General features: G+C 60.1%; 52 protein-coding genes, 1 pseudogene and 1 riboswitch (2 of these 54 cut by a window edge). Of the genes and pseudogenes, 27 read left to right on the forward strand and 26 right to left on the reverse strand.

The genetic code is table 11. The features are described 5' to 3' along the window. The 3 genes from CVS30_RS08385 to CVS30_RS08395 form a co-directional block, all read left to right on the forward strand. On the forward strand, positions 1 to 129 hold the 3' portion of the coding sequence (locus tag CVS30_RS08385; protein WP_181419741.1) for an ABC transporter permease. The gene continues 2,040 nt to the left of window position 1, outside the view; the window shows 129 of its 2,169 coding nt (coding positions 2,041-2,169); its start codon lies off the left edge, out of view; it ends in the stop codon at positions 127 to 129. Positions 130 to 301: 172 nt separating this feature from the next. Continuing rightward, positions 302 to 1,381, forward strand: coding sequence for a M4 family metallopeptidase (locus tag CVS30_RS08390; RefSeq protein WP_220033891.1), 1,080 nt, complete (start codon positions 302 to 304; stop codon positions 1,379 to 1,381). Next, the gene (locus CVS30_RS08395) at positions 1,378 to 1,689 is read left to right on the forward strand and encodes a protealysin inhibitor emfourin (protein ID WP_110484876.1); all 312 of its coding nucleotides are present in this window, start codon (positions 1,378 to 1,380) and stop codon (positions 1,687 to 1,689) included. Before CVS30_RS08390 ends, CVS30_RS08395 begins: the two co-directional genes overlap by 4 nt. Positions 1,690 to 2,055: 366 nt before the next feature. On the opposite strand, the gene CVS30_RS08400 is transcribed toward CVS30_RS08395, so the two are convergent. After that, a complete protein-coding gene (locus CVS30_RS08400) occupies positions 2,056 to 2,940 on the reverse strand; it encodes a bifunctional methylenetetrahydrofolate dehydrogenase/methenyltetrahydrofolate cyclohydrolase (protein ID WP_245934508.1) in 885 nt (294 codons plus the stop codon). Then, positions 2,934 to 4,220, reverse strand: coding sequence for a serine hydroxymethyltransferase (glyA, locus tag CVS30_RS08405; protein ID WP_110484878.1), 1,287 nt, complete (start codon positions 4,218 to 4,220; stop codon positions 2,934 to 2,936). Before glyA ends, CVS30_RS08400 begins: the two co-directional genes overlap by 7 nt. A 180-nt stretch (positions 4,221 to 4,400) precedes the next feature. Continuing rightward, a riboswitch (ZMP/ZTP riboswitch) is annotated at positions 4,401 to 4,488 on the reverse strand. Between the two features lie 41 nt (positions 4,489 to 4,529). Here glyA and purU point away from each other — a divergent pair. Beyond that, the gene (gene purU, locus CVS30_RS08410) at positions 4,530 to 5,414 is read left to right on the forward strand and encodes a formyltetrahydrofolate deformylase (protein ID WP_245934509.1); all 885 of its coding nucleotides are present in this window, start codon (positions 4,530 to 4,532) and stop codon (positions 5,412 to 5,414) included. Between the two features lie 137 nt (positions 5,415 to 5,551). On the opposite strand, the gene CVS30_RS08415 is transcribed toward purU, so the two are convergent. Continuing rightward, the gene (locus tag CVS30_RS08415; RefSeq protein WP_245934517.1) at positions 5,552 to 6,985 is read right to left on the reverse strand and encodes an amino acid permease; all 1,434 of its coding nucleotides are present in this window, start codon (positions 6,983 to 6,985) and stop codon (positions 5,552 to 5,554) included. A gap of 404 nt (positions 6,986 to 7,389) precedes the next feature. On the opposite strand from CVS30_RS08415, the gene CVS30_RS08420 reads away from it, so the two are divergent. The 6 genes from CVS30_RS08420 (at position 7,390) to CVS30_RS08445 (ending at position 14,468) form a co-directional block, all read left to right on the forward strand. Continuing rightward, complete coding sequence (locus CVS30_RS08420) at positions 7,390 to 8,394, forward strand: aldo/keto reductase (protein WP_110484880.1); 1,005 nt, start codon at positions 7,390 to 7,392, stop codon at positions 8,392 to 8,394. Positions 8,395 to 8,439: 45 nt separating this feature from the next. After that, the gene (locus tag CVS30_RS08425) at positions 8,440 to 8,976 is read left to right on the forward strand and encodes a gamma carbonic anhydrase family protein (protein WP_245934510.1); all 537 of its coding nucleotides are present in this window, start codon (positions 8,440 to 8,442) and stop codon (positions 8,974 to 8,976) included. Positions 8,977 to 9,084: 108 nt separating this feature from the next. Then, a complete protein-coding gene (locus CVS30_RS08430) occupies positions 9,085 to 10,293 on the forward strand; it encodes an ROK family transcriptional regulator (RefSeq protein WP_110484881.1) in 1,209 nt (402 codons plus the stop codon). A gap of 184 nt (positions 10,294 to 10,477) precedes the next feature. Continuing rightward, positions 10,478 to 12,022, forward strand: coding sequence for a multiple monosaccharide ABC transporter ATP-binding protein (mmsA, locus tag CVS30_RS08435; protein WP_110484882.1), 1,545 nt, complete (start codon positions 10,478 to 10,480; stop codon positions 12,020 to 12,022). Between the two features lie 25 nt (positions 12,023 to 12,047). After that, positions 12,048 to 13,319, forward strand: coding sequence for a multiple monosaccharide ABC transporter permease (gene mmsB, locus CVS30_RS08440; protein WP_110484883.1), 1,272 nt, complete (start codon positions 12,048 to 12,050; stop codon positions 13,317 to 13,319). A 48-nt stretch (positions 13,320 to 13,367) separates the two neighbouring features. Then, positions 13,368 to 14,468, forward strand: a complete 1,101-nt coding sequence (locus CVS30_RS08445; protein WP_110484884.1) for a substrate-binding domain-containing protein — start codon at positions 13,368 to 13,370, stop codon at positions 14,466 to 14,468. Between the two features lie 109 nt (positions 14,469 to 14,577). Here CVS30_RS08445 and CVS30_RS08450 read toward each other — a convergent pair whose 3' ends face one another. Next, positions 14,578 to 15,264, reverse strand: coding sequence for a DNA alkylation repair protein (locus tag CVS30_RS08450; RefSeq protein WP_110484885.1), 687 nt, complete (start codon positions 15,262 to 15,264; stop codon positions 14,578 to 14,580). 128 nt (positions 15,265 to 15,392) lie between these two features. Between CVS30_RS08450 and CVS30_RS08455 the strand changes: the two genes are divergently transcribed. Further along, positions 15,393 to 16,490 (forward strand): Gfo/Idh/MocA family protein, encoded by a 1,098-nt coding sequence (locus CVS30_RS08455; RefSeq protein WP_110484886.1) that lies wholly within the window; start codon positions 15,393 to 15,395, stop codon positions 16,488 to 16,490. A 110-nt stretch (positions 16,491 to 16,600) separates the two neighbouring features. Here CVS30_RS08455 and CVS30_RS08460 read toward each other — a convergent pair whose 3' ends face one another. The 7 genes from CVS30_RS08460 to CVS30_RS08490 all read right to left on the reverse strand — a co-directional run bounded on the left by CVS30_RS08460 (position 16,601) and on the right by CVS30_RS08490 (position 25,151). Next, a complete protein-coding gene (locus CVS30_RS08460) occupies positions 16,601 to 17,146 on the reverse strand; it encodes a DUF6560 family protein (RefSeq protein WP_110484887.1) in 546 nt (181 codons plus the stop codon). Positions 17,147 to 17,399: 253 nt separating this feature from the next. Beyond that, positions 17,400 to 18,113: an ABC transporter ATP-binding protein gene (locus CVS30_RS08465; protein ID WP_110484888.1), complete on the reverse strand. Its 714-nt coding sequence runs from the start codon at positions 18,111 to 18,113 to the stop codon at positions 17,400 to 17,402. Continuing rightward, the gene (locus CVS30_RS08470; RefSeq protein WP_220033895.1) at positions 18,100 to 18,963 is read right to left on the reverse strand and encodes an ABC transporter ATP-binding protein; all 864 of its coding nucleotides are present in this window, start codon (positions 18,961 to 18,963) and stop codon (positions 18,100 to 18,102) included. Before CVS30_RS08470 ends, CVS30_RS08465 begins: the two co-directional genes overlap by 14 nt. A 26-nt stretch (positions 18,964 to 18,989) precedes the next feature. Next, the gene (locus CVS30_RS08475; protein WP_110484890.1) at positions 18,990 to 20,219 is read right to left on the reverse strand and encodes a branched-chain amino acid ABC transporter permease; all 1,230 of its coding nucleotides are present in this window, start codon (positions 20,217 to 20,219) and stop codon (positions 18,990 to 18,992) included. Beyond that, a complete protein-coding gene (locus CVS30_RS08480; RefSeq protein WP_110484936.1) occupies positions 20,216 to 21,223 on the reverse strand; it encodes a branched-chain amino acid ABC transporter permease in 1,008 nt (335 codons plus the stop codon). The genes CVS30_RS08475 and CVS30_RS08480 overlap by 4 nt, the downstream gene beginning before the upstream one ends. 143 nt (positions 21,224 to 21,366) lie before the next feature. Next, a complete protein-coding gene (locus tag CVS30_RS08485; RefSeq protein ID WP_110484891.1) occupies positions 21,367 to 22,599 on the reverse strand; it encodes a branched-chain amino acid ABC transporter substrate-binding protein in 1,233 nt (410 codons plus the stop codon). Between the two features lie 332 nt (positions 22,600 to 22,931). After that, positions 22,932 to 25,151 (reverse strand): NADP-dependent isocitrate dehydrogenase, encoded by a 2,220-nt coding sequence (locus tag CVS30_RS08490; RefSeq protein ID WP_110484892.1) that lies wholly within the window; start codon positions 25,149 to 25,151, stop codon positions 22,932 to 22,934. A gap of 194 nt (positions 25,152 to 25,345) precedes the next feature. On the opposite strand from CVS30_RS08490, the gene CVS30_RS08495 reads away from it, so the two are divergent. Continuing rightward, positions 25,346 to 25,849, forward strand: coding sequence for a ferritin (locus tag CVS30_RS08495; RefSeq protein WP_110484893.1), 504 nt, complete (start codon positions 25,346 to 25,348; stop codon positions 25,847 to 25,849). A 119-nt stretch (positions 25,850 to 25,968) separates the two neighbouring features. On the opposite strand, the gene CVS30_RS08500 is transcribed toward CVS30_RS08495, so the two are convergent. The 3 genes from CVS30_RS08500 to purH all read right to left on the reverse strand — a co-directional run bounded on the left by CVS30_RS08500 (position 25,969) and on the right by purH (position 28,465). Continuing rightward, positions 25,969 to 26,274, reverse strand: a complete 306-nt coding sequence (locus CVS30_RS08500) for a hypothetical protein (protein ID WP_110484894.1) — start codon at positions 26,272 to 26,274, stop codon at positions 25,969 to 25,971. A 9-nt stretch (positions 26,275 to 26,283) separates the two neighbouring features. Then, entirely contained in the window at positions 26,284 to 26,439 is a 156-nt protein-coding gene (locus tag CVS30_RS17955; RefSeq protein WP_181419742.1) for a hypothetical protein, read from the reverse strand. Positions 26,440 to 26,797: 358 nt separating this feature from the next. Then, entirely contained in the window at positions 26,798 to 28,465 is a 1,668-nt protein-coding gene (purH, locus tag CVS30_RS08505) for a bifunctional phosphoribosylaminoimidazolecarboxamide formyltransferase/IMP cyclohydrolase (RefSeq protein WP_110484895.1), read from the reverse strand. Between the two features lie 77 nt (positions 28,466 to 28,542). Between purH and CVS30_RS08510 the strand changes: the two genes are divergently transcribed. From CVS30_RS08510 to CVS30_RS08535, 6 genes are all read left to right on the forward strand, one after another. Next, positions 28,543 to 30,090, forward strand: coding sequence for a glycoside hydrolase family 3 protein (locus tag CVS30_RS08510; RefSeq protein WP_245934511.1), 1,548 nt, complete (start codon positions 28,543 to 28,545; stop codon positions 30,088 to 30,090). Positions 30,091 to 30,120: 30 nt separating this feature from the next. Continuing rightward, positions 30,121 to 31,062, forward strand: coding sequence for an N-acetylmuramic acid 6-phosphate etherase (gene murQ / locus CVS30_RS08515; RefSeq protein WP_220033892.1), 942 nt, complete (start codon positions 30,121 to 30,123; stop codon positions 31,060 to 31,062). Between the two features lie 16 nt (positions 31,063 to 31,078). Next, positions 31,079 to 32,191 (forward strand): serine hydrolase domain-containing protein, encoded by a 1,113-nt coding sequence (locus tag CVS30_RS08520; RefSeq protein WP_110484896.1) that lies wholly within the window; start codon positions 31,079 to 31,081, stop codon positions 32,189 to 32,191. After that, positions 32,188 to 33,540, forward strand: coding sequence for an MFS transporter (locus tag CVS30_RS08525; protein WP_110484897.1), 1,353 nt, complete (start codon positions 32,188 to 32,190; stop codon positions 33,538 to 33,540). Before CVS30_RS08520 ends, CVS30_RS08525 begins: the two co-directional genes overlap by 4 nt. A gap of 83 nt (positions 33,541 to 33,623) precedes the next feature. Next, positions 33,624 to 33,929: a hypothetical protein gene (locus CVS30_RS08530; protein WP_110484898.1), complete on the forward strand. Its 306-nt coding sequence runs from the start codon at positions 33,624 to 33,626 to the stop codon at positions 33,927 to 33,929. 208 nt (positions 33,930 to 34,137) lie between these two features. Then, a complete protein-coding gene (locus CVS30_RS08535; RefSeq protein ID WP_110484899.1) occupies positions 34,138 to 34,761 on the forward strand; it encodes a DedA family protein in 624 nt (207 codons plus the stop codon). A gap of 56 nt (positions 34,762 to 34,817) precedes the next feature. Here CVS30_RS08535 and purN read toward each other — a convergent pair whose 3' ends face one another. The 8 genes from purN to CVS30_RS08575 form a co-directional block, all read right to left on the reverse strand. Beyond that, positions 34,818 to 35,381, reverse strand: coding sequence for a phosphoribosylglycinamide formyltransferase (gene purN, locus CVS30_RS08540; protein ID WP_110484900.1), 564 nt, complete (start codon positions 35,379 to 35,381; stop codon positions 34,818 to 34,820). A gap of 33 nt (positions 35,382 to 35,414) precedes the next feature. Further along, a complete protein-coding gene (locus CVS30_RS08545) occupies positions 35,415 to 36,656 on the reverse strand; it encodes a cell division protein PerM (RefSeq protein ID WP_245934512.1) in 1,242 nt (413 codons plus the stop codon). Positions 36,657 to 36,905: 249 nt separating this feature from the next. Next, on the reverse strand, positions 36,906 to 37,109 hold the full coding sequence (locus CVS30_RS08550; RefSeq protein ID WP_038467205.1) for a cold-shock protein: 204 nt from the start codon (positions 37,107 to 37,109) through the stop codon (positions 36,906 to 36,908). A gap of 579 nt (positions 37,110 to 37,688) precedes the next feature. Then, positions 37,689 to 38,579 carry an alpha/beta hydrolase family protein gene (locus CVS30_RS08555; protein ID WP_110484939.1) on the reverse strand — a complete coding sequence of 297 codons (891 nt, stop codon included), beginning with the start codon at positions 38,577 to 38,579 and terminating at the stop codon, positions 37,689 to 37,691. 88 nt (positions 38,580 to 38,667) lie between these two features. Continuing rightward, positions 38,668 to 40,344 (reverse strand): acyl-CoA dehydrogenase family protein, encoded by a 1,677-nt coding sequence (locus tag CVS30_RS08560; protein ID WP_245934513.1) that lies wholly within the window; start codon positions 40,342 to 40,344, stop codon positions 38,668 to 38,670. Between the two features lie 168 nt (positions 40,345 to 40,512). After that, entirely contained in the window at positions 40,513 to 40,971 is a 459-nt protein-coding gene (locus tag CVS30_RS08565; RefSeq protein WP_110484902.1) for a hypothetical protein, read from the reverse strand. Between the two features lie 65 nt (positions 40,972 to 41,036). Then, a complete protein-coding gene (locus tag CVS30_RS08570) occupies positions 41,037 to 41,849 on the reverse strand; it encodes an ABC transporter ATP-binding protein (protein WP_110484903.1) in 813 nt (270 codons plus the stop codon). 105 nt (positions 41,850 to 41,954) lie between these two features. Further along, positions 41,955 to 42,902: an ABC transporter substrate-binding protein gene (locus CVS30_RS08575; protein ID WP_110484904.1), complete on the reverse strand. Its 948-nt coding sequence runs from the start codon at positions 42,900 to 42,902 to the stop codon at positions 41,955 to 41,957. Positions 42,903 to 42,967: 65 nt separating this feature from the next. Between CVS30_RS08575 and CVS30_RS08580 the strand changes: the two genes are divergently transcribed. From CVS30_RS08580 to CVS30_RS08590, 3 genes are read left to right on the forward strand one after another with little or no spacing between them, the layout of a single operon-like run. After that, complete coding sequence (locus CVS30_RS08580; protein WP_220033893.1) at positions 42,968 to 44,029, forward strand: FecCD family ABC transporter permease; 1,062 nt, start codon at positions 42,968 to 42,970, stop codon at positions 44,027 to 44,029. Next, entirely contained in the window at positions 44,029 to 45,111 is a 1,083-nt protein-coding gene (locus CVS30_RS08585) for a FecCD family ABC transporter permease (RefSeq protein WP_110484905.1), read from the forward strand. The genes CVS30_RS08580 and CVS30_RS08585 overlap by 1 nt, the downstream gene beginning before the upstream one ends. Then, positions 45,101 to 45,934 (forward strand): siderophore-interacting protein, encoded by an 834-nt coding sequence (locus CVS30_RS08590; RefSeq protein WP_110484906.1) that lies wholly within the window; start codon positions 45,101 to 45,103, stop codon positions 45,932 to 45,934. Before CVS30_RS08585 ends, CVS30_RS08590 begins: the two co-directional genes overlap by 11 nt. Before the next feature lie 73 nt (positions 45,935 to 46,007). Here the strand turns inward: CVS30_RS08590 and CVS30_RS08595 are convergent, their stop codons facing one another. Continuing rightward, positions 46,008 to 46,700 (reverse strand): alpha/beta fold hydrolase, encoded by a 693-nt coding sequence (locus CVS30_RS08595; RefSeq protein WP_110484907.1) that lies wholly within the window; start codon positions 46,698 to 46,700, stop codon positions 46,008 to 46,010. A gap of 29 nt (positions 46,701 to 46,729) precedes the next feature. Then, positions 46,730 to 47,323 carry a helix-turn-helix domain-containing protein gene (locus tag CVS30_RS08600; protein WP_110484908.1) on the reverse strand — a complete coding sequence of 198 codons (594 nt, stop codon included), beginning with the start codon at positions 47,321 to 47,323 and terminating at the stop codon, positions 46,730 to 46,732. A 93-nt stretch (positions 47,324 to 47,416) separates the two neighbouring features. On the opposite strand from CVS30_RS08600, the gene CVS30_RS08605 reads away from it, so the two are divergent. Both CVS30_RS08605 and CVS30_RS08610 read left to right on the forward strand, forming a co-directional pair. Further along, a complete protein-coding gene (locus tag CVS30_RS08605; protein ID WP_110484909.1) occupies positions 47,417 to 48,373 on the forward strand; it encodes an NAD(P)/FAD-dependent oxidoreductase in 957 nt (318 codons plus the stop codon). A gap of 437 nt (positions 48,374 to 48,810) precedes the next feature. Beyond that, positions 48,811 to 48,966 (forward strand): annotated as a pseudogene (locus CVS30_RS08610) (ISL3 family transposase); the annotation flags it as partial. Between the two features lie 224 nt (positions 48,967 to 49,190). On the opposite strand, the gene CVS30_RS08615 reads toward CVS30_RS08610, so the two are convergent. Continuing rightward, positions 49,191 to 50,333 (reverse strand): Fic family protein, encoded by a 1,143-nt coding sequence (locus CVS30_RS08615; protein WP_110484910.1) that lies wholly within the window; start codon positions 50,331 to 50,333, stop codon positions 49,191 to 49,193. An 896-nt stretch (positions 50,334 to 51,229) separates the two neighbouring features. Here CVS30_RS08615 and CVS30_RS08620 point away from each other — a divergent pair. The 4 genes from CVS30_RS08620 to CVS30_RS08640 all read left to right on the forward strand — a co-directional run bounded on the left by CVS30_RS08620 (position 51,230) and on the right by CVS30_RS08640 (position 56,750). Then, positions 51,230 to 51,838 carry a hypothetical protein gene (locus CVS30_RS08620; RefSeq protein WP_110484911.1) on the forward strand — a complete coding sequence of 203 codons (609 nt, stop codon included), beginning with the start codon at positions 51,230 to 51,232 and terminating at the stop codon, positions 51,836 to 51,838. Between the two features lie 92 nt (positions 51,839 to 51,930). Further along, on the forward strand, positions 51,931 to 54,495 hold the full coding sequence (locus CVS30_RS18410) for an RHS repeat-associated core domain-containing protein (protein ID WP_110484912.1): 2,565 nt from the start codon (positions 51,931 to 51,933) through the stop codon (positions 54,493 to 54,495). A 16-nt stretch (positions 54,496 to 54,511) separates the two neighbouring features. After that, positions 54,512 to 55,105, forward strand: coding sequence for a hypothetical protein (locus CVS30_RS08630; RefSeq protein WP_110484913.1), 594 nt, complete (start codon positions 54,512 to 54,514; stop codon positions 55,103 to 55,105). A gap of 598 nt (positions 55,106 to 55,703) precedes the next feature. Further along, complete coding sequence (locus CVS30_RS08640) at positions 55,704 to 56,750, forward strand: PDDEXK nuclease domain-containing protein (protein WP_110484915.1); 1,047 nt, start codon at positions 55,704 to 55,706, stop codon at positions 56,748 to 56,750. Positions 56,751 to 56,849: 99 nt separating this feature from the next. Here CVS30_RS08640 and CVS30_RS08645 read toward each other — a convergent pair whose 3' ends face one another. Further along, a protein-coding gene (locus CVS30_RS08645; RefSeq protein WP_146233374.1) for an ApeA N-terminal domain 1-containing protein crosses the window boundary here: on the reverse strand, positions 56,850 to 57,671 show its 3' portion. It continues 483 nt past the right edge of the window; only the last 822 of its 1,305 coding nucleotides appear in the window; its start codon lies off the right edge, out of view; its stop codon occupies positions 56,850 to 56,852.

The raw sequence follows: 57,671 nt of genomic DNA on the forward strand, positions 1-57,671 counted from the left end.
GGATCCCTGGTCCTGCTGATGATCATCGACAAGATCAAACCGCCTCGCACCGAAATGCACCCCATCGAGGATCACGTTGTTGAGCCCGCCCCGGAGCCCGGAGCCGACAAGGAGCTCATCACGGTCTAACATCCGGCACCTCCCTGTAGCGCTACAAGCCGCCGTTCCCGTTGATCGGGAGCGGCGGCTTTTGCGTGCCGCTTAAGGTGCGTGTCGACGCCGTCGAACTTCACGATTAATCCTTGCCCAGCCACCCTCAAGGGGCGCATCATGAGGAGACCATGCCATGGAGGAGGCCACCATGAAACACAACAACGGTTCGATTCTGTGCAGTATCGCGCCACCGGATCTCTTGGGGCGCTTAGCCGTCGAGGGGACGCCAAAACAACGCGAAGCAGCCGTGCGCGCCCTCGCCACCTCCGCAGCCATCCGCTCCCAGCGTGCCGTCATGGGCCGCATCAACCGCCAGCTCCGGCTCAACATTGGGCAGATGATTGGTTTCGCCGTCACCCCGGAACGGCGCCTGACGGTGTATGACAATCAGCACCAAGGCCGAACATTTTTGCCGGGTGTGCAAATGCGGGGCTGGGAGGAGCCGCCCGTCAAGGACGAAGCCGTCAACCAGGCGTATGACGGCAGCAACGCCACCTACGAGTTTTATCGGGACATTTTTGACCGCAATTCGCTCGACGGCGCGGGGCTGGAACTCATCTCCTCCGTCCACTACGGGGTGGCGTTCGACAACGCTTTCTGGGACGGCGCGCAGATGGTCTATGGCGACGGCAGCGGGCGCATCTTCCAAATCGGCGGGCTCACCAGATCCCTGGACGTGATCGCGCATGAGCTCACGCATGGCATCACCGAACTCACGGCCGGCTTGATCTACAGCAAGCAGCCCGGCGCACTGAACGAGTCCTTCTCCGACGTGTTTGGCTCGCTCGTCAAGCAATACAGCTTGGGGCAATCTGCCGCGGACGCCGACTGGCTGATTGGCGGCGGAATCCTGCTCCCGGCGCTCGGAACGGCCTTGCGCTCCATGCTCCATCCGGGCACGGCCTATTCAGGAGACAGACAACCGGGCCATATGGACAACTACGTAGATCTGCCCGACGACAACGACCCCCGCAACGACAATGGCGGCGTGCACATCAACTCCGGCATTCCCAACCGCGCCTTCGCCCTCGCAGCTTTGGCTCTGGGCGGTAACGCGTGGGACAAGGCCGGACGCATTTGGTATCAGGCGCTGACAACCCGCCTGCGCCCCAATTCGCAGTTCAAGGAGGCCGCGCAGGCCACGGTCGACCTCGCCGGTACCTTGTTCAGCTCCTCCGAACGGGACGCGGTCCACGGGGCGTGGAAAGAGGTAGGAGTCCTTTCGTGAGAATCACCATTCTCCGCGGCGGCGGCCTGCCGGGCATCGTGGCCCGCACGGAACTCGACACCGCAGCCCTGCCTAAAACAGCGGCCAAGGCCTTCGCGAGCGAGGTGGCCCGAGCCAACCTCGGCGAATGCCCCGCTCCCCCAACAGCTAACCCGTGGCCGGACGCCCAGCTTTACGAACTCCGTGTCGAGGAATCCGGCCCGGTGATCAACGTCCGTTACACAGAACAAAGCCTTCCGGAAAGCGTGCGGCTCTTGGTGGCATGGGTCGACGGGCGCCCAGAAAAGGTGGAGTCCATCGAGACGTAGTGTGGAATTATCCTACGGGCCATTGAGTGGAAGCTGCGCTCCTGCGTCGTGCATGTCTGACTTTGCAGTCAGTTGTCAGGTAATGCCCGAAACCCGGCGGCAAAACGGCGTTACGTGGCGACTCAACGGGCGGAGGTGGTGGGTTGGGGCGCAAAAGCCGCGTTCCTGCGTCGTGGGCATCTGACCCGGCAGTCAGTTGTCAGGTAATGCCCGAAACCCGGCGGCAAAACGGCGTTACGTGGCGAGTCAACCGACGGAAGCGGTGGGGATGTGCCACTGGTGTCGAATTCTCCTAGCAAAAGCAAAAAGAGGTCGACGCACGGAACCTACGTTCCGCCGTCGACCTCCTTGGGAGCAACTAGAGTGCTATGCGCGCTCCGCGGCCTCAACCACGTTAGCGAGCAGCATGGCGCGGGTCATGGGACCGACGCCTCCCGGGTTCGGGGAGATCCAGCTAGCCACCTCGGCGGCTGCGGGCTCCACGTCTCCGGTGACAACTGCCTTGCCGTTGCCATCGTCGACGCGGCTGACGCCAACATCGAGCACGATAGCTCCGGGCTTCAGGTCAGCGGCCTTGATCATGTGCGCCACGCCAGCAGCGGCAACCACCACGTCGGCCTCGCGCAATTCAGCGGCCAGATCCTGTGTTCCGGTGTGCGCAAGAACCACGGTGGCGTTGATGTCGCGGCGGGTCAGCAGCAGACCCATGGGCCGGCCAATCGTGACGCCGCGGCCAACCACCACAACACGCTTACCGTTGAGGGAAATCCCGTGGCGCTCCAACAACACGATGCAACCCTTGGGTGTGCACGGCAGTGGCGACGTCATGGGACGGTTCACGTTAGCAACCAAACGCCCCAGGTTCATGGGGTGCAGGCCATCAGCATCCTTGTCCGGGTCGATGGCTTCCAGCACCACGTCCTGGTCAATGTGCGCAGGCAAGGGCAGCTGCACAATGTAACCGGTGCAGGCCGGGTCCTCATTGAGCTGACGCACGGCGGCCAGAACTTCGTCCTGGGTGGCCGTCTCGGGCAGATCGATACGAATGGACTTGATGCCGACCTCGGCGCAGTCCTTGTGCTTTCCGCCTACGTACCACTGGGAGCCCGGATCCGAGCCAACCAAAATAGTACCCAGACCCGGGGTGACTCCGCGGGCCGCGAGGGCAGCCACACGTTGGGTCAACTCGGCTTTGATGGCAGCGGCGGTAGCCTTGCCGTCAAGGATTTGAGCAGTCATGCGATTTACCATTCTTCCTGTCCGGGGTACAGCGGGAAGTTGGCGGCGAGGGCCTTGACGCGGGCGCTCAGGGCGTCAACATCTGCGCCACCCTTGAGGGCTTCGGCGATGATCTCGGCAACCTCGGTGAACTCCGGAGCACCGAAGCCACGCGTGGCCAGCGCCGGGGTACCGATGCGCAGACCGGAGGTGACCATCGGCGGGCGAGGATCGAAGGGAACGGCGTTGCGGTTCACGGTGATGCCAACGCTGTGCAGGAGGTCCTCGGCCTGCTGGCCGTCCAGAACAGAGTTACGCAGGTCAACGAGGACCAGGTGCACGTCGGTGCCACCGGTCAGCACGGACACGCCGGCCTCGGTCACGTCGGGAGCGGTCAGGCGCTCGGCGATGATCTTGGCACCTTCGAGCACGCGGGCCTGGCGTTCCTTGAATTCTTCACCGGCGGCAACCTTGAAGGCCACTGCCTTCGCGGCGACAACGTGCATGAGCGGGCCGCCCTGCTGTCCCGGGAACACGGAGGAGTTGATCTTCTTGGCCCATTCCTTCTTGGCCAAGATGACACCCGAACGCGGGCCGGAGAGGGTCTTGTGGACCGTGGAGGTGACGATGTCGGAGTACGGCACCGGGTTCGGGTGCAGCCCTGCGGCAACGAGACCGGCAAAGTGAGCCATATCGGTCCACAGTAGTGCGCCAACCTCGTCGGCGATGGCGCGGAACGCGGCAAAGTCCAGCTGGCGCGGGTAGGCGGACCAGCCGGCGATGATGACCTGAGGCTTCTCGGCGATGGCCTGCAAACGCAGCTTGTCCATGTCGATGCGGAAGGTATCGGGTTCAACTTCGTACGCGGCAACCTCATACAGCTTGCCGGAGAAGTTCAGCTTCATACCGTGGGTCAGGTGACCACCATGAGCCAGGGACAGGCCCATGATCTTATCGCCGGGCTTGATCATGGCGGCGAGTGCTGCAGCGTTAGCCTGGGCACCGGAGTGCGGCTGAACGTTGGCGTACTCGGCGCCGAACAGGGCCTTGACGCGCTCGATGGCGAGGTTCTCGGCTACGTCAACGGCTTCGCAACCGCCGTAGTAACGACGACCCGGGTAGCCCTCGGCGTACTTGTTGGTCAGAACGGAGCCCTGAGCTTCAAGCACCGCGCGGGGAGCAAAGTTTTCAGAAGCGATCATTTCCAGCGTGTCGCGCTGGCGGGCAAGCTCGTCCTTGAGGACGGCCGCAATTTCCGGATCGAGCTCGGAGAGCGGGGCATTGGTCACGGACTGGGTGGGGGAAAAAGACACTACAGACTCCTGAGTGGACAGCACGAAAAAACTCTTCTAGGAAAGGTTATCGCTAATGAGTTGTTGGCCGTAGTTACGGATCCATATGGAGGAATGTCGCACAGCATTTTTCCTGTGACACATTCATAGCTACCGGATTCCTTGACTAACACGGCCAAGTAACTGCATTGGCAAACGTGTCCTCGCGTCCCAGGCGTACGATCGTGAGGTCTTAGCTCGTGCTGCTCCCCGGTGGTGTCCCACCTCATCGCCAGTCGCAACGATCTCAAGTGTAGTACAGGGAGGCTTTTGAACGGTAACGTTAAACAGGTGACTGACTTGAATTCCTCCGCCGTGACCACCCCGGCCGCCTCGCACGGATATGTGCTGACGCTTTCCTGCGCTGACCAGCCAGGCATTGTCCATGCCGTATCCGGCGCCCTCCTCGAGGCCAACTGCAACATCACCGACTCGCAGCAGTACGGCAATCCCGTCACGGGCACCTTCTTCATGCGCGTCGCCGTGGAAACCACGACGGCGTATGCCCAGTTGCATGACCAGCTCGCCGTGATTGCCGAGCAGTTCTCGCTCACCTGGACCCTGAACGCGACCGGCGCCCCGGTTCGCACCTTGATCATGGCCTCCAAGGCCGCCCACTGCCTCAACGATCTGTTGTTCCTCCAGCGTTCGGGCACCTTGCCGGTGGAAATCCCGGCCATCGTCTCCAACCACATGGATTTGAAGCCGCTCGCCGATTTCTACGGCATCCCCTTCCATTACATCCCGGTCACTGCCGACACCAAAGCCGAGGCGGAGGCTGCGTTACTGGCGCTGGTCGCCGAGCTCGACGTCGAACTTGTTGTTCTGGCCCGCTACATGCAGGTACTCTCCGACGATCTCTGCACCGCCTTGGCGGGGCGTGCCATCAACATCCACCACTCGTTCTTGCCCTCGTTCAAGGGTGCCCGGCCGTATCACCAGGCACATGCGCGTGGCGTGAAGATCATTGGCGCCACGGCGCACTACGTCACGGCCGTGCTGGATGAGGGTCCGATCATCGAACAGGAAGTCATTCGCGTAGATCACGGGCACTCGGCGGAGAAGTTCGTCTCGATGGGCCGCGCCGTTGAGGCTCGCACGCTAGCCCAGGCCGTGCAGTGGCACGCCGAACACCGCGTACTGCTGGACGGACACCGCACGGTCGTCTTCGCCTAAGGCGGGGCGCGCCCCCGCTATCCGTCCTTAAACGCCGAGGTAGCCGGTGACCGCCGAGAATCGTGTTCTCGGCGGTCACCGGCTACCTCGATCGAGACCGGACGCGCTTTCGCCCGTGAGCGAGCCTTATGAGCCGCCTAGGCGCGCTGTTCGGGGGCAAAGACCTCATGCTCGATGGGCGCGGCGGACAGGGTCTCGTAGTCATGCTGAGACAGGGCGGCCACCCGCGAGTGCTTGCGACCGTAGCCGAAGTAGGCGCACAGACCCACGATCATCCAGAGCAGGAACACCACCCAGGTCACGCCGCCGAGGTTGACCATGAGGTACACGCACATCAGCGCACCGAGGATCGGCGTCACGGGGTAGAACGCTGCACGGTAGCTGCGCTTGAGTTCCGGGCGCTTGCGGCGCAGGTAGATGACGGAGACATTGACCAGCGCGAAGGCGAACAAGGTGCCAATGCTCGTTGCATCGGCCAGGGCGCCCAGCGGGACCAGCCCGGCCGTCAGCGCAACGGCGATACCCACGATCAAGGTACCTGCCACCGGGGTGCCGCGCTTGGCGGAAATCCGGCCAAAGACCTTGGGCACCAGCCCATCGCGTGACATGGAGACGAGAATTCGCGTCTGCCCGTAGAGCACAGCCAGCACAACACTAGTAATAGCGAGCACGGCACCGATGGCGAACACCGCGGCGATCCACGGCTGGTTGGTGATCTCCTGGAGGATCTGGACCAAGGCGGCTTGCGTGCCGTCGAACCACGTCCAGTCGCGGGCGCCCACGGCAGCAACGGCCACCAGGACATAAACTGAGGTCACAATCGCCATGGACAACAAGATGGCCCGGGGCAGGTCACGCTGCGGGTTCTTGGCTTCTTCACCCGCGGTGGAGGCCGCATCGAAGCCGATGTAGGAGAAGAACACGCGAGAGGCAGCGGCCGAGACACCGGCGGTACCCATGGGCAGCAGCGGCTCAAAGTTGCCGGCATCGAATGCGGTGAAGGCAACAGCGCAGAAGAACAGCAAGATCACGATCTTGATGAACACGATGGTGGTGTTGACCCATGCACTTTCCTTGGCGCCGCGCATCAGCAGCACCATGGACAACAGCACGATGACCATGGCCGGAATGTTCAGAACACCGCCGGCTCCTGGAGGCTGCGACATGAAATCGGGCAACACCCACCCCACGCCGGCAACAGCTTCGTTGACATATTGCCCAGCGCCCACGGCCACAGCAGCCACGGACACCGCATATTCCAGCACCAGACACCAACCACAGATCCAGGCCATACCTTCACCCAACGTGGCGTAGGTGTAGGAATAACTGGAACCGGAGACCGGCACCATGCCGGCCATTTCCGCGTAGGAAATAGCCGAGAGCAGCGCCGCAACACCGGCGATCAGGAAGGAGATGAAAATGGCAGGGCCGGCCATCGGCACGGAATCACCCAGGATCACAAAGATGCCCGTTCCCAGGGTTGCGCCGACGCTGATCATGGTCAACTGCAGAACGCCGAAGCTTCGCACAAGCTTGCGACCTTCGGTGCCGCTGCCAGCCTCGTGGACCATCTGCGCCAGGGGTTTGCGCCGGAGCAGCTGGCGACCTAGTCCCAAAGCAGCGCCGGAGCCGCCGCGTGAGCTCACCTTTCCGGTGTTCGGCTCATCAATAGGTGACATCCCAAAGTTTCCATTCTGTGTGGCGTGGCGGGCAGATATGACTGCCAGCCCTGCATTTTCCGGTTCTGTGCCGCAGCGTTTTCCTCGCCGTGGGCGATCAGGTCATGGGGCCAGTCGGGCAATATAGGCTCGGCGTCCGGCGGTGAATCGCCTGCGGCAAGCGACATCCAAGTTTATCCTGCTACCCCGGCCAACCACCGGTCGTATTGGGGGTAGAGACAGTGGATTGTGTCACGGCCGCGACAGACGACACGCCCGCAGCACCTCGCGCTAGGACCATTGGCTAGGCTGGGGTCATGCAAACACGTCTCTTGGGAAAAACACACCGCACCGTATCCGCCGTCGGGCTTGGTACCTGGCAGCTGGGCGCCGACTGGGGTGAGGTCAGCGAGGCCGACGCGCATCAGGTCCTGGCCGCTGCCGCGGATTCCGGCGTGACCTTCTTCGACACCGCCGACGTTTACGGTGATGGGCGTAGCGAGCGGGTGATTGGGCGTTTCCTCAAGGAGCGCGGCGCCGATCATGGCATCACGGTTGCCACGAAAATGGGTCGCCGCATGGATCAGCTGCCGGAAAATTACTCACTAGAGAATTTCCGGGCGTGGACCGATCGCTCCCGCAAGAACCTCGGCGTGGACACCCTGGATCTGGTGCAGCTGCATTGTCCGCCCACCGCCGTCGTGAATTCCGATGAGGTTTATGACGCGCTGGATACCCTCGTGGCCGAGGGCGCCATCGCCCATTACGGCCTGAGCGTTGAGACGAGCGAGCAGGCCCTCGCCGCGATTGCCCGCCCCAATGTGGCCACCATCCAGATCATTCTCAACGCCTTCCGCCTCAAGCCGCTCGACGCCGTTCTGCCCGCCGCCCGCGCCGCCAACGTGGGCATCATCGCCCGCGTCCCGCTCGCGAGCGGCTTGTTGACCGGCAAGTACACCGCCGCGACCACCTTCGCGGCGAATGATCACCGCACGTACAACCGCGACGGCAGCCACTTTGACGTGGGCGAGACGTTCTCCGGCGTCGATTATTCGGTGGGGCTCGAGGCCGCCGCCCGTTTTGCGGCTCTGGCTCAAACGGTCGACGGCGTGAGCCCGGAAACCACGACGGCTCAGTTCGCCCTGGCTTGGCTCGCCCAGCTCGACGGCGTCTCCTCCGTCATCCCGGGCGCCCGGTCCGCGGAGCAAGCCAAGGCCAACACCGCAGCAGGCTCACTGCCAGCCTTGGGCGATGCCTTCAACGCCGGTGTGCAGGAAATTTACGATTCCTTACTGCGGGCGGATATCCACCCCCGCTGGTAACCGCACCTTGCTTTATCCCCGCTTGACCCCATGAGAATTCGCCCTATGAGAAACGGAACCGCCATGCAGCAATTGATCACCTTGGACGGCCACACGCCGACCGTTCATGAAAGTGCCTTCGTGGCGCACACGGCCGTCCTCATTGGTCAGGCCAGCCTCGGCGCCGATTCCAGCGCCTTCTACGGTGTCGTCATGCGCGGCGACACCAACTCCATCACGGTCGGTAACGGCACTAATCTGCAGGACAATGTGGTGCTGCACGCGGATCCCGGATTCCCCACCACGGTGGGCAACGGGGTCAGCGTGGGCCACGGCGCCATTGTCCACGGCTGCACGGTGGAGGATGACTGTTTGATCGGCATGAGCGCCACCATCATGAATGGTGCCGTCATCGGCGCCGGATCCCTCGTGGCCGGAGGCGCCGTCGTCCTGGAAGGAGCCATCATTCCGCCCGGTTCCCTCGTCGCCGGGGTGCCCGCCAAGGTGCGCCGTGAGCTTAGCGCCGAAGAGCTCGAACACGTCCGCGAAAACGCCAGCCACTACGTAGATTTGGCCCGCAAGCACAAGCAGGTCCAGCACTAGCAGTTCCCGGGCCGGCGGGCGTCATCAGCAGTTCATAGAGTGTATTTAGCAATTCATCTTGTGTTCACTTCTTGACGTCAATGTGATCTATAAGGCATTGTCTTTTGTATGCTCGATGACGAACAGCCCACCACCACGCCGGCCCACAGGCCTGCCCGCAATCCGGGCTCACAATCTGCTCTGCGCAGCCGCAATCAACAGCGCATCACGCAGCAGCTACTCAAGGGTGGACCGTCAACTCAAGCCGAGCTCGCCCGCAGTACGGGCCTGTCGACCGCCACCATCTCCAATATCGTCAAGAGCATGGCCGCCGCTGAGCTGGTTACACTCACTCCCGTCACGAGCTCCGGGCGCCGGGCCATGTCCGTTCGCTACAACGGAGACAGCGCCATTGCCGCCGGCATCGACTTTGGCCGGACCCATGTGCGCGTGGTTCTCGCCAACACCGGCTACCACGTTCTCGCGGAGGAAGAGGCTCCGCTCCCCCGCGGCCACGAAGCGGCAGAAGGCATCCAGACCGCCTCCCGCCTGCTGGATAAACTCCTGAGAAAAGCAGGCATTTCCCGCTCCCAACTCATCGGCGCCGGAGCCGGCATCCCCGGGCCTATCGATAGCCGCAGCGGCAAGGTCATCCGGGGCGCCATCCTGCCTGAATGGGTCGGTATCAACCTGCACAGTGAGCTTCAGAAGGCCCTGGAAATCCCTGTCTTTGTCGACAATGACGCCAATCTTGGTGCCCTCGCACAGCTCACCTGGGGAGATATGGGCAATGCCTTGAATCTGATGTTTATCAAGATTGGAACTGGCATTGGTTCGGGCCTGATTCTCGGTGGTCATCTCTTCCACGGCAGCTTTGGCGTCACCGGCGAAATTGGCCACGTGACCATCGATGAGCACGGCATGATTTGCCGCTGCGGAAACCGCGGCTGTCTGGAAACTGTTGCCTCGACGGCCACCATGGTGGAACTGCTCAGCAGGGGTAGCGAGCACCCCATTTCCACGGCAGATATCCTGCGCCAAGCTGACGCCGGAGACCCCGCTACCCTGCGCGTACTCGACGACGCTGGCATGGCCATTGGGCGTGCATTGGCCAACGTCGCCAACCTGATCAGCCCCGATGTCATTGTCATTGGTGGCCCGCTGACGGAACTCGGCGAGCTCTTCTTAGCCCCCATCCGACGTGGACTTCTGCGCCATGCCGTCCCGATTATTGGGGAAAGCATCGGGCTGAAAATGTCGCAGCTCACCTCCCGTGCGGAGGCTCTCGGAGCGGCCGCACTGGTGTTCCAAAACGAGCCCAGTTCCATCATTTCTTAAACCGTTACCATCCCGTAGCGTTAAAGACTTGACCGCAAGCGTGTGATCTAGTTTACTTTTCGAGTACCGGTTAGAACTGGTACTCCGCGTAACAATTGAATTCCGCGGGCAAAGAAGCCCAAATCGCCAGTGCGAATCTGGTAGGGCACAGACAAAGAAGTCAGTTGTGGAAGGCGTAAGCATTATGGTGTCCGCGAACCCCGTCATTCTCGAGATGCGATCCATCACCAAGGAATTCCCTGGTGTGAAGGCACTTTCGGAAGTATCTATCACCGTCCATGCCAGCGAGATCCACTCCATCTGTGGCGAAAATGGTGCAGGCAAATCAACCCTCATGAAGGTTCTCTCCGGTGTCTACCCCTTCGGTAGCTACCAGGGAGACATTGTCTTCCAGAACTCCGTCTGCGAGTTCAAAGACATCCGGGCCAGTGAAAACGCCGGAATTGTTATCATCCATCAGGAATTAGCCCTGATCCCCGAACTCTCCATCACCGAGAACATCTTCCTCGGTAATGAACCCACCCGCTTTGGTGTCATCAACTGGGCCGAGGCCCGGATGCGGACCATGGAGCTGATGGCCCGTGTTGGCCTCAACGAGGATCCCGACACTCCTGTCAAGGAAATCGGTGTTGGCAAGCAGCAGCTCGTGGAAATCGCGAAGGCCTTGAACAAGTCGGTCAAGCTCCTCATCCTCGATGAGCCCACGGCCGCCCTGAACGAGTCCGATTCCCAGCACCTCTTGGATTTGATCCGCGGACTCAAGTCCAAGGGCATCAGCTGCATCATGATCTCGCACAAGCTCAACGAGATCGAGCAGGTTTCCGACTCCATCACGATTATCCGTGACGGCAAGTCCATTGAGACCCTCGATGTGAAGGCCGACGGCGTCGATGAGGATCGGATCATCCGCGGCATGGTGGGACGCACCTTGGAATCACGCTTCCCGGATCACACACCCAAGATCGGCGAGATCTTCTTCGAGGTTAAGGACTGGACTGTGGGCCACCCGCAGATCTCGGACCGCCTGGTCTGCAAGGGTTCTAACTTCAACGTCCGCCGCGGCGAGATCGTCGGTATTGCCGGGCTCATGGGCGCCGGTCGTACCGAATTGGCTCGCTCCATCTTCGGCCGCTCTTACGGTAACTACATCTCCGGGCAGATCTTCAAGGACGGCAAGGAGATCACCATGCGCAACGTCCCTGCGGCCATCAAGCATGGACTGGGATACGTGACCGAAGACCGTAAGACGCTGGGTCTGAATCTGCTCGATGACATCAAGACCACCACGGTCTCGGCAAATCTCGGTGCCATCTCCAATAACACCGTCGTTGACCGCGACAAGGAGTACTCGGTGGCAGAAGGCTACCGCAAGCAACTTCGCACCAAGGCCCCCACGGTGGATGAGGGTGTTGGAAAACTCTCCGGCGGAAACCAGCAGAAGGTGGTGCTCGCCAAGTGGATGTTCACCGACCCCGATCTCCTCATTCTCGATGAACCCACGCGAGGCATCGATGTGGGCGCCAAGTACGAGATTTACGGAATCATTCAGGAGCTGGCGAACCAGGGCAAGGGCGTCATCGTCATTTCCTCGGAACTGCCGGAGCTCCTCGGCATCTCTGACCGCATTTACACCATTTTTGAGGGCGCCATCACCGGCGTACTCGATAAGAATCAGGCCAGCCAGGAATCGTTGATGAAACGCATGACCGCTGCCACTAAGTCTGCCTAGCTCTAGGGAAGAAAAAGGACACCCCATGAACATCATCAAACAACTCTTTGGCGGTAACTCACGCCAGTTCGGCATGATTTTTGCCCTCGTCGCCCTGATCGCTTTCTTCCAGGTCAAGACAGACGGTCTGATCCTCACCCCGGATAACGTCATCAACTTGATGAACGGTTACTCTTACATCTTGATCCTGGCCATCGGCATGGTGCTGGTCATCATCGCGGGCCACATTGACCTCTCGGTCGGTTCCGTTGCCGCGTTTGTGGGCATCGTCGTCGCCCTGTCCATGCGTGACTGGGGCCTACCCTGGTACCTAGGCATCGTCGTCGGCCTTCTCCTGGGCGCCGCGATCGGAGCGTGGCAAGGCTTCTTCGTGGCCTATGTGGGCATTCCCGCCTTCATCGTGACCTTGGCAGGCATGCTGCTGTTCCGTGGCGCCAACCAGCTCTTCGGTAAGTCCCTGACCATCCCGGTCCCCAAGGAATTCCAGTCCATCGGCGCCGGTTACCTTCCCGAGATCGGCCCGAACACCGGCTACAACAACCTCACCCTGCTCATCGGCTTCATCGGTGTCGCCGCTCTCGTTTGGGGCGAACTGCGTAGCCGCAAGCGCGCCGTAGCCCTCGGTTCCGACGTCAAGCCGTTCTGGGTCACTGTTGTGAAGGTCGTTGTCTTCGCCGCCGTTATCCTGTACGTCACCTACCTCTTCGCCACCGGCCGCCCCGGCACGTCCTTCCCCATCCCGGGAATCATCCTCGGTGTCCTGGTTCTGGTCTACGGCTTCATCTCCTCCCGCACCACGATTGGCCGCCACGTGTACGCAGTGGGTGGCAACCGCCACGCCGCCGCACTCTCCGGAGTCAAGAGCAAGCGCACCGACTTCCTGGTCATGCTGAACATGTCCATGCTCGCCGGTCTGGCCGGCATGATCTTCGTTGCCCGCGCCAACGCTTCCGGCCCGTCCGACGGCGTTGGCTGGGAATTGGACGCCATCGCCGCCGTCTTCATCGGTGGCGCCGCCGTCACCGGTGGTGTGGGAACCGTGATGGGCTCCATGATCGGTGGTTTGGTCATGGCCGTGCTCAATAACGGCCTGCAGTTGCTGGGCGTGGGTTCCGACTGGACCCAGATCATCAAGGGCCTGGTCCTGTTGGCCGCCGTCGTCTTCGATGTTTACAACAAGTCCCAGGGCAAGCCCTCCTTCATCGGCTTCATGATGAAAAAGCTTGGCGGTAACAACAGCAACCCGGATCTTGAAGTTGCTGAGCCGCTCAAGGGCACCATCAAGACTGACGCCTAAATTCTTCCTCTCCTCAAAATTACGAAAACCAATAGAAAGCGAAGCACCATGTTGAAACTCAACAAGACGGTCAAAACCCTGGCCGTCCTCCTGGCCGCATCATCGCTGGCACTGACCGGCTGTGGCCGTGCAGAAACCCCCGCAGCTTCCGACAGCGCCGCCGCTGCTGGCTTTGCTGCTGACTCCTTGATCGGTGTAGCTCTGCCCCAGAAGACCAGTGAAAACTGGGTTCTCGCAGAAAGCCTGTTCAATGACGGCCTGACCGGCGCCGGTTACAAGGCTGATGTTCAGTTCGCCAACGGTGGCGTATCCGAACAGCAGAACCAGATCAGCGCCATGGTCACCAAGGGTGCCAAGGTCATCATCGTCGGTGCTATTGACGGCGGCCAGCTCGGCACACAGCTCAAGCAGGCTAAGGATGCCGGCGCGACCGTCATTGCTTACGACCGTTTGCTGCTCAATACCTCAGACGTTGACTACTACGTCGCCTACGATAACTTCAAGGTTGGCCAGCTTCAGGGTCAGGCTCTGCTGGACGGCATGAAGGCTAAGAAGCCCGAAGGCCCGTACAACATTGAGCTCTTCGCCGGATCCCCGGATGACGCCAACGCGAAGGTCTTCTTCGACGGCGCCATGGATGTCCTCCAGCCGAAGATCGATGACGGAACCGTCAAGGTTGTTTCCGGTCAGAAGTCCTTCGAGCAGGCAGTTACCCAGGGCTGGAAGGCAGAAAACGCTCAGAAGCGTATGGACTCCCTCCTCGTTGGAAGCTACAGCTCCGCAACGGTTGACGGCGTGCTCTCCCCCAACGACACCCTGGCCCGCGCCATCTTGACCTCCGTCAAGGCTGCCGGCAAGGCCACCCCCACGGTGACCGGCCAGGATGCTGAAGTTGAGTCCGTCAAGTCCATCATGGCTGGCGAGCAGTACTCCACCATCAACAAGGACACCACCGCCCTCGTTGAGCACTCCATCCAGATGGTCAAGGATCTGCAGGGCGGCAAGACTCCCGAGATCAACGACCCCAAGTCCTACGACAACGGTGTCAAGGTTGTTCCGGCCTTCTTGCTGACGCCCCAGATCGTGACGAAGGCTAACGCTGCAGAGCAGTTCGCCAACGACAAGATCCTTGGCCCGCTGACCAAGTAGTCACCAGCCAAGGCGAGTTAATCGCGTAAGGCCCTGGTCCGCCGTCGTTCTTGATTGGCGACGGCGGACCAGGGCCTTTCGCATGCCCGGTACCATGGCGGGTGGTTGGCTAGGGCGTTTCCTTCCGGCGGACCAGCTCGGTGATCCAGAGGGGTGCGAAGGGCGAGGTGCAATTAGGCGGCGTGGGGTAATCCTTCAGGACCTCGAGCCGCTCGCCGATGTCGATGGCTCGAGCGCGCAGTTGCGCATTCTCGATCCCGATCTGGGCCAGGGTGTGGTTCATGGCCCACTGGAGGCGTTCCGGGGCGTCGCGCATGTGGGCCTCGATCGTGTCCAGCAAGGCCGGGAGCTCGAGGCCGTCAGGCGATTTCACCACGCGTTCACTCGTCAACGCCCACCCTGCGCTGGCCACCACGGGATCGGGATCCGTGAACCATCCCTGACGCAGCTGTTCTACGTGCCGGCTCTTCTTAACCACATAGTTCACGAGCCAGTCCTGCACCTTCGGGACGCGGGACTCGCGCAGCATGGCGTCCAGCTCCTCGAGGCTAAAGTCCTTGGGACGGCACATGAGAAGCGCCAAGAGTCGGGCAGCCGTATTGCCGCTGCTCCACAGCCCCGGAACCAGCTCTTGTTGGGGCTTGAGGCGCTTGGCGAGGGCCCGCAACTTGCCCAGATTCACGCCGTGATCATCGCCGTGCCGTTCATTGATGGCGCGGGCCTTTGGATCCTCGAGGGCGGCCAATTCCGCTAAAACCTCGGCCACCGTAGTGGTTGTTTGAGTCGGCGTCGTCATGTCATTCTCCAATTCCCGAGCAGGTGCTCTTCATCTTACTGGGCAGGTGAGACAACGCATTCGATGACATGTGTCGAAGCGCTTGTCATGTTCCCCCGCGGGAGCTGTGATGCTGGCACAATATCCCAATGACCATTCCCCGTTTTGTCGGCCGACCCGACTGGTATAACACCTTCAATCCCGAAACTCTCGCCGCCACCGGCACTCCCCTGCGCTGGGGTGTCATCGCCACAGGAAATATTGCTACTACGGTCACCACCGACCTGGCCCTGCTGGAAGACGCCGTCTTGCAGGCTGTGAGCTCACGAAGCCAGACGAGCGCCGCCGCGTTCGCTGACAAGTTTGGCTTTACCACCCACTATTTCGACGGCGGACCCTCCGGTGCCGCTGCCCCCGGACACCTCCAGCTCCTCGCCGATCCCGAGGTGGACGTGGTGTATGTCGCCACCCCGCACGGCCAGCACTTTGATATTGTGCGTGCCGCCCTGGAGAACGGCAAGCATGTCCTGTGCGAAAAGGCCCTGACCATCACCTCGGCCGAGACCCGTGCCTTGATCGAGCTGGCCCGCGCCAAGGGCCTGTTCCTCATGGAAGCCGTCTGGGCCCGCTTTGTGCCGGGCTTCCAGCGGGCTTTGGAGATCATCACATCCGGTGAGATCGGTGAGATCAAGTGGGTCCGCGGAGACCTGGGCTTTGTGGCCCCCAACGACCCGGCCCTACGCATCTGGGCACCGAACGACGGCGGCGGAGCGCTCCTAGACCTCACGGTGTACCCCTTGCTGTGGGCGTGGGGAACGCTGGGTCAGCCGGAGAAGGTTGCCGCGACCGGCTCGTTGACATCCTTTGGCGTGGATGGGCTGAACACCATTACGCTCAGCTATGCCAACGGCAGCCAAGCCCAGCTCATCAGCGGGCTCGTCTCACAGGGCCCCGGCCGTGCGACGATCTCCGGCACGCTGGGTTACATCGAGACGGTGAATTCCTTGAACAACCCGAAGGAACTCTTCATCTCCGGGCCCGGCGGCGCGACCCGCACCGAAACCTTCGAGGAACCCGGCAGCGGCTACACCTACCAGCTGCGCGAGGTCACCCGTTGCATTCAGGCCGGGCTCACCGAGAGCGCCACCATGCCGTTGGATGATTCCTTATCCATCATGGAACTGTTCGACGAGGTCCGCAGCCAGCTGGGCCTGAGCTACACCAACGATACCCGCACGGACATCTAGCGTCCCTCCCCGCATATACATCGAGGACGCAGTTTATTGGACGGCGAACACCTGAAACGGGTACTTTCCGTCCAACACCTGCGTCCTCGTTGGGTTTTAAGGGGTAGGAGTCAGCGAGGCTCACCGGGCAACGGCCAACGGCCGTGCTCAGAGTGGAACTTTATGGCTGCCATGAGCGGTGGCAGGTTGTACTGGGAAATACTCAGGTCGAGCTTTTCTCCCTTGGGTCCACGGACAGTCAAGAACTTCTGAAAGCCTTGGTCACGGAAGGAGTAGCTCACGATCTCGTGATAGGCGAGCTGGTGTTCCTTACCGAAGGTTGTCCTGAATTCCATCTCGTTATCGCCCACGTCAACATACCAATTGCGGTAGATGAACAAGAGGTACGCGCCCGCCAGCGTCACAACACCAAAAGCGATCGGCATCGCAACGGCGTCTTCGGATGAGGCCGCGAATGAGGCTAGGAGTCCCAGCAGCCCCACGACGAGGACAGGCCAGGCGAGAAACGGAATTACTTTCGGCATGCGGATCCGCCGCTTGTTCCCTTTTGAACGGTTGGGATGCTTCTTGAACCACACCGCGAGCAGGGATACCAGGAATGCGATGACAGCGACCACGCCGAAAATGAGAATATAACGCAGCACGGGGTTATCCATCGCCAACGTCCTTCCATGCAGGTTTTGGTGGTGGGTGTTCGCCAGACGATCTGAGCTCCATCCTCGACGGCCCACACATACTTTTCGCCTACTATTCAACAGCCTTTGTGCCGAAAACCGGGGACGTGTGGATAAATGTTGCTGCGGCCCCCGCTTGGAGAGACGAGCAACGGGAGCTGTGGTGGATTAAATGACACTGGTCGGGCTTGTCAGAAACCTGACAAGCCCGACCAGTGTCATTTTGCTGTCTGGGCTAGCCCACCCCTAGGTAGGCTTCCTTGATGGCCGGATTAGCCAACAGTTCCTTACCCGTTCCGCTATGGGTGATGGCGCCCGTCTCCAAAACAAAGGCACGGTGCGCCCGGGCCAGAGCCTGGTTGGCGTTCTGCTCCACCAGGAGCACCGTGGTGCCCTGGCCGTTGATCTCCGTGATGATCTTAAAGATCTGGCGGATGAACTGCGGTGCCAACCCCATGGAGGGCTCGTCCAGGAGCAGCAGCTTGGGCCGAGACATCAGTGCCCGGCCGATCGCGAGCATCTGCTGCTCACCACCGCTCATGGTGCCACCGAATTGCTTCTCGCGTTCCTTCAAACGAGGGAACAGCGTGAAGACCCGCTCCAGGTCGTCGCTGACTCCGCTGCGATCCTTACGGCCAAAGGTACCCATATCTAGATTTTCCAGCACCGTCATGGCCGGGAAAATCCCGCGCCCTTCCGGTGCCTGCGAGATACCCTGCACCACTCGGATGTGAGCCTTCATCTTCGTGATGTCTTCATCCATGAACTTGATGGAGCCACCGGAGGGATTCAACAGCCCCGAGATGGTCTTCATCGTGGTGGTTTTCCCGGCACCGTTGGCGCCGATGAGAGAAACAATCTCACCCTCCTCCACAGTGAAGGACATGTCGTGAATGGCTTCGATCCGCCCATAGTGGACTGACACGTTCTTCATCTCAAGCAAAGTCATCTTCAGGCTCCCCTAGGTAGGCGGAAATCACGCGTGGATCTTCCCGGATATCGTGTGGCTTACCGTCAGCAATCTTCTTGCCAAACTCCAACACCACGATTCTGTCCGTGACACCCATGACGAGTTTCATATCGTGCTCAATCAGCAGCACGGTGTAGCCGTCATCTCGAATGGTCCGGATGAGGGACATGAGCTCTTCTTTTTCGGCCGGGTTGAAGCCGGCCGCGGGCTCATCCAGGCACAAGACCTTGGGGTCCGTGGCCAAGGCTCGGGCAATCTCGAGTCGCCGCTGGCTGCCGTAGGACAAATGCCGCGACAGGGTTGCGGCCTGATCGGCAATACCCACGAACTCCAGCAACGCCATGCCTCGCTCGATGGCGCTCTTTTCTTCCCTGATGTGCCGTGGCAGACGCAGCAGCGCCCCGATGACACTGGTCTTGTGACGGGCGTCCAGGCCCACGACCACGTTTTCCAGGGCCGTCATCTCGGCAAAGAGGCGAATGTTCTGGAAGGTTCGGGCCAAACCAGCACGGGTGATCTTGTGCTGCTTCATGCCGTTGAGCATCCGGCCCTCGAGGAGTATCTGTCCGCTCGTGGGCTTGTAGACACCTGTCATGGCGTTGAAGCACGTGGTCTTACCGGCACCGTTGGGGCCAATGAGACCCAGAATTTCTCCGCGCTTGATGGTGAAGCTGACATTGTCCATAGCCACGAGGCCACCGAACTTCATGGTCAGGTTCTTCACCTCGACGAGATCCTCGCCCACCTCAACGTCAAAGGACCGTTCCGGGGCAACCGTCTCGGCGACCTCGAGGTCTACTCCCCCGGCAGCCAAGGCCTCGGTGTCCATGGATGCCTGTGGATCTAGTGCGTCATTCATGATGATGCCCCCTCAGCAGTTGATTGGGGTGTGGTGTCCGCTCGATGGCTCGCCTTGCCGTATTTACGTTTCACATCGGCATAAGCCTTGGTGCCATAAGCCAGCAAACGCTGGCGTGCCGGAACCAGACCCTGGGCGCGGTAGATCATGATGATGATCAGGGCGACACCAAAGATGAGGAACTTGTACTCCGCGATGGCTGTGAAGCGCAGCGGGATGTAGGCCACGAGGGCACCACCGACGATGGCACCGACCTTGTTGCCTGAGCCGCCCAGAACAACTGCCGCAACAAATAAAATGGAGGTGACGACGTCGAACTTCTGGTTGTTCACAAAGCCAACCTGACCACCCATGATGGCACCTGCGAGCCCGCCGACACCGGCGCCGAGCGCGAAGGCCCACACCTTGTATTTGAAGGTGGGGACGCCCATGGTCTCGGCGGCGTCCTCGTCCTCGCGAATGGCGATCCAGGCGCGACCAACACGGCTGCGCTCCATATTGCCCACGAGGAAGAGAATGATGATCAAGATGACAAGGGTGAGCCAGTACCAGGGGGTGCCGTTATTGTTAGCGAAAACGGGCACCCCGTCGTCGCCAACTCCCGGCGGATGACCAACGTTTTGGAAACCGGGCTGACCCTTCATGGCCGGGATGAGCGTGGCTAGGATGCGCACGATCTCACCAAAACCAAGGGTCACGATGGCCAGGTAGTCACCGCGGAGGCGCAGGGTAGGCAGGCCCAACAACACACCCACAAACATGGACACCGCGATCGCGACGGGAATGGTCCACAGGTACGGGATCTTGATGAAGGCCGAGTCTGGGCTGGTCAGCATGGCCGCGGTGTAGGAACCAACGGCGAAGAAGGCGATATAGCCCAGGTCGAGCAGGCCAGCGTAGCCAATCACAATGTTCAGGCCCACGGCTACGAGCGCGAAGATGGCCATGGCCTGGCAGGCTAGCGGCCAGTCGTTGCCGGGTTCGGTCGTGATCAAGGGGATGTCCATGAGGGGCAATAGAAAGGCTAAAACAACAACCGGCAGCAGCACGAGCCACTGCTTGGTGCGTGGCATTTCACGCCACTTGTCGCTCCAGGCTCCGAAGGTGCGGCGCGGGCGCGCCACGGCGGCACTCGATCCGGGAGGAACACCGTGAGATTCGGCCTCGGCCGTGCCCTGTGCGGACTTAGAGGTCTGTAGCGGCTTGGGTCCATCTGACATGCTCATGCCTTGCTCCTTCCAAGCGAGGTGCCAAGGATTCCTTGCGGGCGAAGCAGCAAGACCAACACCAGTACCAGGAATGCGACAACGTCGGTCCACTGGGAGTTACCCAGCAGGATCTGTCCGTAGTTACCGATCAGGCCCAACAGCAGACCACCAAGGAGCGCACCGCGCACGTTGCCGATACCGCCGAGAACAGCTGCTGCGAAGGCCTTGATGCCGAGGATGAACCCACCGTTGTACACAACGCCGGAGGGAATCTTCATGGTGTAGAACAACGCCGCCGCGCCGGCGAGTACGCCGCCGATCACGAAGGTGGTGATGATGATCTTTTCCTTGTTCACGCCCATCAGGGTGGCCGTGTCGGGATCCTGCGCCACGGCGCGGATGCCGCGGCCGGTGCGGGACTTGCTGATGAAGCGTTCGGTGATGATCATCATGATGACCGCTGCCGTGACAATCAAGAGCTGATCGTTGTAAATGTAAGTGCCGAAGACCTCGAAGATCGGGGTGACCTTGAACATGGTCAGAGCCTGCTCCGGGACTGCTCCGCGCCATACGTAGATCAGGTACTGGATGGTGAAGGAGGCGCCGATCGCGGTGATCAGGAAGACCAGGCGGGGTGCGTTGCGTTTCCGGAGCGGTCTGTAGGCGACGCGCTCCAGGATAAAGGCTGTGAGCGCCGAGGCCAGAATGCCGACTATCAGCGCAAGTAAGAGATTGATGACGATGGCGCCGACCGCCAGATTCGGGTTCGACGGGCCAAAGCCGAGGAAGGACAGCGTAAACCAGACGCCGAAGCAGCCCATGATAAAGACTTCGGAGTGGGCAAAGTTAATGAGATTCAGAACGCCGTACACCAGGGTGTAGCCAAGTGCCACGAGCGCGTAAATGGAGCCGAAGGTCAGGCCATCGAAGGTGGCGGACCAGAAATTTTGAGCTAACGCTGCAAAGTCCAGCGTGATCCAGTCGCTGGTCGGCGGTGCGGCCAGAAGAATGCTTGGAATCATGGGAATTTCCATTTCCTTAGGACGGCGTCCGGCAGATCATGCCATGGCCGGCGCACGTTTAAAAGGTGGGCTGATGGGTACGAACACGAACAATGCTGTGGGGCGAAGTTCCGCCCCACAGCACCGTTCCTCAGTTGGGTTTACTACCCGATAGCTCCGATGGGAAGAATCTTGCCGTTCTCCACCTTGTAGCCGTAGACCGTGGGCGACTGCAGCTCGCCCTTGTCGTTCCACTTGTAGTGCTTGCTCAGACCGTCCTTGTCGTACGTCTTGACCCATTCCAGGAGTGACGCGCGATCCTGGTTGCCAGCGTCAATACCTGACAGCAGAACGGTTGCGGCGTCATAACCTTCGATGGAGTACGTTCCCGGATCAATACCGGCCAGCGCCTTGTAGTCCTTGGCGAAGGTCGGCAGCAATTCACCGGGGATGCACGGGCAGGTGAAGTAAGCGTTCTTTGACGCGTCACCGGCCTGCTTGATGAACTGGTCATCCTTGAGCCCATCCGGGCCGATGAACGTTCCCGTGTAGCCCTTGTTCACGAGCTGCTGATCAAACGGGGCGCCTTCGGCGTAGTAGCCGGAGTAGAAGACTGCATCTGCCTTGGAGCTCATGATCTTAGAGATCGTGGCCGAGAAGTCCTTCTGGCCCTGCGTGACCTTGTCGGTGCCGGCCAAGGCATCGCCGAGGCCTTCCGCTGTGGTGGCACCCAAGCCGATGCCGTATTCGGAGTCATCCTGGACGATGTAGACCTTCTTGGCCATGAGCTTCTCGGTCATGAACGTGGCAGCGGCCGGTCCCTGGACTGCGTCGTTACCCAGTCCACGGAAGAAGGTGGTCCAGCCGTTGGTGGTCAGGCCCGGGTTGGTTGCTGCGGGGGTCACGTGGACCAGCTTGACCTGTTCGAAGATGTTGCCTGTGGCCTTGGATTCACCGGAGAAGGGCAGACCCACAACGCCGATGATGCCTTCTTCTTTTGTTGCCTGGGTGACCGGGCCGGTGGCCTTATTGGGGTCGCCTTCAGTGTCAAACTTCTTGAACTGCACCTGGCAGTCCGGGTTGGCGGCGTTGTGCTCATTGATTGCGAGCTGCACACCGTTGAAAATATTGATGCCGAGCTGGGCGTTGGGGCCAGTCTGGGCGCCTACATAGGCCAATGTGGTGGTATCTGCACACTTGGCCTTCCCGTCGCCTGCCGGAAGAACCGCGTCCTTGGGAGTATCAATGGACGTCAGGGCCGGAATATTAATCGCCGAGCCTCCGCCAGCTGCAGACGAGCTACCGCCCTCGGGAGCAGCCGTATTTGCACACCCGGCCAAGAGCATTCCAAAGGTAGCGGCCGTAGCGAGCGTGGTCATAACTTTCTTGCGGTTCATGGATCCACCTTTCCCCGTGAGCGCTGGCACCGTGGAGTCCCGTTGCTCCACGTGAGCTGTGGCTTCACATGGTTTTGACCCTACCCTCTAGATTGTGATCCGGAACACAAGTATCGCGTAAAGATCTGATAACGGATGATTTTTTGCGTTTAAGAAGTACGACGGCGCGTTCCCGGCAATATTTTCCCCCTCACCGGCCGCTTATCAACACAAGGCGAGGGGTGCCGTCGTGCTTTAACGCAAAAAACCGACGTTTGCCTCCCTGGCTGGCGATTAATCACCAGCCAGGGAAGCGAACGTCGGTTTTTGTGGGTGCCCCTGAGGGCAAGGAACTAGCTCAGGGTTGCGATGGCCTTGTTCAGCAGAGCTGACGGGCGCATGATCGCAGCAACCTTGGCTGCGTCGGGGCGGTAGTAGCCACCCAGATCAACCGGGGAGCCCTGGACAATGGCCAACTCGTTGACGATAGCGTCTTCGTTGCTGGTCAGGTCAGCGGCGACGGCAGCGAAGGCCGCAGCCAGCTCGGCGTCAACACTCTGAGCGGCCAGTTCCTGGGCCCAGAACTTGGCCAAGTGGAAGTGGCTGCCGCGGTTGTCGATCTCGCCAACCTTGCGCTTCGGGGACTTGTCTTCCAGCAGGAAGGTTCCCGTGGCGCGGTCCAAGGTATCGGCCAGGATCTGTGCCCGGGCGTTGCCTTCGGTGACGGCGAGGTGCTCGAAGCTCACGGCGATCGCTAGGAACTCACCGAGGGAATCCCAGCGGAGGTGGTTTTCCTTGACTAGCTGCTGGACGTGCTTGGGAGCAGATCCACCGGCGCCGGTCTCGAAGAGGCCACCGCCTGCGATCAACGGAACGATCGAGAGCATCTTGGCACTGGTGCCCAGTTCCAGGATCGGGAACAGGTCCGTGAGGTAGTCGCGGAGGACGTTACCGGTGACGGAGATGGTGTCCTCGCCGCGACGGATGCGCTCCAGGGTGAAGGCGGTTGCCTTTTCCGGGGACATGATCTGGATGTCCAGGCCGTCGGTGTCGTGGTCCTTGAGGTACTCGTTGACCTTGACGATGAGGTTGGCGTCGTGTGCGCGGGTCTCGTCCAACCAGAAGACGGCCGGGGTGGCCGAGGCGCGGGCGCGGGTGACGGCAAGCTTGACCCAGTCGCGGACGGGGATGTCCTTGACCTGGCAGGCGCGCCAGATGTCGCCGGCTTCGACGTCGTGCTGGATCAGCACGGTGCCAGCAGCGTTGACGATCTGAACCGTTCCGGCTTCGGAGAGTTCGAAGGTCTTGTCGTGGCTGCCGTATTCTTCAGCCGCCTGGGCCATGAGGCCAACGTTGGGAACGGTACCCATCGTGGTCGGGTCGAAGGCGCCGTTCTTGCGGCAGTCATCGATCGTGACCTGGTAAACGCCGGCGTAGCTGCTGTCCGGGAGGATTGCCAGGGTGTCTGCTTCGGCGCCATCGGCGCCCCACATGTGACCCGAGGTGCGGATCATGGCGGGCATGGAAGCGTCAACGATAACGTCGGAGGGGACGTGCAGGTTAGTGATGCCCTTGTCGGAATCAACCATGGCCAAAGCCGGGCCTTCTTCGTAGCCCTTCTTGATGGCAGCCTCAACGCCAGCGCGAACGTCCTCGGACAGTTCGCCCAAGCCGTTGAGGATGGAGGCCAGACCGTTGGCCGGGCTCAGGCCGGCAGCTGCCAGCGCTTCACCGTAGTTGGCGAACAGTTCCGGGAAGTAAGCCTTCACGACGTGACCGAAGATGATGGGGTCAGAAACCTTCATCATGGTGGCCTTGAGGTGAGCCGAGAGCAGGATGCCCTCTTCCTTGGCGCGGGCCACCTGTGCGGCGAGGAATTCATCGAGTGCTGCCGCGCGCATGACGGTGCCGTCAACGATTTCGTTGGCCAGTACCGGCACGGATTCCTTGAGGACCGTGGTGGTGCCGTCGGCTGCAACGAACTGGATCTTCAGCTTGTCATCGGCTTCGATGACAACGGACTTCTCGTTGTGGCGGAAGTCGCCGTCGTCCATGGTGGCAACGTTGGTCTTGGAGTCCGCGGACCAGGCACCCATGCTGTGCGGGTTGGCCTTGGCGTAGTTCTTGACCGACAGAGGCGCGCGGCGATCAGAGTTACCTTCACGCAGGACCGGGTTGACGGCACTGCCCTTGATCTTGTCGTAACGAGCGCGAACGTCTTTTTCCTCATCCGTTGAGGGATCGTCCGGGTAGCTCGGGAGTGCGAAGCCCTGGCCCTGAAGTTCAGCAATGGCTGCCTTCAGCTGTGGGATCGAGGCACTGATGTTGGGAAGCTTGATGATGTTGGCGTCCGGGCTCTTAGCCAGTGCGCCCAGTTCTGCGAGGGTGTCGGCAACGCGCTGGTCTTCGGTGAGGAAATCACCAAAGGAAGCAAGGATGCGGGCAGATACGGAGATGTCCCTGGTTTCTACGTCTACACCGGCTGTCGAGGCGAAGGCCTCAACAATCGGAAGCAGTGAGTACGTGGCCAACATTGGCGCTTCGTCTGTGAGAGTGTAAATGATTTTAGCCATGGGTGAGATGTCTCCTGCGCAAAATTCAATGGATTACTTGAGAATCTGGTGATATTTCTTTCCCTCCTAACTTACCCGAGAGTGCCCGTTTGCCCGCTATCGCCTCGGTGAAAACGTTTTAGGTGACGCTGTCCTAAGTGAACTTAGCCTCACTTAGGATGCAGGAAATCGCTTTGCCGTTTAGCGTTGGAGCTATGGAACTCACAGGAAAACTCGCAGCTGCCTTCAACGACCAAATCACGCTAGAAATCCAAGCCTCGGTGGTTTACCGCCAGCTGGCCATCGAAATGGATGTCCAGGATCTGCCCGGTATCTCAGCCTGGTTCTTGGCCCAGTCGGCCGAGGAACTCGTGCACGCACAGAAGTTCACCGACCACATGACCGACCGCAACGCTGCCCCGAAGATCGGCACGATCACGGCTCCGGACGTCACGATCAACTCCGTGATTGAGGCCTTCGAGGCATCTTTGGCTCACGAGCAGAAGGTCTCCGAATCCATCCGCAACCTCTACCGTCTAGCTCAGGCCGAGGGTGATATCGATTCGATCCCCATGCTGCACTGGTTCATCGAAGAGCAGGTTGAAGAGGAAGCTTCCGTTGGAGAAATCATCGGCCGCGTCCGCCTCATTGGCGCCGACGGCAATGGCCTGCTGCGTCTGGACGCCGAGCTCGGCTCCCGCAAGGAATCCGGCGAGTAATTTTCCCCCAACGCCGCATCACTTTACGGCGTTAAAACCGTTTCGCTCCCTCACTCATTGAGGGAGCGAAACGGTTTTAACGCCTGAAGGTGGTGCGGCGTTTTGTTTAAGGGGGGTCTTTACGGCCCGGGAGGTGGGCCGTTCACCCCTGGTTGATGCAGTGATTGCGTCAGCAGAGCCTGTTGCATAGCTTGCTGATGGGCCTGCTGATGCAGTTCCTGTCCGGGATTGAATCCTGTGTGAGGTGCGGGGCGCATGGAGCCGTCGTCATCACCGTCCAAAAGGACATGGCTTTTTGCCTTGCCCTTGCCTCGAATGAGCGTCAGGACCGTGACCGTTATCCCGGCCGCCATCAGAAGGACGATGACCGCCATGAAGACGGTAAAGAACGTTCCCGAGAGCAGAAAATCCTCGAATCCACCCATAGTGAGCTCCTAGCGTGAGTCTGCGGGAGGGATAGCCTGGGCGCCCGGGTGCGGGAGATGTTCCTGCGGCACTGCCTTCTGCTTGGCGGGTCGCAAGCGGCCCAGCAACAGCACAACACCCAAGCTGACAACGATCAAAACAAAAATCCCAATAACAATAGCCATGGTGCGTACTCCCCTAGTTCGCTTGAAATGGTTTGCGCTGTCTGTTGAGTCTGTCAGCTAGCTCACAGATGGCCAAGCCGTGGGGTCCGGGGAGCCGCTGCGCTACAGGTTCCTACGCGTCATGCCCCTTCACGGATGATCCTGTACCGAGATGGCGAGCGATTCAGGCAGCTCAGCTATCGTTGTCGGGTTCTTTGGGCTTGTCAGGTGAGGCTTTGGTGATGCGTTTCTTGAGCCATGGGGCCCCTTAAACCAAACGCTCCCTCACAAGAAAATATGAGGGAGCGTTGGCAACTATTAGCCGTAAAGTGATGCGGCGTCCGTCAATAACCGCCGTAAAGTGATGCGGCGTCGGGGATTAGTGGAAGAAGTGGCGGGCACCTGTGAAGTACATGGTGATGCCAGCAGCGTTAGCGGCCGCAATAACTTCCTCGTCGCGCACCGAGCCACCCGGCTGGACGACGGCGCGGACACCGGCGTCGAGCAGGATCTGCAGGCCATCGGCGAACGGGAAGAACGCGTCGGAGGAGGCGACGGCGCCGATGGAGCGCTGGGCCGAAACGCCTTCGGCACCTGCGGCACCGCCGGCTGCGTCAACATCGGACTCCACAACAACACCGAGCGTGTTGGCGCGTTCCACGGCCAACTTGCAGGAGTCAACGCGGTTGACCTGGCCCATGCCGATGCCCACGGCTGCGCCGTTGTTGGCGAGCAAGATGGCGTTGGACTTGGCTGCGCGAACAGCGGTCCAGGCGAAGGCGAGGTCGGCCAAGGTGGCCTCGTCGGCTGCGGCGCCCGCGGCGAGGGTCCAGTTGGCGGGGTTGTCGCCGTCGGCGTCAACCTTGTCCGACATCTGCACCAGCATGCCGCCGGAGACCTGACGAACTTCTGCCGGGTAGCGGCCGTAACCTTCCGGCAGAGCCAGCAGGCGGATGTTCTTCTTCTTGGAGAGGATCTCGATGGCTTCGGGCTCGAAGTCCGGTGCGATGACTACCTCGGTGAAGATGCCAGCCACGGTGCGGGCCATGCCTGCAGTGACGGTGCGGTTAGCGGCGATGACGCCACCAAAAGCGGAGAGCGGATCGCAGGCGTGCGCCTTGGCGTGCGCGTCGGCGATCGGGTCAACGGCATCCGGGGAAGCCACCGCAACGCCGCACGGGTTGGCGTGCTTGATGACGGCAACGGCCGGCTCATCGAAGTCGAAGGCTGCACGGAGCGCGGCATCGGCGTCAACGAAGTTGTTGTAGCTCATGGCCTTGCCGTGGATCTGATCGGCCTGGGCAATGCCGGCGGGAGCACCCTTATCAACATAGAGCGCTGCCTGCTGGTGCGGGTTTTCCCCGTACCGCAGGACTTCTGAACGTTCCAGTGAGTAGCCTGCGTAGGACGGCCAGTCGATGATGCCATCGCCGTCTTCGTCCAGGAACTGAGCCGAGGTCCAGGCGGCAACAGCGTTGTCGTAGGCAGCGGTGTGGGCGAAAGCTGCTGCGGCCAGACGCTGGCGGGCAACGAGGGTGAAACCACCCTCTGCCGCGGCGGCAATGACGGAGCCGTAACGGGCCGGGTCAACAACCACGGCAACGGAGGGGTGGTTCTTCGCAGCGGCACGCACCATGGAGGGGCCACCAATGTCGATCTGTTCAACAACGGCGTCCTGGCCGGCACCGGAGTTCACGGTGTCAACGAAGGGGTACAGGTTGACCACGACGAGGTCGAAGGGCTCAATGTGCATTTCTTCGAGCTGGTGCACGTGGTCTTCGAGACGGCGGTCAGCCAAGATGCCAGCGTGAATGAGCGGGTGCAGGGTCTTCACACGGCCGTCGAGGCACTCCTGAAAACCAGTCACCTCGGAAACCTCGGTGACGGGAACGCCGGCTGCGGCGATCTTTGAGGCCGTGGAACCGGTGGAAACAATGGCAACACCGGCGGCGTGCAGGCCGCGGGCCAGCTCCTCCAAACCGGTCTTGTCGTAAACCGAAATCAAAGCTCGGCGAAGGGGAACGCGGTTAAGCGGAACGCTGGTCACAGAAATACTCCAGAGGTGGATCGAAGGTGGCGACTCTATAAAGTTTATGTCACATCCACGCCGGTATGATCTCCCTTATGACATCCAGTGATCTTCGCCACGCACAGCCTTCTGTGACGGACCATCCCGCCGACCTCCAACGCCTCATCAACTCGGTTATTCTGCCGGGTTTTGTGGGCACCACCGCACCCCAGTGGCTCGTGAGGGCCCTCGCAAACGGGCTGGCCGGCGTCGTATATTTCTCTCACAATATTGACCCCGAGACTCCCGGGCAGGTAGCTGCATTATCTGCCGAGCTCCGCGCCGCCAATCCGACGGCCGTGATTGGCGTGGATGAAGAGGGCGGAAATGTTACACGTCTGGAGGCCCGCGACGGCTCTAGTGTTCCCGGCGCCGCTGTCCTGGGTGCACTCAACGAGCTCGACACCACCGAGGCGGCCGGCCGGGCGATTGGCCGCCTGTGTCGAGACGCCGGCATCAATCTGACCATTGCGCCGGTGGCCGACGTCAACACCAATCCTCGTAATCCCGTCATCGGCGTGCGGGCCTTCGGTGCCGATACCGAGCTGGTTAGCGCGCACACGGCCGCCGCCGTCACCGGAATCCAGCATTTCAAGGTCGCCGCGTGCGCCAAGCATTTCCCGGGCCATGGCGACACCGTGGCCGATTCCCATATGGACGTGGCCCGCGTTGAGTTGAGCATGGATCAGATGCACCACCACCACCTCCCGCCGTTCCAGGCCGCCGTGCAGGCCGGAGTTGCCGCCGTCATGAGCGCGCACATCATCATCCCCGAGCTGGGCGAGGCTCCGGCCACCCTGAACCCGGCGGCGAGCGCCTTGCTGCGTGAGATGGGATTCGAGGGGGTCTTGATCACCGATGCCTTGGATATGGCGGCGGTGCGGGCCACGGTGGGTCCGGGCGAGGGTGCCGTCCTAGCGCTCCTGGCCGGCAACGACCTGCTCTGTGTGGGCAATCCGCTCAATGCATACACCACGGGGCGCGATGACGAGTCGTGCTACGTGGAGGTGTACGACGCCCTGTTCACCGCCGTCACCTCGGGCCGGCTCCCCCAGGAGACGCTGCGCCGGGCGGCAGCTCGCGTGCAGGCCTTGGCACAGTGGTCTGCCGGGGACCTCTCCCCCGCCTCGCCAGAACAGCTAGCGGCTCAGGAAAAGTACGACGACGTCGACTGGGTTTCCGTCTCGGCCCGCGCCTGCCGCACAGACTCGCTCGGCAAACGCCCCGTGCTGAGCGGCGCTGGCCGGGTCACCTTGCTCGATGCGCGCACGGGTCACAATATGGCGGCCGGTCCCACGGAGAACTTCCTCGCGACAGCCTTGGCGCACTATGCGCTGGATTCCCTCCATGCTTCCGAGTTGTCCAGCGCTGAGCTGGAGGTGTCCCTCATGCAATCGCAGGGCACGGTGCTGGTGCTGACGGATTCCTTGGCGGCCCCGGAGCAGCAGGACACCCTGGAGCTGGCCCTCTCCGTTGCCCCGCACGCTATCTGCATCAACGCCGGGCTCGCACCCGAGACCCCGAGCAGCACCGCCACGATTCATGCCCATGGTTTCAGCCGCGTCACGGCGCAGGCCGTGGTGCGTGTGCTCGAAACCGCCTAGTCCTTACCGTCCCCGTAGGAAAGAGTTCCCTTGAGTACCCCCGAGAGTAATATCAACCACGTCCGCCAGGAGATTGGCGCGCTCGTCACGGAATCCTCGAACCTCCGCTATCCGGATCTGGCCGCCATGAGCACCACGGAGCTCGTGACGGCCATGAATGGCGAGGATGCACTGGTGCCGCAGGCCATTGAGCGGCAGATCCCCGTGATCACGGCCATTGTCGACGAGGTCGCTGCCCGCATGTCCCGGGGCGGCCGGCTCATATACGTAGGCGCGGGAACCCCCGGCCGCATGGGCATCCTGGATGCGAGCGAATGCCCACCCACCTTTGGTACCGATCCCTCCCTCGTGGTGGGTGTCATCGCCGGGGGCCGCGCAGCCGTCAATCAGGCCGTGGAGAATGCCGAGGATAGCCAGGAGGGCGGCGCCGCTGATATGGCCGCCCTCGAGCTGACCGAAAACGATTCGGTCATCGGCCTGGCCGCGTCCGGTCGCACCCCTTACGTCATCGCGGCCATCAACGCCGCCAAGGCCCGGGGCGCTTACACCGTGGGCTTCGCCTGCAATAACAACTCACCCCTGGGCGCGGCCGCCGACACCGCACTCGAGATTGAGCTCGGCCCGGAGTTCCTCACAGGTTCCACACGGCTGAAATCGGGCACCTGCCAAAAGCTGGTCCTGAACATGATCAGCACGCTCGCCATGGTCCGCCTCGGCAAAACCTATAAAAACGTCATGGTGGATTTGCGCGCCACGAACGCCAAGCTCCATGCCCGCAGCGAGCGCACGCTCATGCAGCTCACCGACTGTGATGCTGCCACGGCCACCGCGGCTCTGGCAGCGGCCGACGGTCACGTCAAAACCGCACTCCTGGCCATCGTGACGGGGCTGCCAGCCGAGCAAGCCTCCGCGCTCCTGGCCGAGAACGGCGGCTTCCTTCCAGCGGCCATCACCGCTGCCAGCAACGCATGACGGCGGCACGCACCTTATGACTCCCTCTGAGCTTTTCCGCAACACCAGTAACGCTGTGCAAGCGCTCCTGAACCACGCCGTTGCTGGGGGTGTGGCACCCTCGGTGAGTTGCGCCGTCGTCCTTGGCGGGCAGGAGCTGGAGGTGTTGAGCGCCGGGGAGGCTACGCCGGACACCTTCTTTGATCTGGCGTCGGTGACGAAACTTTTCACGACCGTGACGGCCCTGAGCCTCGTGGACGACGGGGTGCTGGAGCTCGATACCCCCGTGGGCACGTGGCTGCCGCAGTATGCACAGGGCGCCAAGAGTTCCGTGACGCTGCGGCACTTACTGACGCACACCTCGGGGCTACCCTCGGAATGGCGTGGCTGGCACGCGGCGTTATCGGAGGGACGCGGATTTGAGCGGGAGGCGTTGCTCGCCGATCTGCTCTCGACCGAGCTCGAGGCCGACCCGGGGATGCGTTTTGCCTACTCCTGCGCGGGCTTCAACACCATCATGGCCTTGGCTGAACATGTCATGGGGACCCCTTGGGCACAGCTCGTCAGCAGCCGTGTGCTCGACAAGTTGCCTACCCACGAGATCACCGGCGCTCCCCCGTGGCACCGCTGCGCTCCCACGGAGTTTCAGCCCGGGCTGGGCCGCGGGCTGGTGCAGGGCGTGGTACATGACGAGGCCGCATGGTCGTTGGGCGGGCTCAGCGGCAACGCCGGAATGTTTGCCACGGCGCGGGGCCTGGCCGTCTTTGGTACGGCGCTGGGTGCGGGGCTGCCCGGCATCCTATCCGCCTCGCTGGCCGCGGAGATGTGGCGCAGTCAGCTCCCTGAGATGCTGGGCCAGCACTTCACCCCGGAGGCACCAGGCTTCGAACATGGGCTAGGTCTGCGGATCAACCAACAACCGTGGATGGGGACGCACGGAACTGCGGCCCGCGGACACGGCGGCTTCACCGGGACCTCGCTGCTGGTGAAGCGAGATTCGGAGGTGGTCATCGCACTCCTGAGCAACCGGATATACCCGAGCCGGGACGGGGACGACGCGACGAACTTACGCAAGGCGGTGTCCGACGTCGTGCATTCTGCTGCTGCACAATTGAGACAAGACCTCACCCACGAACGGAACACCCCATGAGCCTTCCCACCGCCGTCATGACCGGCGACCGCATTGTGCAGGACCTGCCCTGGCGTTGGCGGGTGCAGGGCAGCATCTTCCTGATCGGCGGTCTCGGCTTCATGTTTGACGCCTGGGATGTGACACTCAACGGCTTCCTCATCCCGCTGCTATCCAAGGAATGGGGGCTGCACCCGGGGCAGGCGGCGTGGATCGGCACGGCGAATTTGATCGGCATGGCCGTGGGCGCCTTTGCGTGGGGCTCGATCGCGGACATCATCGGGCGCAAGAAGGCGTTCACGCTGACGCTGCTGATCTTCTCCCTCTTCACGGTGTTGGGTGCCGTGTCGAATGAGATCGTGCTGTTTTGCGTGTTCCGCTTCATGGCCGGCTTTGGTTTGGGCGGCTGCATACCCGTGGACTATGCACTCGTGGGCGAGTTTACGCCGCGCAAGCATCGCGGTCGGGTGCTGACGGCCATGGATGCCTGGTGGCCCATTGGGGCCTCGCTGTGTGGCGTGGTCTCGGCCGTACTCATGGCCTCGTTCGGCAACTGGCGTTTGCTCATGCTGGTCATGGTGCTGCCGGCGCTGCTGGTGTTTTGGGTACGGGTTGGCGTCCCGGAATCGCCCTTGTTCCTAGTGCGCGCGGGGCGGCCGGCCGAGGCCAAGGCCGTGATCGAGAAACTCATCGAGCGCACCGGAGCCACGGTGGGGCCGTGGAAATTGCCCGATCCCGCGGATGCGCCCAAGCTCTCACTGGGTAAGGTCACCGATCAGCTCGCAGGCCTATGGCGGTTCAACTGGCGCATCACGGGCGTGGCCTGGTCGCTCTTCCTGACGATCCTGCTGGTGTACTACGGCGCCCTGACGTGGATGCCCTCCATTCTGGTGTCCACAGGTTATGCCGAAAACAAGGCCTTCATGGCGACGGCGTCCATGACGGGCATCGGACTGCTGGGTGTGGTGGCCGCGGCGCTGCTCGTGGAGCGCATTGGCCGTAAATGGATCCTCGCCATCACGGGACCGCTGGCGGCATTGTCGTTGGTCATCTTTGCGCTGGTGCTGGATGCCCCTGTTGCCGCGCAGATCTGGCTGCTGGTCTTTGGTTTTGTCATTCAGGTGGCGATCCCGGTGCTCTACACCTACGTCTCCGAGCTGTACCCCACCGAGTTGCGAGCCACCGGCTTCGGCTGGGCGTCGACGATGTCCCGCGTTGGGGCAGGTTTGGTGCCGCTCATTTTCGGTTCCCTGCTGTGGCCGGTGCTTGGCTTGCCGCTGACGTTCGCCCTGACGGGTGGTCTAGTGCTTTTGGCCGTCATCTGGATGGCCCTCGCGGCCCCTGAAACCAAGGGTGCTGCGCTGGACTAGAGCGGGCATGGCGCTCCCAGCATTCCCCGAACTTCAGGCGCTACGCTGATACTGACAATGTGTTGCCAAAACTAAGGAATCTCATGAGCGCGTTGCTTCCCACTGCCCTTGCGACCACCGGCCTGTTGGGCGGATACCAAACTGCCCGAGCCACGAAGAATCGCCAGCTAGGCGGCGCCGTGCTGGCTGCCGCCGGCGCAGCTGCCTTCCTGGGCTGGAAGAAGAACGCCGGAACCGGTGCGGCCATTGCCCTCACCACCACCTATGTTGTGGCGTTTGGCGCCTCGCACCCCTTGGCGAAGAAGCTGGGCGCCTGGCCGGCCGTGTACACCGTGACGGCAGCAACCGCCGCGGCGTCCCTCGTGTTTGGCCGGGGCAAGAAGAAGTAGCCGGCTTCTCCCCTTCCTCTCCCCATCTATATAGCAGTTGTTACCATAAATGGCCGGTTTCCCGCTTAAATGCGCAACAACTGCCACACAGATTCGATTGCGCTCCGCGCATCACGGAAGCACACAGATCCGGGGAGGGGCGGGTGGAGTGCGGGATGCTGGACCCCCGTAAAATGGCTCTATCATCTCCCGCACTGACAAGGACATCATGGAACTCGTAGCCTTTGACCCTGAAGTTTTAGATGGGGTCTGGGTGTATATCGTCGGCGGCGGTTTTGTCATGGTGTCGGCCTTCATTCCACCGGTCCCCAGCACCACGGTTTTTGTGGCTTTGGGCGCCTTGGCGGGAGCCGACGGCGGCCCGCTCCCCCCGCTCCTCGTCGTGGCCATGGTGCTCGGCGCTTTGGCAGGTGACTTGCTGACGTACTGGTTTACCAAGATCGTGGGACATACCCGGTGGGGCTCCAACCGTGGCGCACGGCGGGAACGGGCCGTCAATTCCGCCACCCGGCGCCTGCGTCAGCGCCCCTTTATGTTCATGCTGACCTCGCGGTTCATCCCGCTGGGCAGGCTGTCGTCCAATATCGCCGCAACCGTGGCCGGCTATCCGTTGCGAGCCTTCACCGTCTTTTCGCTGGTCTCGGGCCTCATCTGGTCGATGTACGCCGTAGGGGTAGGCATGCTGACCCGCCATTGGCCGAATATCTCCACGCAAGTCGCCGTGCTCATCGCCATCGGCGCCTCGATCATCCTCGGCTGGCTCGTTGGAAGAGTCTCCACGTGGCTACTGGACCGCAAGACCGACAAGCCTGATCCCGCCGTCGCGCTTTAACAATCTTTAAGCAACTGTGCCCCGGGAGAATCTCCCCGGGGCACAGTACGTTAAGGCTAGGCCGCGGCCAGATCGCCGAGAACCTTGATGAGCAGCTCGCGCTCGGCCACCTTGATGCGCTCGTGGAGGGTCTCCTCGGTGTCGTCCGGCAGAATCGCGATGGGCGTCTGGGCAATGATGGGGCCCGTGTCCACTCCGGCGTCGGCGTAATGAACCGTGCAGCCGGTGACCTTGACGCCGTAAGCCATGGCATCGCGGACGCCGTGAGCACCGGGGAAGGCGGGCAGGAGCGCGGGGTGGGTGTTGACGTAGCGGCCGGCAAAAGCGTCGATGAAGCTCGGGGCAACAATGCGCATGAAACCACTGGAGATGACGTAGTCGGGAGCGTAGGCGGCAACGGTCTCTAGGAGGGCCGCATCCCACTCGGCGCGGCTCGCGAAATCCTTGAAGTTGACCACGAAGGTCTCCACACCAGCAGCCGCGGCGCGCTCGATGCCATAAGTATCGGCACGGTCGGCACCCACAGCGGCGATCTCGACAGGCAAGGTGCCCGCGGCTACGGCGTCGAGGACAGCCTGAAGATTGGAACCAGAACCGGAGACTAAGACAACTATTCGCATGGAATTAATTTTAGGGGTAAGCGGCGGCGAGCCCTATTCGGCGATGTCTTCACGACGGCGCAGCAGCGGCATTCCTTCATGCTCGCCCTCGAGCCAGGGGCCAGCCAGCGAGCCCAACATGACGCCGATGCCGATCTCCGCACCGACCCACAGGGCAGCGCTGAGCGGATCGGGGCCAATGTCGGTGAGCCGGCCAATGCCGGCGGATCCGTGAGCCAGAGCAAACAGGACCCAGCTAAAGGCAGCTCCGGCCAGGCCAATGACGGCACCGAGGACGATCGTGGAGCCGGGCAGAGAGAGCCAGCGGAAGCGGACCTTCAGGGACAGCCACTCGTCGAAGTGGTTCTCACCCTCGCGGACAAACCACCAACCAGCCAAGACACCGGCAATGATGGGAATCAACAAGGCCGCGAAGCCCCAGGTCAGGGTGCCGGTGGGCAGGGCAGCAAGAATCGGAATGGGCGGAACAGGGGCTACCGATGTTTCCAACGGTGAGACCGAGGAGCCGACGCCGAGCTGGAAACCGTCGCCACCAACCCAGGCAAGTGTCCAGATGGCAAAGTTCGGCATGAAGGCCAGCTGGGACACTGTCAGGGCAGAGCCGCCGATGATGCCGGGGCGCAGTGCCTGATACACGGCAACGACGTCGGCCCAGCGCGCCATGAGATTGATCGCGAGCATCAAGGCCGACAGCGCCAGAGCCGCCATGGCCGCCACAAAGCCGGAACGGACCACTGTCCAGACGTAGGATCCCGCCCAGCGCTGGTCTTGACTGGTCTTCTCAATCCAGTCAGCCGCGCTCATACCTACCAGCCGGCTCCATGAACCAGCTTCAAGTCGCGCACCCACAATCAGGCCAGCACCGGCAGGTATAACGGGAATGAAAGTCGCCGCCAGAAGCGGCGCACTGATCCCGGGATCGCTGCAGATAAAAGCGGTAGCCAACCCTGCGGCGGCGTACACAATGGCAGCCCCCATGAGGGGTTGCCAGAGCTGGTCGGTATAGGACGCCCGGGCAAGACGCCGTCCGGCTCGCCACGAGAGGAAGAACGGCACCAGCACCAGGCCAAGTGGCAGCAGGCTGAAGACTCCCGTTTCAAGGGAGGCCGAACTGGGACCGCTGCCCATTGTGAGGTTGAGCGGGACACCGTGACCTAGGAGCCAGATCTGCCCGGCCAAGCGGGCCACGACGGCCCCATCCTGTTGGGCGAACCCTCCACTCAGCCACGTCGCCGCCAAGGGAATGGCCACGATGAGGGCGGAGATAACAAACATTTGGGCAGACTCGAATGCCCCTTGCAGCCAAAGCGGCATGGGAATCCCGTCGCGCTGGGGCTTTACCGCTTTGCTGTTCATCGTCTTCAATGGTGCCACATCGCGGGCGCCTGCCGGACGACCGGCACCCGTGGGCTTGCTGACAAAGGCCTGTTAAACACAAATAAGGCCCGGTATAAACCGAACCTTATTTGCTCAAGCCCTAAAGGCTAAAGAATTTGCACGGTTACCCGCACGATTTCTTTAGAATTAGATAGCCTGGATGTTTACTGCCTGAGGACCCTTGGGACCCTGCTCAACATCAAAGGAAACCTTCTGGTTTTCTTCGAGGGAGCGGTAGCCCGAGGAGTTGATCGCAGAGTAGTGTGCGAAAACATCCTGTGACTGGTCATCGGGAGAGATGAAGCCGAAGCCCTTTTCAGCGTTGAACCACTTGACGGTACCTGTTGCCATTATTTCTATTTCCTTCTGAAGTTGGAGATTCCGCCCGACCTTCGGGCCTCCGTGTACGGTGTAAGTCCGCTTCTCCAGAACAAGCAACATCTCCCCGAGGGAAGCTGTTGCTTCAACTACAAAAAACGCAACACTACAACTACGAACAAGTATACATGCCTAAGGAGGCTGTGCCAGTCAAAACTGAGAGGTGCGTCACAAAATATTCATTGTGGTTCAGATAACTGAAAAAGATCGCCTAGATTCAGCGGGTTTTCCATGGTCACTTGCGACATGTCACTCATTGTTTACGATTTGTTCACCGGGCATGTCGCCGCAAAGTTACGTAAAAGAAGAAAGTTCGACGGCGGGACCGCTTTCCCAGCACATCTCACCAACACTTCCCTAAGTAATACAGTCAGGAAGGCGGGTGAGAGCGTGGTGCAATCAGGAGATACTCCTACTCCTGACCCTTCATAGCTATTCGCCTTGACTTGACGACGAAGACAAAACCCGGCGTATCGGCCGCCCTGTCCAGGGCAACCCGAACGTATTTGCCGCTCCTATATACAGACAGACAGTTGTGCATAGGAGCGATCGTCACTCAGTCATTCTCGACTCAAGCCACTTCGCCACCTCGGGCCACAGGCCATCGCGAAGTCCCCGGCGGAAGAAACCCATGTGTCCGATAGACGGGACGCCGAAGTCCGCCGGAGAATACGTTCGCCGCTCCACATCGGCCTGCGTCATATGGTCAGTAATAGCCTCAATCTGCTGCGGTGTGGCCCAGGGATCGTCACTAAAGCCAATAGAGAGCATGGGCACCGTAACCTGAGCAGCCCGCTCCCCCGCCCGCATCGTGGGGTCGTCAAAGAAGTAGCCGGGCGAGCGTGACCATCGGCTCCATTCCAACATGGCTGCCGCAGGCATATCCTCACCGAGGCCCATCCTGCGTCCGGGAACGTATCCCAATCCTCTGGCCGCCAGCGGACCGAGCACATTCAACACGAGCCAGACCTTGGCACGCTCAACCGAACCGGAAACCGTCGCCGTCACTCCAGCGTGCGAGGCAATTGAAACCATGGCACTCACACCGTGGATCCCGGACCCAAGCGCCAAGGCGTGCGCACCAACACTGTGACCGATCGCGAATCGCTGCACATCTGGATACCGCAGCGCCGCCCACTCCGCGACATCCGGAACGTCCTGGTCCATCCAATCGCGCATCCGCATCCCACGATTCTGACGCGGCGAACCTGACCTGCCAGTGCCGCGATAGTCGTAGCTCAGCACGACGAATCCCCGCTCCGCCAAATACTCGGAAAATCCCGAATAGAGCCGCTCCGGAACAGCTGTGGCGGGATGAATCACCACGAGGGCTCGAGGTTCCATGCCCGACGGCGTCCGCACAGTCCCACGAATTGTGCCACCACCCCGGGAAGCAATAGAGATATCAGTGCAGCTCACCAGATCATTCACCTTGTTACTCATGAGTAACACGATAGGCTCCCGACTCAGATTTGTCTGTACATTTCATCGGCACCGCTCACAGGCAGGTGACTCGGGAATATCGGCCGCCTTACGCCCGCTCCAATATCCCCGCAAGATCGGACGACGACGGGAGGCCGCCATAGTTGAATGATCGGCCAGTTCCCAGCCGGGAGACAACAAACGCATCGGACACGGCTGCCGGAGCAAATCGGATCAACAGCGATGCCTGCAGTGCCAGCGCCATGCGCTCCACGAGGTTTCGAGCCTGACCGGCAAATTCCTGTGGAGCCTTTTCGACCACAGCCACTTCTTCGCGGAGCTCCGCTACAAAGTCGTCAAAGACCTGCACGGCACCCGACGCCAGCCTCAGCTCGGCAAAGAATGCGTCCACAGATTCAGGTTCCGTACCCATGGCCCGCAGCACATCAAGGGCGATGACATTGCCTGTCCCCTCCCAGATCGCCATAACCGGTTGCTCCCTGTAGCGCATGGCGAGGGGGAAGTCCTCGATATAGCCGTTGCCACCCAAACATTCCATGGCCTCATAGGCATGGTTGGGGCCACGCTTGCACACCCAATATTTGGTGACCGCGGCGGCGAGGCGACGAAATGATTTTTCGGAGGGGCCAGCATCAATATCGAAGGCACGGGACAGGCGCATACTCACTACGGTGGCAGCCTCAGACTCAAGCGCCAGGTCCGCCAAAACGTTGGTCATGGCGGGCTGATCTACGAGCCGCGCCCCAAATGCTTGACGATGCCGCGTGTGCCACACTGCCTCGGCCACCGATTGGCGCATCCCGGCTGCCGTGCCGAGAATGCAGTCCAGTCGAGTCTGACCCACCATGCCCATGATGGATGGCACGCCGCGGCCGGGCTCGCCGATCCGCCAACCGACAGTTTCGGCGAACTCGACTTCAGCTGACGCATTAGACCGGTTACCCGCTTTGTCCTTGAGGCGCTGCAGCAGGAAGGTATTGCGCATACCGTCGGGCAGGACGCGCGGGATCAGAAAACAGCCCAACCCGGCATCCTCCTGCGCTAGGACGAGGAAGGCATCGGACATGGGCGCGGAGCAGAACCATTTGTGGCCAGTGAGCAGATGATGGGCACCGCTGGCTTCGGCACGCGTGGTGTTGGCCCGGACGTCCGAGCCACCCTGCTTCTCTGTCATCGCCATCCCGAACAGCGCGCCGGGCTTGCCCGCTGCCAACTCTGGACTGTACTGGCGCGAATAAAGTCGCGGCAGCCATTCCTTCGCCAGATCCGGCGCCAACCGGAGGGACTCGACAGCTGCATGGCTCATGGAAATCGGGCAGGCATGGCCGGGCTCAACCTGCGCGAACAGCATGAATTGCGCCGCACGCAACGCATTGGCGCCCCGACCAGGAGCCTCCCATGCGGACGTGTGAGCACCCGCCGCCACAGCCGCACCGATGATCCGGTGGTACGCCGGATGGTACTCAACTTCGTCAATCCGATGCCCGTACTTGCTGTGTGTGCGCAAGATGGGTGGGTTCTTGTGGGCCAGCCGGGCGTCGTCCTGGAATTGAGCCGAACCCACGACGGCGCCGCTGACTTCGAGTGTTCCATCGCCGTCAGCTTCGCCTACAGAGCGCAGATAATCCCGGAGCGGAATGTTCAGCGTGTATTCGTTGACATCAACGCGAGGCGGCGGCTGGTTCAGCACGCGGTGCTTCTCTTGAATTGCTGACGAGCTGGCAGTGTGGGGTTCGTCGGGCATGCCGGCGTCGATGGCGGTCATGTCTACAGGCTATGCCTAGCGTCAAGGGCAAGGATCTTGTTGCTCCTCATGTCACTGTGTTTCTCAACTTTTCAGTGACAACTACTTCCGTTTCAATGGAAACAAATCGCTGAAACTCGGGAACTATTTGTTGAGAAACGCCACTCAATTTGATCCGCAAGCCCTGAGCTACTTTTTCTTTACCTTAGCTTTCACCGCTTTGGGGTCTCCCTGGAAGTAATCGGTCCAGTGGAGCAGCTGCCCGCTCCGGGCGAACGCGTCGGCCGCCTTGGCAACCTCGCGAAAAAGGAAGTCATTGCCGCGTGCGGGGAAACTGGTGCCGGTGATGGTCACGGCGTGGTTACCGCGTTCATCACGTTCAACATCGATCAGCACGTCAATGTGCAGTTCCCAGCGTTGAAGTTTCTCCGGCAGCATGAAGGCCGGGATGGAACCGAATGACAAAAAGTCCCTCCACAGGGACCCGAAGTGCAGCCTGATCGGGTTAGCCCCAGATTCCGAGGTGACCTGGAACTTTTCTTTCTCCAGCACCTGCACAAATGGAAGTACCGGATGCGCCACGGATCCGTCGATGACAAAGGTTCGGGCTGGGACACGGAACGGGATATTCGAACCGTAAATCTTCATGACTCCACTTTATCCGCCAGGAATCCGATGGCCTCCGTATCCGTAACGTCGCCGAGGCAGTCGGCTTACATGCGGTTCTTCAGCAGTGGGAACACGGCCGGAGTTTTCGTCACCGGATCCTCCGCAATGACGCAAGGCAGGCCAAAAACCTCTTCAACCAGATCACTCGTCAGGATCTCGCCCGGCGCCCCGGACGTCACAACCTTTCCATCCTTCATGACGATCAAATGGCTGGCGTATCGGGCGGCTTGGTTGAGGTCGTGCAAAACGGCAACCACTGTTTTGCCGTCTTGATGCAGCCCCTGCAGGAGTTCCAACACCTCATATTGGTGGGCGATATCCAGATAGGTGGTCGGCTCATCAAGCAGCATAAAGGGGGTCTGTTGAGCCAACAACAACGCGATCCACACACGTTGGCGCTGCCCGCCGGAGAGCTCGTCTACGGATCGTTCGGCCAGATCCGTAATTCTGGTGGCCGCCATCGCGGACCTGACCGCATCGTCGTCTGCAACGCTCCACTGCTTCAAGGGAGAGTGATACGGGTACCGTCCCCGTGACACCAGATCAGCAACACGGATACCCTCGGGCGCCGTAGCGGTCTGAGGCAACAAGCCCAGCCTTCTGGCGAGGTCCTTGGAACGGAAGCGATCCAGCGCCTTCCCGTCCAGCAAAATCTGACCGTCAAAGGGTGTCAGGACCCGCGCCAAGGACTTCAGCAACGTCGACTTCCCGCAGGCATTCGGGCCGATGATGACGGTCAGGGAATCCTTGGGGATTGCAAGGCTCAGATTCTCAGAGATGACTTTTTTCTCGTACCCCAAAGTGGCGGCGGAGACCACAAGCTCACCTGCCTGCTCGGTTCTGAGACTTTGAGTCATGAAAAATAGTTCCTTCTAGTGACACAAGCGCAGCCCCAGAGAATCTTTCTCCTGGGACTGCGCTCATCGTTTAGCACCCGTGCTTCATGAGCGCGGGAACAATTGTTACTTCAAAAGCTTTTCGACGTCGTCCAAGATTACGCTAGCGCCTACAACACCGATGCCAACCATCCAGGTCTCATCTTCCACCTCATAGACCTTCTTGGCTTTCACGGCAGGCAGGTCCTTCCAGAGGCCGGTAACGGTGCCCATGGTGGTCGCCGCCGGATCGCCGCCGGGATTGGTGTAGAAGACAACGTCGCCATCGATCTGTTCAAAGAGTTCGGGGCTGAGCTCCATCATGGAGTATTCATTCCACTTGCGCTCGCCCAGATCAAAACCGGCCTTGGCCAAGATGGACCCCGAGAACGTCTCCGGACCATACAGGCGGAAGTTGTCCGGACGGAAACGCACGATCGAAAGCGTCGTGCCTGTCGCGGCCACGGACTCGCCTACCGACTCAGCACGCGCATCCAGTTCGGCAATTTTGCTGGTCATGGCATCCGTCTGGTTGACCGAGGCGGCGGTAATCAGGGCCTGCTCGGTCCAATCAGTACCGGAGTTAACCGAAAACACCGTAGGTGCAATGGCTTCCAACTCGTCATAAATGGCCTCGTGGCGGACCTTGGAACCAATGATCAGGTCCGGGTCCAGGTTCGCGATCGCGTCAATGTCCGGCTCCGAGGTGGAGCCAACCGAGACGGTATCCGTCAGTTTGCCGGCCACATACGCTGGGAAGCCACCATCGGCGCCGGAAACGGTAGCCCCCACGGGCGTCATGCCCAGTGCCACCAAGGCGTCCAGCTGAGGCGAATCGATGACAACAATGCGCTGGGGAACAGACTCGAAGGTCTCCTCACCCATTGCGTGCTTGACGGTGTAGCTGGCGGACTGTTCCGCGGCGGTGCTCTCAGATGAGCTAGGGGTTGAGCTGCAGGCGGCTGTGAAAAGGACTGAGGCCACGGCGGCAGTTGCAATGATGGCGCGCGAAAGGCGGCGAGTAATAGGAGGCATGCGGAAAATCGTATGTCACGGGCATTAGGTTATGCAAATGTTCCGTAATTGACTAAAGTCTTATCGTGGCCAGCAATAATTTACTCCGAGGAACCTCAGATGCGCAGCGCGTCGGTTCCCGAATTGCAGGCACCCCCAAAACATTTGCCGGCATGGTTATCGCCCTGGCGGTCCTGTTCATCACCGTCGTCTTAAGCTTTTCCCTCGGCGCGAAATCCATCCCGCCCTTTGAGGTTGCCCAGGCACTGTTGGGCCAGGGTCAGGAAAACATTGTGGCGATAGTTGGCCAACTGAGGCTGAGCCGAACTGTCATTGGACTAATCAGCGGTTGCGCCCTCGGATTAGCCGGCACACTCATGCAGGCTATTACGCGAAACCCCATCGCCGATCCCGGAATCCTTGGCGTCAATGCCGGGGCCGCTCTCGGTGTGGTCGTGGGGATTCTGCTCACCGGCGCCTTGGGAGTCACCAGCACCATGGCGTTTGCCATGATTGGCGCCGCCGTCGCAGCTGGTGCCGTCATGATGCTCTCGTCCTCTTACGCTGGTGCATCGTCTCCCGTGCGGCTCACCCTTTCCGGCGTTGCCTTGGCCGCCATCCTCTCTGGCGTCACGAATGCCATCGTGCTCACGGATGAATCCATCCTGGACACCTTCCGTTTCTGGCAGGTTGGCTCTCTCACGTCTCGCCCCGTCGCCGAGGCCTCGTTGTTCCTGCCCATTATTGTTGTTGGCATCGTGCTTGCCCTTTTCCTGGGCGGCCCGCTCAATGCCTTGGCACTCGGTGACGATAGCGCCGTCGCCCTAGGCTCCAATCCAGCCCGAATCCGGCTTGTTGGCCTGCTGGCCGTCACCATTCTCTGTGGAGGTGCGACGGCGTTGGCTGGGCCAATCTCCTTTGTCGGCTTATTGGCTCCTCACCTCGTGCGGCGCTTTACCGGCCCGGATCTGCGGCGGCTGATTCCGCTGGCCATGCTCGTTGCCCCCATTATTTTGTTGCTGTCGGATATCTTGGGGCGCCTGATTGGCGGCGGTTCGGAAGTTCCCGTCGGCATCATGTGTGCGTTCGTCGGGGCGCCACTGTTGATCGTGCTCTTAAGACGCGGCCGGTCCAGGAGTATTAGCTGATGTCGACTAAGGGTTCTGGAGTCCTCAATTTTGTCCCGTCGGTCCTACCTGCTGGAGAATCTGTGCTGCGTTCAGCCGCAGATGCTTATTCATTCAGGCTCACGAGGAAGACCGTACTGCTCTGCGTGGGTCTCTTCGTGGCCGTTCTGGCGCTGCTTTTTGCCTCCCTTCTTGCGGGTGATTACCGGGTGTCGTTGCCTGACTTGGTAGCAACGTTCCAAGGCCATGCACCGAATAAGCGCACCCAATTCTTCATCATGGATCGCCGTCTCCCGCGGGCTCTTGTTGCCCTGCTTGTAGGAGCTGCCCTGGCCACGGCGGGCGCTATTTTTCAGTCAGTGACCCGTAATCCCCTGGCTAGCCCTGACATCATTGGCGTCAGCAGCGGCGCCGCGGCCGGAGCCTCATTTGTGCTGCTCCTCGTCGGCGGTTCCGTGGCTCAAGTGTCGCTCGGCGCCTTCGTCGGAGCTCTCATCGCGGCAGGGTGCATCGCATTATTGGCCGGGCGCAATGGTCTTCACGGGGTGAAGCTTGTATTGATTGGCGTGGCCCTGGGCGCCTTGGCCAACGCCGCCATCTCCTACATGCTCACCCAGGTTTTTGTGGCCAGCGCCGTCACCGCCCAACTCTGGTTGGTTGGCTCCCTGCAGGGCCGGGGATGGCCAGAACTCACGGTCATAGCAATCGCCTTGATGGTAATTACTCCTGTCCTCTGGAGATACTCGGGTCGTTTGGAAATCCTGCGCATGGGCGATGACCTGGCGATTGCCTTGGGCGTCAACGTCCATGCCACCCGTCGAGTTCTTCTTGTGTTTGCGACACTTCTGGTGGCCTCTGCCGTAGCAACCGCTGGTCCCATCTCTTTTGTGGCCCTCGCGGCGCCTCACATTGCGCGCAGGCTCAGCGGTTCTGGAGCCATACTTCCCGCCGCCTTAATTGGTGGCCTACTTTTGGCAACGAGTGACTTGGCCGCACAGTATCTCTTTAGCAGTCCCATTCCCGTTGGCGTGGTCACGATCGTCATTGGCGGTGGCTTCTTCCTTTGGCTTCTGATTCGGGAGGGGAAGCAAAGTGTCCACTGATGTCTTGCCGCGCCCACGCAATGCTTTCCGTGCGGAGCAGCGTTTCCCCACTGTTCCGCGGATGGTGCGCATTGCCGCCATTGAACGCACCGAACCGGGCATGGTTCGGGTATCTTTCAAGGGAAGCGAACTGGGCGAATTCAGCCGCGACGGCGTGGACTTCCCCGCCATGAAAAGCCGCGCCTTCGATGATGTGGTGATCCTCTGTTTTCCCGATCCCGCCACGGGAGCGTTCTTTGGGGCGGCAGCGCACGAACTAAGTAATCCGCCGTTATCCGAGCTGTGCTCCTGGCAGGGCCGGGAATATACGGTGCGACGTCTTTGCCAGCGCGACAAGCTCTTGACAGTGGATTTTGTGTTGCATGAGAGCGGGATCGCTGAATCGTGGCTACGGACCGCCGTCGTGGGTGACCCGCTCGGAATCATCGGTACGCGGATGAGCCGCAAGTTACCCACGGAACCTCATATTTTGGCTGTGGGTGACGCTACCGCCATCCCTGCGCTCGCCCGACTGGTGGAGGAAAGCCACGGGACAACACCACTGGATGTTTACGTCATCGCCGATCGTAACGTTCTGGGACAGTCCTTCCCCACCAGCCCGCAGGTGCATGTCACGTGGATTGATCCCGCTCAGGGCGCCGTCTCACGACTCGGAGCCATCCTGGCCACCCAGGGATTGCGTACAGGTACTTGGGCTTGGCTCGCTGGTGAATCCACCCTGGTGGGCAAGATTCGCCGACACCTCGTTCATGGCCATGGACTGGACAAGGAACGGATTCACTTCACGGGGTATTGGAAGGCGCACGCCGCCTCGAATCGCTAGGCTCGCCACCCGTCCATCCGACCGTCCATTGATCCGTCAATCCCTCGGCGCAGGATGACGTAAAAGCTGGCACCTAACGGCCTCGAAAACCCACCCCGTCGCACGCCGAATCCAGAAACTCCGCCACTTCACGCGGATGCGAGAGCAGCGGGGCGTGGCTGGAGGCCATTTCGGTGACAGATGCGCCCATGCGCTCAGCCATTTCACGCTGCAGCATGGGAGGAACGGCCTCGTCCCCAGATGCCACTAAATAGAAGGTTGGCAGATCCAGCCACGCAGGCCTACCCACCTTCACCCGGTCCACTCCAATCCGTACAAACTTCTGCGTCGCGGCGGCGAGCGCAATGAGATCTGCAGGGGCATCGGCCGCCAAGACCTCGCCAAAATGATCTCTTGCCATATAGCTATAGTCCCCGGCCACCACAACATGGTCTGGAATCAGACTGCCTGGATACTTCCGCGAGAGTCCGCTGACCGATTCACCCTCAGCCGGAGCGAACGCCGCAATATAGGCCAGGGCGCAGACGTTGGAAACACCAATGGCTGCCTCTCCAATCACCGCTCCCCCATAGGACCAACCGGCCAAGAGCACCGGACCGGGCACGGTGGCGAGGGTGCGTCGGACCGAAGCTACGTCGTCGGCCATGGATTCTAGTGAGAGCTGCGCGGCAACGGGCTGATGTCCCATGGCTCGGAGCTCGGACATGACAGCCGCCCAGATCGATCCGTCCGACCACAGGCCGTGCACCAGAACAATCGTCGCCACGCTACCTCCTCAATGAGAGCCTCAATATATCAGGGCCGTGAGGACTTGGCAGGCGCTGCGCGGACGTGCATGCGCTCCCCTTGCGCACCGAAGAGCGTCAGGAATTCCACGCTCTCCAAGGACGCACGGCCAAACCAGTGCGGGGTGCGGGTATCGAACTCGGCAGCCTCGCCCTGCTTGAGAAGAAAGTCCCGCTCCCCCAGCACTACCCGTAGTGTTCCACGTAAAACGTACATCCACTCGTATCCCTCGTGAACCTTAGGATCCGGATCCGGCAACTTCGCCCCTCCCAGGAGGAGGTGCTTGAATGCCTGCACCCCGCCTCCGCCTCGACTCAGCGGCAAGATCTTTTGTCCTTGATGGTGCACGGGTTTGAGATGAATCCGAGGATCACCCGTTGCTGGGGCTCCCACCAGATCGTCCAGCGGAACCGCGTGCGCCCGGGCTAGCGGCAGCAGCAATTCAAGGTTGGGCCGCCGCTGCCCGGATTCCAAGCGCGACAAGGTACTGACGGAAATACTCGTCTCTGCGGACAGCTCGGCCAGTGTCAGTCCCCTACTCAGGCGCAGCGCCTTCAGTCGCGGCCCAACGCCCTGCAGCACATCTTCGGTGTCATTACTCATACCCTCATTTTGCCATTCCAGCAAAAAACATTGCCAGCCTGCCACGCCTGCAGCACGCTTGAAATAACAACAACTCAACAGAAAGTAAATCTCATGCAAGATGTAATCATCATTGGCGGCGGCGCCGCCGGACTCAACGCGGCGCTCGTCCTGGGCCGTTCCCGACGCTCGGTCACCGTCATCGACGCTGGTCAACCCCGCAATGCCCCGGCTCATGCGGCTCACGGATTCCTCACACGCGACGGCGTCGCTCCCCTCGAGCTGACCCGTCTAGGTCGCGCTGATCTCGCCCCTTATGACGCACACGTTGAGGAGGGCACCGTCGTCAGCGCCGAACAGATCGACGGAGGATTCCAAGTCACGCTGGATTCCGGCGCCGTCTACACATCCAAGCGACTCCTCATCACGACCGGCTTGGTGGACGAACTGCCCGACATTCCCGGTCTGGCCCAACACTGGGGCAAGAATCTTGCGCATTGCCCCTACTGCCACGGATGGGAGATCAAGGATCAGGCCATCGGTGTCATAGGCAGTAGTGACTTTGCCGTCCACCAGACGCTGCTATTCCGCCAATGGTCCCCCACCATCACGCTGTTCCTCAATACGGCTCCTCAGCCCTCACCCACAGAACGTGCCCAACTCGACGCCCGCGGCATCAAGCTCATCGAAGGGCCCGTCGCCAAGATTCACAGCGACGGGGATGCAGTGAGCAGCGTGGAACTAGCGGATGGCAGCATTCATCCAGTCCAGGCGCTGACCACTCAGCCGCGATTCGTTGCCCGGGCTGGCTACTTGGACGGGCTGGGGCTCGTGTCGACAACGACGCCCTTCGGCGTCTCTCTTGAATCCGATGGCACCGGGCTCACCTCAGTCCCAGGAGTCTGGGCCGCTGGCAATGTCACCGATTTGAGCGCCACTGTCCTCGCCGCAGCGCAGGGAGGTGCCGCGGCCGCCGTCGCCATCAATATGGACCTCATGGCTGAGGAACTCGCGGCCGACGTGGCCGCACATGACGTGGCTATGTCCTCCGCCGCGAGCACTTTAATGTAATGCAGATTGCTTTCGAATAATGCTAGGTTTCAGCTGGAGAGTCATATTTAGGCCTTCTCACGCAGGATTGTCACGGTTGGCATAAAACCGATATCGCCAACGTCATACCCTCCACGAATATGGGCTTTCACCAAGATTGTCTTTTCTGCGTTTGGATGTGATCCTGCAGGTCTACGCATAGTTTCACGAACTGCGTGCGCCGTTTTAGCTCCATGTTGGACAAAGAAATCTTCTTTCAGTCCAGCAGAGGTAGAACTCCCCTCGATGGTAATCGGAACTAACCACGAGCTATGGGGCTTATAGGGCTCTTCCGAATCCAGAGTGTAGTCAGCGCTGCCGGGTGTGAAGTCCGGGGCGGGGAGCTTGGTTCGGTGTAGGTGAGGGCCTTGGTAGAGAATCAGATTGTCTAGATCGAAATTTTCTACAGCAAGGCCCTCGTGTTCAACGCTACCTTTCAATGCCCTGACCTGACTACTTTTTGCCGTCTTGATGGCCTCGGACTCGAGGTGACCGGGCAGTATGTCCGTCCGGATCGTGCTGTTCTTGCTTGCCGTGTTCTCGCTCCTGATCAGTGGTGCCACAGGTGCGGATGCTAGGGCGTCTCCCGGGATACTGTGACGCGCGAACTGGGTCATGAACCTTTCATGTTGACATAATCTTTATTATCGGTAAACAACCCACGTGAGTTACGGTGGATGCGAGAACTCCCTGCATCAACGAATCCGGCTTTTCCGCAGGCCTCGCAAATGACCGACTAACCCATGATCCCCCGCAGCCTCGTCGCAGACTGTGTGGGATCATATTTCTGGCGCGCTGCTTACTTCACCTCGAATGGGTCGATGTCTCGCCACTTGTAGCCGAGCCCGGCCTCACGAGAAGCCGCCTTAACGATCTCGCTCGGAGCGTAGTAACGGCCGCGCTTGTCGCCGTGGGCTATGAGCAGCCCCTCCTTGCCAAGAGCGCCAAGGTCACGCGAGGCAGTCTGTTCCGAGACCGGTTCGCCGGCCTCGTCGAGAGCATCCATGTAGCGAGCCCGCGTCACCGTGTTGCCGAACATCGCACTGTACAGCGCCTGCACCACCCGCTCGGGAAGGCCCGTGGGCTCGATTAGAGTCTCCATGGCCTGCGCGGCTTTCCCTGCCGACATGATACGCTGCTTAATCTCGAGCGCCTGGTTCAGGTGCGCGGTGAGCATGAACCGGACCCACAGTCTTGCAAGCTCAGAGTCGTAGTCGGCTTTGCTGTAGTCTCCTTGGCCCACCTTCGCGAGCACGTCGTAGTACGCCTGCGTCCGGCGACCGAGGTACTCCTCGATGCCCATGAATACAGGAGCCATTTCGCTTTCGCGCGCCAGGGCTAGACTCTGGATGATGCGCGCCATCCGGCCGTTACCGTCCTTGAATGGGTGGATAAGCACGAAGTTCAGGTGTGCCATCGCGGCCGCGATCAACGGATCGCCACCGGGGAGAGCTGCGGCCGCGAACGATTTCATCAGCTCCGTGAGCCTTTCGCCGGGTGCACCCTCGTGGGCAATATCCCCGGTCGCTTCCTGGATCACGTATACGGGACCAACTCTGTACCGGCCTGGCCACTTCGTCATGTCGTACGACGTCGTCATGAAGTGAAGACTCCGGATTAGCGACGAATCCAGCTCGAAATCGCCCTTCGCGAGTTGCAGCACATATGTCATCGCGAGCTGGTATCCAGCAAGAGCCTTCTCAGTCTCTTGGTCTACAGTCGCTGGAATCTCCCCCACGGCGATCGCGCCGACTTCATCGACGCTGGCAAGGATTCCCTCGATGCTGTTCGAGCCCTGAACGTTGCGCGCCAAGGTAGACCTGCGCAGCGCGCCAGTCCAACGGTTGCCGCTGCGAACGTGCATACGGAGCTGCAGCGCGAGATCTTCGATCTGGGCACGAACAGCAAGCTCTTTCTCGTCAAGTGCTGGTGCTACGAACATGATGCTTCCTCTGTTGATGATGCTAAGTAAACATCATTCTACAGCACTTGTGACACTAAGTAAACATCACCACTTCGCCTTGGTCGTCTTTAACGAGCCTGAACGGTGCTGCTTCGACGACTCCGATCAGTCTGCACGGATTAGAACATCAGCGCCCGGCACCCGAAAAGCTGTGGCCTCGAAATGGTCAGAATGCGGACACTCAGTAGCAACACCTAGTGCAAATTGTTGAACTGCCGGCTACTGTCCTGTCTCATCTAAGTTGAAACACAAAACCCCGAAATCTAGCGGTTTCGTGTGACCCCTAATTGCCAGAACCTCTGGATTTGTCTCACTTTAGTTGACGCAAAAGTCGAATCGGTATCGGCATGGTGGTACAAATAACCTCGGAATCTCGGTGATTTTGACGTTTGCTTCAACTGTAATGAGACAAATGACCCTAAGGACTCAAGTGAAGTGAGATTGCGTCACTTGAGATAAGGCAGGACACTCACCGAGTCCGTCGTTGCGGCGTATCCGGACGTCGCTGTAGTTTGACCGAGTCCGTCGTTGCGGCGTATCCGGACGTCGCTGTAGTTTGACGGAACGAGCCAGTATGAGGCCAACAATCGCCGCTCTTGGCTTGCTGGAGCCACACCAGCAGTTAGTGTTCCGTTTCCAAGGAAGTGGAACCCCGGGTCTGGAGGTGGTTGGGAGCACTGGAAGCGCGATTGTTGAGGGCTGAGAAACCCATCCTTGCCTTTAGTGGAAGGATAGGCGTAGGTTCTGAGCATCAACATACTGCTTCGGTCCGGGGGACGACGATGTCTGCTAAAACTACGCGACACTTATTTACTACTAACAAGCCCAGCGCTGTGAAACCCGGCCAGCGGGGGCGAAAATATGTGGCAGGAACAGTGACCGTCAGTCTGCTCATGGCACTAGGTTTAGTCACGGCACCGGCTTCCTTCGCAGCTCCCCCGACTGGTGATGTCGCCCTTGCGGGATTATTGGGAAGCCGCCCTGGCGCCACGACACTTCCGGTGCAGATCAGTGATCAAGTCGGCGGATCGATTGATGTAGGAACAGGTAATTTTCTCCTCAGCATTAATGCACTCACCCTCCCCGGAATCAACAGCAATCAGGGCTTGGGGGCTACATTCAATTCCCTCTCCACGATCACTGCCCCTGGCCTGGCCGGTCCCCGATGGACCATGACCTTAGGCTCTGCCGGGTCACTCGCAACAGCTTCAACGGGAATGATCTTTACCGCCGGGGACGGATACGCGGCACTCTTCACCGCAGTGTCTGGTTCCACCACTGCTTACACGCCACCGGCGGGAGTCAAAGCCGATCTACTGAAAACCGGAACGACGGGGTGGACGCTTACCTCACGAACTACTGCTGAAGTCGTCACCTTCGACAGCGACGGGCGCGCTACCAAGGTCACTGATCGTAACGCCAACAACACCACACTGACGTGGTCTTCAACGAAACCCACACAAATCATCTCCACCCGCGGGTAGCCGGTGCACGCACAGTGGCCATCGCCTACGATTCTGCAGGACTGCTCAGCAATTTTTCACAAACCTCTAGTGGGGCAACCAGGACAGCGTCCTTGACCCGCGACCCGTACGGCATTCTCACGGGTTTTACCGACATGAGCGGTAAAACAACGACCTTCGCATACACCGGCGGACGCGTAAATAAGATCACTGCTCCGTCGGGCGGAGTCACCACGATCACTTACGACAGCACCGGGCGTGTAACAAAAATGGAGAAAACCAACACTACTGCTGGCTCCCCAGGAAACTCCATTACCCGCCTCAGCTATCCCACTAGCACCCAAACACTTCTGGCTGGGCCCAACACTGATCCTGCTGTAGCCATCACGACAGGACCACGCACCACTTACACACTCAACACGGCCAAGCGCGTCACCGCAGTCACTGATCCTATGGGGCGGGCACGAGTCGCTACCTACACCGCGGACTTTGACACCCTCACCGCGACCCAGGGCACCGGAACAACAGCCGGAACGACCACCAACACCTACGGCGCCAATAATGGACAGTCACTCACACAGAGCCAAAGTCCTACCGGGGCTAAACAACAGCTGGCTTATACAAATACGGCAGCGGCAACGAAGTACCTGCCAACCTCGGCCACCAGTGACGCCGGAAACCAATCACTGTTCACCTACAACGGAGCAGGGAACGCGCTCACCTCTTCCGATGCACTCGCATCGACAGCAACCCTGAGCTACAACAACGACGGAACCGTGGCCACCGCCCTCGCGCCAGGTAACGGCACCAATAAAACCACCTATACTTACAACGCTAATCACGAACTCATAACCATCACCCCAGTCACTGGAACTTCATTAGCGAACTCCACTAGAACCTATGACGCATGGGGGCGCACCAAAACAGTAACCAGCGCACCAGGAATGACCGCCACCTACACTTACGATCTGGTAGGCCGACTAACCCAAACAGCGTTCTCGGACTACACTCCAACGATCACCTACGCCTATAACAATGACGGGCAGCTCATTAGCCGCGTTGATGGGTCAGGAACCACCAGTTATGGCTACGACCAGATGGGTCGGCTCATCACCCGCGCCAACACCGCAGGCGGTGGAACCATCACCTACGGCTACGACAAAGCTTCAAACCTCACCTCTACAACAGACACACGAGGGACCACCAGCTACACCTATGACACCTCAGGTGTCCCCACAACTTTGGTCTACCTGCTCAACGGGGTCGCCAAGATACTAGCCTTCGCCACGGACAACCGGGGACGCCGCACCGATACCTGGCTCGAAGCAAACGCTGCCCACACCACGTGGAAAGCCCATACACACACTGACTACGACACCAGCGGAAGAGTCAGCCGGGTCACTGCATCCACGGGCACCGGAGATAGTTCCAACACTCTCATCCAGGACGACTCCTACTGCTACGCAAGTGGCACAACCTCACCAAGCTGCACGAGCACAGCCACTACCGACCGTGGAAACATCCAGTGGATCAGAAACAACCTACAATCAGGCACCAGTTACCACGACTACACAAGCTACACCTACAACACGGCAAACCAACTCAGCGGCGCCGAAAATAAAAACGTTGCTTTTGTTGGTGATCAACAGGTAGCCGCCACCGACACAACGTACACCTACAGTTTCGATGCCCGAGGCAATCGAACTAATGAAACTGAGGCGCGATTAAATCTGATGTCCAGAAAAACGGCGTTCAACGCGGCCAACCAAATCATCGGCCATCCTCTTTTTGAGCCTGTCATACCCATGGACACGAGTGTCTACGCTTACGACGCTAGCGGAAATATGATCAAAAATGCTGCTGGCACCTACAGCTACAACGCAGCCCAGCAAATGACGAAAACAACCAAAAACGCAGTGACTTACACCTACACATATGCAGGAGTCTCAAATAACGAACTCGTAGCCCAAACCACACCCCAAGGAAACTACCAATACACCTACGGCCGCACTGATGCCCAAGGCCAACCCATCATCGAACAAGTCAAACTCGATGGCAACACCGCCTACATCGAACACGACCCCGTCACCGGCGAACCCCTCATGCTCCGCACCAGCGACGGGATGCAATCTCTCTACATCAGCGATGGAAACGGAAGCTCCACCTTCCTTATAAACTCAAACGGAGTAGTCAAGTCCAACCGCGGATATACCCCTACAGGCGTCGCCAATATCCCCACAGACAACAGCGCCCTGACTACCACCCAGAACCCCTACACCTTCAAAAACGGGATCAACGACCGCACCACGAGCTGGATCAAATACGGTGCACGCTACTACAACCCCAACAGCCCCTCAGTCTGGACCCAACAAGACAGTCTGGACGCACCACTGAACCCCGCCAACGCGAACCGCTACGCCTACGCAGCCAACAACCCCATCAACTACGCCGACCCCACAGGACAAAGCTGTGTTACCGATACAATTTCCCAGTCGATCGTTCCTGGTGCAATAGTTGGAACAGCCGTTGGGGCCGGTTTCGGTGCAGGTACAGGTGCTGTTCTTGGTCTGGGTGTGGGAGCACCTGTGGGCGCTGTCGCTGGAGGGGTGCTTGGCGCCATAGAAGGAATAGCCAGCGGTTTTGCCACGGGTCTTATCGGTGGTCTGTTATATTGCTAATCCAAGGAGCCCGGTAATGACTTCCAAACGAACTCCCGTAAAGATGATTGCGTTCGTTCTGATTCTGGCACTGGGGGCTATGGTGCTTCCCATCGTCTTGACAGTAACGCAAGGCCTGCCTCCCATCTGGCTCATTCTGGGCATAATGATCACTGTCATTGTGAGCTCAGTCCTGATCTTCCCTTACATGGCTAGCAAGAAATCTGCCAGGATGCCGCGTAGCTATCCCCCAAAGGTGTACGAACTGAGAATTGAATCCGCTGAGCCACCAGCAGCGGCATTCGATCGGATCGAGAAGCTGTACACGGGGCGACGAGATGTATCTATTCACCGCCACAACGAAGAAATGATTATTTCCCTTGGTTCGGACTATAGGTTACGGATGCATGGCGTCTTTTCCAGTTCAGGAAGAGACGCACTCCCACTCACCGCCACCGTCCGAGCAGCAACAACTGACAGAGGCTCTCGCTTAGAAATCAGTTGCTCTGATGACTTGGGATGGTTCGTGGGCAAGCAAGGCGAGCAACTAACGCAAGTTGCGGAGCTAAAGGTTCGCGAAACGGTTCAAGAGATAGCCAACACCTTCGAGAACAACTCAACCCGATCCTGAAACATCTGTTGTTGCGCTTATAACCGCAAACTGACTGTGTGTACCCCCTCGCCAAGTAACTGGAACACACAGGAGCTTTGACGAGGAGGGTTACCAGGATTCGAGACAGGTGATACCTGTGACCAATTGGGCCGATACGGTCTCGCTCGAAAGGATATGGCGATGTCACAGCGTTCGACATTCATTTTGTTGGTGGTACTTGGGCTACTACTCCTAGCTGTGGCTTGCCTCGCAGCAGTTCTGACGGGCTACTTTGCTTGGTTTCTAGCGATCGCCGGGACCGCTTTGGCGATAGTGGGCGCTCTTGGCGTCAGGAGAATCGATAGAGGCCGTGCCGACGGAGACTAAGCATCCCACTTTCAAGGAAGTGGGCACCTCCCCCGGTGGGACTCCCCAGCCAATGAAACATGCCGGGATTCCGCGTAACCTGGCCATCCCAAAATTTAGTGTCAAAAGTAGCTACCACTGTCCGTGCGCAGGTGTAACTTTCGGTACAGTGCAGAGCTGAATATCGGTTACACCCGCGTATCGATGAGCTGTCCAGACACCGTCTGGACAACCAAGTTCTCCCGTTGGATCGGCGCACTAGGGTGGATTCATGACCACGCTTGAGCCGGACTTCCCAAATGATTACGTCGTTGCCCTCACAACTTTGAAAAGCCTCGTACGAGAGGCCCAAGGGCGGGCACAGCGAGTTGTCAATACCGCCATGATCGATCTGTACTGGAACATCGGGCAGACCATTCTCACCCGGCAAGCGACCGAGCCTTGGGGGAATAAGGTTCTTGATCGGCTGGCACGCGATCTGCGGGCAGAATTCCCGCACATGAAAGGCTTTTCGCGAACGAATGTCTATCACATGCGTGCATTCGCGGCCGTGTGGAATGGCCCGGAACCGATTGTCCAGACACCGTCTGGACAATTGAGCTGGAGTCACAATGTTGCTCTCTTGAACAAGCTCGATGATCAAGAGTTGCGCCGATGGTACGCAACAAGGGCAGTCGCAAATGGGTGGTCTGTCTCTGTCCTGGAACACCAGATCCTCACCAGGCTCCACAGCAGGACAGGTTCGGCCCCTAACAACCTTGAAGCAAGACTGCCCGGAGAAGGCACCGACCTGGCACGGGCGGTTGCCAAGGACCCCTTGATATTTGATTTCCTCGGCCTCACTGAAGAAGCTCAAGAAAATGCCATGGAAGAGGCCATGACGCTGCGGATGGCGCAGACACTGGCCGAGTTTGGGCCCGGGTTCGCCTTCGTTGGTCGTCAGTATCACCTCGACGTCGACGGAGATGACTTCTATATAGATCTACTGCTGTACCACGTACCTTCTGACCGCTACGTCGTCGTTGAATTGAAGGCTGGCAAGTTCAAACCAGAACACCTAGGCCAGCTCAATTTCTACGTCGCAGCAGTCAACGACATGCTCCGCCTTCCCCGGCAGGCACCGACTGTCGGAATCCTCGTATGCGGTTCCAAGAATGAGCGCACCGTCCGCTATGCACTCGACGGTTCATCTCAACCCCTGACCGTCACGTCCTACACCTACGAAGCGCTACCTGCGGATGAGCAGGCCACCCTGCCTTCCCCCGAAGCAATCACCGCCGCCCTTAGGCAAGACCACCCGGACGCTTCCGACCTGTAAGGACGAAACAGGCAACACAGAGTATTCTGTGGCGTCTTGTAACGCAGGGGATTCGAGACACCTAGGTTATGAGACACGACGCTGCAATGGAATGAGTGTTCAGGCTCTAGCAGCATAGGGAATCGACTGCGGGTCGCGCTCCAGGCGACCAAGGATATCTTCTGCCTTTACACCGAGCTCTAGAGCAACCCACCCGCGTACCGCGAGGACCGACTCTCGCCAGCGGTTAAGCAATTCTAGTTCGGTAGGTAGATCCCGGTTTGCATGCTTTATCCCGTTGTAGGCTTCCGTCATTCCGGCCGCCCAGTCACTGCCGTCAAAGGGTAAAGCGTCCCCTATATCGCGAAGGATCCGGTCCAAACGCGCACGAAGAGGTTTCCGGTTGGCTTCCGTGGCGCTCAGCCCATCCTTTGTCTGCATGATCAGAAACCCAAGCGCCTCGAGACCAGGTCCCACCTGAGCCATATGGGTTACGGCACCTACCTTGCTTATGAAACGGTCTGAAATGATCGGATCGAGTGCTCTCTGGAACTGGTCGCGGAGCGAGAGCCATTGAACAATCCCTTTCGGGCCAAGGTCTGAATACTCCACCAGATGTGAGTGTCGTCCTATCGGTTGCGACGACGATGGATCGGAGCGGGGGTCGATCACAGTTCGCCATTGCTCACCATGCTCGACACTATCTAGCGTTTTAAGAGGGTCATCCCCGTGTTGCGCTTGAAGTATCGTGCACGTCTCCGCAGTCCAACGTGAAAGGACAAGGAGATCTCTCAGACCCCGGTGCGTTCCCATGAGCTCTTTCCAGGAAGAGGGAACACTACTCCTCGACTCGCAGAACACGACGTTCTTGATCGTCGTTGATTCATGGCCGTCGCGGGTGACTTCCCAACTCGGTCGGAGACTCAGGAGTGAATTTACTTC

This window comes from Arthrobacter psychrolactophilus (genome assembly GCF_003219795.1).
Taxonomy (GTDB): Bacteria; Actinomycetota; Actinomycetes; order Actinomycetales; family Micrococcaceae; genus Specibacter; species Specibacter psychrolactophilus.

Coding starts and splice junctions, on each gene's coding strand:
- CVS30_RS08390 (WP_220033891.1), top strand. CDS start 302: ATGAAACACAACAACGGTTCGATTCTGTGCAGTATCGCGCCACCGGAT.
- CVS30_RS08400 (WP_245934508.1), bottom strand. CDS start 2,940: ATGGTAAATCGCATGACTGCTCAAATCCTTGACGGCAAGGCTACCGCC.
- CVS30_RS08415 (WP_245934517.1), bottom strand. CDS start 6,985: ATGGTCCACGAGGCTGGCAGCGGCACCGAAGGTCGCAAGCTTGTGCGA.
- CVS30_RS08420 (WP_110484880.1), top strand. CDS start 7,390: ATGCAAACACGTCTCTTGGGAAAAACACACCGCACCGTATCCGCCGTC.
- CVS30_RS08425 (WP_245934510.1), top strand. CDS start 8,440: ATGAGAAACGGAACCGCCATGCAGCAATTGATCACCTTGGACGGCCAC.
- CVS30_RS08430 (WP_110484881.1), top strand. CDS start 9,085: ATGCTCGATGACGAACAGCCCACCACCACGCCGGCCCACAGGCCTGCC.
- mmsA (WP_110484882.1), top strand. CDS start 10,478: ATGGTGTCCGCGAACCCCGTCATTCTCGAGATGCGATCCATCACCAAG.
- mmsB (WP_110484883.1), top strand. CDS start 12,048: ATGAACATCATCAAACAACTCTTTGGCGGTAACTCACGCCAGTTCGGC.
- CVS30_RS08445 (WP_110484884.1), top strand. CDS start 13,368: ATGTTGAAACTCAACAAGACGGTCAAAACCCTGGCCGTCCTCCTGGCC.
- CVS30_RS08450 (WP_110484885.1), bottom strand. CDS start 15,264: ATGACGACGCCGACTCAAACAACCACTACGGTGGCCGAGGTTTTAGCG.
- CVS30_RS08455 (WP_110484886.1), top strand. CDS start 15,393: ATGACCATTCCCCGTTTTGTCGGCCGACCCGACTGGTATAACACCTTC.
- CVS30_RS08460 (WP_110484887.1), bottom strand. CDS start 17,146: ATGGATAACCCCGTGCTGCGTTATATTCTCATTTTCGGCGTGGTCGCT.
- CVS30_RS08465 (WP_110484888.1), bottom strand. CDS start 18,113: ATGACTTTGCTTGAGATGAAGAACGTGTCAGTCCACTATGGGCGGATC.
- CVS30_RS08470 (WP_220033895.1), bottom strand. CDS start 18,963: ATGGACACCGAGGCCTTGGCTGCCGGGGGAGTAGACCTCGAGGTCGCC.
- CVS30_RS08475 (WP_110484890.1), bottom strand. CDS start 20,219: ATGAGCATGTCAGATGGACCCAAGCCGCTACAGACCTCTAAGTCCGCA.
- CVS30_RS08480 (WP_110484936.1), bottom strand. CDS start 21,223: ATGATTCCAAGCATTCTTCTGGCCGCACCGCCGACCAGCGACTGGATC.
- CVS30_RS08485 (WP_110484891.1), bottom strand. CDS start 22,599: ATGAACCGCAAGAAAGTTATGACCACGCTCGCTACGGCCGCTACCTTT.
- CVS30_RS08490 (WP_110484892.1), bottom strand. CDS start 25,151: ATGGCTAAAATCATTTACACTCTCACAGACGAAGCGCCAATGTTGGCC.
- CVS30_RS08495 (WP_110484893.1), top strand. CDS start 25,346: ATGGAACTCACAGGAAAACTCGCAGCTGCCTTCAACGACCAAATCACG.
- CVS30_RS08500 (WP_110484894.1), bottom strand. CDS start 26,274: ATGGGTGGATTCGAGGATTTTCTGCTCTCGGGAACGTTCTTTACCGTC.
- CVS30_RS17955 (WP_181419742.1), bottom strand. CDS start 26,439: ATGGCTATTGTTATTGGGATTTTTGTTTTGATCGTTGTCAGCTTGGGT.
- CVS30_RS08510 (WP_245934511.1), top strand. CDS start 28,543: ATGACATCCAGTGATCTTCGCCACGCACAGCCTTCTGTGACGGACCAT.
- CVS30_RS08520 (WP_110484896.1), top strand. CDS start 31,079: ATGACTCCCTCTGAGCTTTTCCGCAACACCAGTAACGCTGTGCAAGCG.
- CVS30_RS08525 (WP_110484897.1), top strand. CDS start 32,188: ATGAGCCTTCCCACCGCCGTCATGACCGGCGACCGCATTGTGCAGGAC.
- CVS30_RS08530 (WP_110484898.1), top strand. CDS start 33,624: ATGAGCGCGTTGCTTCCCACTGCCCTTGCGACCACCGGCCTGTTGGGC.
- CVS30_RS08535 (WP_110484899.1), top strand. CDS start 34,138: ATGGAACTCGTAGCCTTTGACCCTGAAGTTTTAGATGGGGTCTGGGTG.
- purN (WP_110484900.1), bottom strand. CDS start 35,381: ATGCGAATAGTTGTCTTAGTCTCCGGTTCTGGTTCCAATCTTCAGGCT.
- CVS30_RS08545 (WP_245934512.1), bottom strand. CDS start 36,656: ATGTTTGTTATCTCCGCCCTCATCGTGGCCATTCCCTTGGCGGCGACG.
- CVS30_RS08550 (WP_038467205.1), bottom strand. CDS start 37,109: ATGGCAACAGGTACCGTCAAGTGGTTCAACGCTGAAAAGGGCTTCGGC.
- CVS30_RS08555 (WP_110484939.1), bottom strand. CDS start 38,579: ATGAGTAACAAGGTGAATGATCTGGTGAGCTGCACTGATATCTCTATT.
- CVS30_RS08560 (WP_245934513.1), bottom strand. CDS start 40,344: ATGACCGCCATCGACGCCGGCATGCCCGACGAACCCCACACTGCCAGC.
- CVS30_RS08565 (WP_110484902.1), bottom strand. CDS start 40,971: ATGAAGATTTACGGTTCGAATATCCCGTTCCGTGTCCCAGCCCGAACC.
- CVS30_RS08570 (WP_110484903.1), bottom strand. CDS start 41,849: ATGACTCAAAGTCTCAGAACCGAGCAGGCAGGTGAGCTTGTGGTCTCC.
- CVS30_RS08575 (WP_110484904.1), bottom strand. CDS start 42,902: ATGCCTCCTATTACTCGCCGCCTTTCGCGCGCCATCATTGCAACTGCC.
- CVS30_RS08585 (WP_110484905.1), top strand. CDS start 44,029: ATGTCGACTAAGGGTTCTGGAGTCCTCAATTTTGTCCCGTCGGTCCTA.
- CVS30_RS08600 (WP_110484908.1), bottom strand. CDS start 47,323: ATGAGTAATGACACCGAAGATGTGCTGCAGGGCGTTGGGCCGCGACTG.
- CVS30_RS08605 (WP_110484909.1), top strand. CDS start 47,417: ATGCAAGATGTAATCATCATTGGCGGCGGCGCCGCCGGACTCAACGCG.
- CVS30_RS08615 (WP_110484910.1), bottom strand. CDS start 50,333: ATGTTCGTAGCACCAGCACTTGACGAGAAAGAGCTTGCTGTTCGTGCC.
- CVS30_RS08630 (WP_110484913.1), top strand. CDS start 54,512: ATGACTTCCAAACGAACTCCCGTAAAGATGATTGCGTTCGTTCTGATT.
- CVS30_RS08640 (WP_110484915.1), top strand. CDS start 55,704: ATGACCACGCTTGAGCCGGACTTCCCAAATGATTACGTCGTTGCCCTC.